This is a genomic window from Paracoccus sp. M683 (assembly GCF_007096355.1).
Classification (GTDB): Bacteria; Pseudomonadota; Alphaproteobacteria; order Rhodobacterales; family Rhodobacteraceae; genus Paracoccus.
Genome location: NZ_VKDF01000008.1, coordinates 115075 through 168757, shown reverse-complemented (window position 1 = coordinate 168757; position 53683 = coordinate 115075). Strand labels below are relative to the sequence as shown.

Annotated in this window: 65 protein-coding genes (2 of these 65 running past the window's edge); 36 read left to right on the top strand and 29 right to left on the bottom strand. The window is 64.3% G+C overall.

Annotated elements, in window-relative coordinates:
- The 3 genes from FNJ84_RS15455 to FNJ84_RS15445 form a co-directional block, all read left to right on the top strand.
- Positions 1-433, top strand: partial view of a DinB family protein gene (locus FNJ84_RS15455; protein ID WP_143794157.1) — the 3' portion only. The gene continues 80 nt to the left of window position 1, outside the view; only the last 433 of its 513 coding nucleotides appear in the window; the start codon falls outside the window, past its left edge; the stop codon is at positions 431-433.
- A gap of 216 nt (positions 434-649) precedes the next feature.
- Positions 650-1312 carry an OmpA family protein gene (locus FNJ84_RS15450; RefSeq protein WP_143794155.1) on the top strand — a complete coding sequence of 221 codons (663 nt, stop codon included), beginning with the start codon at positions 650-652 and terminating at the stop codon, positions 1310-1312.
- Positions 1313-1401: 89 nt separating this feature from the next.
- A complete protein-coding gene (locus FNJ84_RS15445) occupies positions 1402-1791 on the top strand; it encodes a hypothetical protein (protein ID WP_143794154.1) in 390 nt (129 codons plus the stop codon).
- 27 nt (positions 1792-1818) lie between these two features.
- Here the strand turns inward: FNJ84_RS15445 and FNJ84_RS15440 are convergent, their stop codons facing one another.
- The gene (locus tag FNJ84_RS15440; protein ID WP_143794152.1) at positions 1819-3747 is read right to left on the bottom strand and encodes an acyl CoA:acetate/3-ketoacid CoA transferase; all 1929 of its coding nucleotides are present in this window, start codon (positions 3745-3747) and stop codon (positions 1819-1821) included.
- A 110-nt stretch (positions 3748-3857) separates the two neighbouring features.
- Positions 3858-4244, bottom strand: a complete 387-nt coding sequence (locus FNJ84_RS15435) for a DUF2147 domain-containing protein (protein ID WP_143794150.1) — start codon at positions 4242-4244, stop codon at positions 3858-3860.
- A gap of 138 nt (positions 4245-4382) precedes the next feature.
- On the opposite strand from FNJ84_RS15435, the gene hisA reads away from it, so the two are divergent.
- The 7 genes from hisA (at position 4383) to aat (ending at position 9823) form a co-directional block, all read left to right on the top strand.
- On the top strand, positions 4383-5099 hold the full coding sequence (hisA, locus tag FNJ84_RS15430; RefSeq protein ID WP_143794148.1) for a 1-(5-phosphoribosyl)-5-[(5-phosphoribosylamino)methylideneamino]imidazole-4-carboxamide isomerase: 717 nt from the start codon (positions 4383-4385) through the stop codon (positions 5097-5099).
- Positions 5100-5201: 102 nt separating this feature from the next.
- Positions 5202-5963, top strand: coding sequence for an imidazole glycerol phosphate synthase subunit HisF (gene hisF, locus FNJ84_RS15425; protein ID WP_143794146.1), 762 nt, complete (start codon positions 5202-5204; stop codon positions 5961-5963).
- Entirely contained in the window at positions 5960-6274 is a 315-nt protein-coding gene (locus FNJ84_RS15420; RefSeq protein WP_143794144.1) for a phosphoribosyl-ATP diphosphatase, read from the top strand. The genes hisF and FNJ84_RS15420 overlap by 4 nt, the downstream gene beginning before the upstream one ends.
- Positions 6258-7220, top strand: coding sequence for an ADP-ribosylglycohydrolase family protein (locus FNJ84_RS15415; RefSeq protein ID WP_221931993.1), 963 nt, complete (start codon positions 6258-6260; stop codon positions 7218-7220). The genes FNJ84_RS15420 and FNJ84_RS15415 overlap by 17 nt, the downstream gene beginning before the upstream one ends.
- 102 nt (positions 7221-7322) lie before the next feature.
- Positions 7323-7838, top strand: a complete 516-nt coding sequence (gene accB, locus FNJ84_RS15410) for an acetyl-CoA carboxylase biotin carboxyl carrier protein (protein ID WP_143794143.1) — start codon at positions 7323-7325, stop codon at positions 7836-7838.
- Positions 7839-7845: 7 nt separating this feature from the next.
- A complete protein-coding gene (gene accC, locus FNJ84_RS15405) occupies positions 7846-9192 on the top strand; it encodes an acetyl-CoA carboxylase biotin carboxylase subunit (RefSeq protein ID WP_143794141.1) in 1347 nt (448 codons plus the stop codon).
- Positions 9182-9823, top strand: coding sequence for a leucyl/phenylalanyl-tRNA--protein transferase (gene aat / locus FNJ84_RS15400; RefSeq protein WP_185968560.1), 642 nt, complete (start codon positions 9182-9184; stop codon positions 9821-9823). Before accC ends, aat begins: the two co-directional genes overlap by 11 nt.
- On the opposite strand, the gene FNJ84_RS15395 is transcribed toward aat, so the two are convergent.
- From FNJ84_RS15395 to FNJ84_RS15370, 6 genes are all read right to left on the bottom strand, one after another.
- The gene (locus tag FNJ84_RS15395) at positions 9790-10158 is read right to left on the bottom strand and encodes a DUF2155 domain-containing protein (protein ID WP_255471232.1); all 369 of its coding nucleotides are present in this window, start codon (positions 10156-10158) and stop codon (positions 9790-9792) included. The genes aat and FNJ84_RS15395 overlap by 34 nt on opposite strands.
- Positions 10155-10634 (bottom strand): outer membrane lipid asymmetry maintenance protein MlaD, encoded by a 480-nt coding sequence (locus tag FNJ84_RS15390; protein ID WP_143794138.1) that lies wholly within the window; start codon positions 10632-10634, stop codon positions 10155-10157. The genes FNJ84_RS15395 and FNJ84_RS15390 overlap by 4 nt, the downstream gene beginning before the upstream one ends.
- 1 nt (position 10635) lies before the next feature.
- Complete coding sequence (locus tag FNJ84_RS15385) at positions 10636-11019, bottom strand: NADH:ubiquinone oxidoreductase subunit NDUFA12 (protein WP_143794136.1); 384 nt, start codon at positions 11017-11019, stop codon at positions 10636-10638.
- Between the two features lie 90 nt (positions 11020-11109).
- Positions 11110-11481: a RidA family protein gene (locus tag FNJ84_RS15380; RefSeq protein ID WP_143794134.1), complete on the bottom strand. Its 372-nt coding sequence runs from the start codon at positions 11479-11481 to the stop codon at positions 11110-11112.
- A gap of 83 nt (positions 11482-11564) precedes the next feature.
- Positions 11565-12830, bottom strand: coding sequence for an ATP-dependent Clp protease ATP-binding subunit ClpX (gene clpX, locus FNJ84_RS15375; RefSeq protein ID WP_143794132.1), 1266 nt, complete (start codon positions 12828-12830; stop codon positions 11565-11567).
- Between the two features lie 172 nt (positions 12831-13002).
- The gene (locus FNJ84_RS15370; RefSeq protein ID WP_143794130.1) at positions 13003-13635 is read right to left on the bottom strand and encodes an ATP-dependent Clp protease proteolytic subunit; all 633 of its coding nucleotides are present in this window, start codon (positions 13633-13635) and stop codon (positions 13003-13005) included.
- 157 nt (positions 13636-13792) lie between these two features.
- Between FNJ84_RS15370 and pth the strand changes: the two genes are divergently transcribed.
- Genes pth through FNJ84_RS15350 form a run of 4 tightly spaced genes read left to right on the top strand, consistent with a single transcriptional unit; the run spans position 13793 to position 16608 of the window.
- The gene (gene pth, locus FNJ84_RS15365; protein WP_143794128.1) at positions 13793-14521 is read left to right on the top strand and encodes an aminoacyl-tRNA hydrolase; all 729 of its coding nucleotides are present in this window, start codon (positions 13793-13795) and stop codon (positions 14519-14521) included.
- Positions 14518-15555: a DUF2332 domain-containing protein gene (locus tag FNJ84_RS15360; protein WP_143794126.1), complete on the top strand. Its 1038-nt coding sequence runs from the start codon at positions 14518-14520 to the stop codon at positions 15553-15555. The genes pth and FNJ84_RS15360 overlap by 4 nt, the downstream gene beginning before the upstream one ends.
- Positions 15552-16208, top strand: a complete 657-nt coding sequence (locus FNJ84_RS15355) for a glutathione S-transferase family protein (RefSeq protein ID WP_143794125.1) — start codon at positions 15552-15554, stop codon at positions 16206-16208. Before FNJ84_RS15360 ends, FNJ84_RS15355 begins: the two co-directional genes overlap by 4 nt.
- Before the next feature lie 10 nt (positions 16209-16218).
- Positions 16219-16608 carry a DUF2237 family protein gene (locus tag FNJ84_RS15350; RefSeq protein WP_143794123.1) on the top strand — a complete coding sequence of 130 codons (390 nt, stop codon included), beginning with the start codon at positions 16219-16221 and terminating at the stop codon, positions 16606-16608.
- A gap of 84 nt (positions 16609-16692) precedes the next feature.
- Here the strand turns inward: FNJ84_RS15350 and FNJ84_RS15345 are convergent, their stop codons facing one another.
- The 10 genes from FNJ84_RS15345 to FNJ84_RS15300 all read right to left on the bottom strand — a co-directional run bounded on the left by FNJ84_RS15345 (position 16693) and on the right by FNJ84_RS15300 (position 23273).
- The gene (locus FNJ84_RS15345) at positions 16693-17280 is read right to left on the bottom strand and encodes a helix-turn-helix transcriptional regulator (RefSeq protein ID WP_255471231.1); all 588 of its coding nucleotides are present in this window, start codon (positions 17278-17280) and stop codon (positions 16693-16695) included.
- A complete protein-coding gene (locus tag FNJ84_RS22045; RefSeq protein WP_185968558.1) occupies positions 17270-17818 on the bottom strand; it encodes a hypothetical protein in 549 nt (182 codons plus the stop codon). Before FNJ84_RS22045 ends, FNJ84_RS15345 begins: the two co-directional genes overlap by 11 nt.
- Before the next feature lie 153 nt (positions 17819-17971).
- Entirely contained in the window at positions 17972-18391 is a 420-nt protein-coding gene (locus FNJ84_RS22600; protein ID WP_363323852.1) for a PepSY domain-containing protein, read from the bottom strand.
- 245 nt (positions 18392-18636) lie between these two features.
- Positions 18637-19290, bottom strand: coding sequence for a hypothetical protein (locus FNJ84_RS15330; RefSeq protein ID WP_143794119.1), 654 nt, complete (start codon positions 19288-19290; stop codon positions 18637-18639).
- A 96-nt stretch (positions 19291-19386) separates the two neighbouring features.
- Positions 19387-20613 carry a tryptophan synthase subunit beta gene (trpB, locus tag FNJ84_RS15325; protein ID WP_143794117.1) on the bottom strand — a complete coding sequence of 409 codons (1227 nt, stop codon included), beginning with the start codon at positions 20611-20613 and terminating at the stop codon, positions 19387-19389.
- Between the two features lie 50 nt (positions 20614-20663).
- Positions 20664-21104, bottom strand: coding sequence for a GNAT family N-acetyltransferase (locus tag FNJ84_RS15320; RefSeq protein WP_143794115.1), 441 nt, complete (start codon positions 21102-21104; stop codon positions 20664-20666).
- Positions 21101-21736, bottom strand: coding sequence for a phosphoribosylanthranilate isomerase (locus tag FNJ84_RS15315; RefSeq protein ID WP_143794114.1), 636 nt, complete (start codon positions 21734-21736; stop codon positions 21101-21103). The genes FNJ84_RS15320 and FNJ84_RS15315 overlap by 4 nt, the downstream gene beginning before the upstream one ends.
- Positions 21737-22177: a lipopolysaccharide assembly LapA domain-containing protein gene (locus tag FNJ84_RS15310; RefSeq protein ID WP_143794112.1), complete on the bottom strand. Its 441-nt coding sequence runs from the start codon at positions 22175-22177 to the stop codon at positions 21737-21739.
- 57 nt (positions 22178-22234) lie between these two features.
- The gene (gene ihfB / locus FNJ84_RS15305) at positions 22235-22519 is read right to left on the bottom strand and encodes an integration host factor subunit beta (RefSeq protein ID WP_143794110.1); all 285 of its coding nucleotides are present in this window, start codon (positions 22517-22519) and stop codon (positions 22235-22237) included.
- 184 nt (positions 22520-22703) lie between these two features.
- A complete protein-coding gene (locus tag FNJ84_RS15300; RefSeq protein WP_221931992.1) occupies positions 22704-23273 on the bottom strand; it encodes a pyridoxamine 5'-phosphate oxidase family protein in 570 nt (189 codons plus the stop codon).
- A gap of 59 nt (positions 23274-23332) precedes the next feature.
- On the opposite strand from FNJ84_RS15300, the gene FNJ84_RS15295 reads away from it, so the two are divergent.
- Entirely contained in the window at positions 23333-23980 is a 648-nt protein-coding gene (locus FNJ84_RS15295) for a TetR/AcrR family transcriptional regulator (RefSeq protein ID WP_143794108.1), read from the top strand.
- A 180-nt stretch (positions 23981-24160) separates the two neighbouring features.
- Here the strand turns inward: FNJ84_RS15295 and rpsA are convergent, their stop codons facing one another.
- Positions 24161-25840, bottom strand: a complete 1680-nt coding sequence (gene rpsA / locus FNJ84_RS15290; RefSeq protein ID WP_143794106.1) for a 30S ribosomal protein S1 — start codon at positions 25838-25840, stop codon at positions 24161-24163.
- A gap of 262 nt (positions 25841-26102) precedes the next feature.
- Here rpsA and FNJ84_RS15285 point away from each other — a divergent pair, with 262 nt between their 5' ends.
- From FNJ84_RS15285 to FNJ84_RS15270, 4 genes are all read left to right on the top strand, one after another.
- Positions 26103-26792 carry a hypothetical protein gene (locus FNJ84_RS15285; protein WP_143794105.1) on the top strand — a complete coding sequence of 230 codons (690 nt, stop codon included), beginning with the start codon at positions 26103-26105 and terminating at the stop codon, positions 26790-26792.
- 14 nt (positions 26793-26806) lie between these two features.
- Entirely contained in the window at positions 26807-27268 is a 462-nt protein-coding gene (locus FNJ84_RS15280) for a hypothetical protein (protein ID WP_185968557.1), read from the top strand.
- 111 nt (positions 27269-27379) lie between these two features.
- Complete coding sequence (gene puuE / locus FNJ84_RS15275; RefSeq protein WP_143794101.1) at positions 27380-28786, top strand: allantoinase PuuE; 1407 nt, start codon at positions 27380-27382, stop codon at positions 28784-28786.
- The gene (locus FNJ84_RS15270) at positions 28783-29610 is read left to right on the top strand and encodes a bifunctional allantoicase/(S)-ureidoglycine aminohydrolase (protein ID WP_143794099.1); all 828 of its coding nucleotides are present in this window, start codon (positions 28783-28785) and stop codon (positions 29608-29610) included. Before puuE ends, FNJ84_RS15270 begins: the two co-directional genes overlap by 4 nt.
- Before the next feature lie 90 nt (positions 29611-29700).
- Here FNJ84_RS15270 and FNJ84_RS15265 read toward each other — a convergent pair whose 3' ends face one another.
- Together FNJ84_RS15265 and FNJ84_RS15260 are read right to left on the bottom strand one after the other, a co-directional pair.
- Positions 29701-30609: a DMT family transporter gene (locus tag FNJ84_RS15265; protein ID WP_255471229.1), complete on the bottom strand. Its 909-nt coding sequence runs from the start codon at positions 30607-30609 to the stop codon at positions 29701-29703.
- A 48-nt stretch (positions 30610-30657) separates the two neighbouring features.
- A complete protein-coding gene (locus FNJ84_RS15260) occupies positions 30658-31257 on the bottom strand; it encodes a LysE/ArgO family amino acid transporter (RefSeq protein WP_143794098.1) in 600 nt (199 codons plus the stop codon).
- 92 nt (positions 31258-31349) lie between these two features.
- Between FNJ84_RS15260 and FNJ84_RS15255 the strand changes: the two genes are divergently transcribed.
- Positions 31350-32210 (top strand): LysR family transcriptional regulator ArgP, encoded by an 861-nt coding sequence (locus FNJ84_RS15255; protein WP_143794096.1) that lies wholly within the window; start codon positions 31350-31352, stop codon positions 32208-32210.
- On the opposite strand, the gene ychF is transcribed toward FNJ84_RS15255, so the two are convergent.
- Positions 32207-33304 (bottom strand): redox-regulated ATPase YchF, encoded by a 1098-nt coding sequence (ychF, locus tag FNJ84_RS15250; RefSeq protein ID WP_143794094.1) that lies wholly within the window; start codon positions 33302-33304, stop codon positions 32207-32209. The genes FNJ84_RS15255 and ychF overlap by 4 nt on opposite strands.
- An 83-nt stretch (positions 33305-33387) precedes the next feature.
- On the opposite strand from ychF, the gene FNJ84_RS15245 reads away from it, so the two are divergent.
- The 14 genes from FNJ84_RS15245 (at position 33388) to FNJ84_RS15180 (ending at position 44864) form a co-directional block, all read left to right on the top strand.
- The gene (locus tag FNJ84_RS15245; RefSeq protein WP_143794092.1) at positions 33388-33822 is read left to right on the top strand and encodes a VOC family protein; all 435 of its coding nucleotides are present in this window, start codon (positions 33388-33390) and stop codon (positions 33820-33822) included.
- A gap of 67 nt (positions 33823-33889) precedes the next feature.
- Positions 33890-34687, top strand: a complete 798-nt coding sequence (gene trpA, locus FNJ84_RS15240; protein ID WP_143794090.1) for a tryptophan synthase subunit alpha — start codon at positions 33890-33892, stop codon at positions 34685-34687.
- Positions 34687-35268: a VOC family protein gene (locus FNJ84_RS15235; protein ID WP_143794088.1), complete on the top strand. Its 582-nt coding sequence runs from the start codon at positions 34687-34689 to the stop codon at positions 35266-35268. The genes trpA and FNJ84_RS15235 overlap by 1 nt, the downstream gene beginning before the upstream one ends.
- Entirely contained in the window at positions 35265-35756 is a 492-nt protein-coding gene (locus FNJ84_RS15230; RefSeq protein WP_143794087.1) for a GNAT family N-acetyltransferase, read from the top strand. Before FNJ84_RS15235 ends, FNJ84_RS15230 begins: the two co-directional genes overlap by 4 nt.
- The gene (locus tag FNJ84_RS15225; RefSeq protein ID WP_185968556.1) at positions 35753-36346 is read left to right on the top strand and encodes a lysoplasmalogenase; all 594 of its coding nucleotides are present in this window, start codon (positions 35753-35755) and stop codon (positions 36344-36346) included. The genes FNJ84_RS15230 and FNJ84_RS15225 overlap by 4 nt, the downstream gene beginning before the upstream one ends.
- 39 nt (positions 36347-36385) lie before the next feature.
- Positions 36386-37108 carry a molecular chaperone DjiA gene (locus FNJ84_RS15220; protein ID WP_185968555.1) on the top strand — a complete coding sequence of 241 codons (723 nt, stop codon included), beginning with the start codon at positions 36386-36388 and terminating at the stop codon, positions 37106-37108.
- A complete protein-coding gene (locus tag FNJ84_RS15215; protein WP_143794083.1) occupies positions 37105-37830 on the top strand; it encodes a sterol desaturase family protein in 726 nt (241 codons plus the stop codon). Before FNJ84_RS15220 ends, FNJ84_RS15215 begins: the two co-directional genes overlap by 4 nt.
- Before the next feature lie 54 nt (positions 37831-37884).
- Complete coding sequence (locus FNJ84_RS15210; protein ID WP_143794081.1) at positions 37885-38379, top strand: hypothetical protein; 495 nt, start codon at positions 37885-37887, stop codon at positions 38377-38379.
- 959 nt (positions 38380-39338) lie between these two features.
- Positions 39339-40193 (top strand): transketolase, encoded by an 855-nt coding sequence (locus FNJ84_RS15205; protein ID WP_143794079.1) that lies wholly within the window; start codon positions 39339-39341, stop codon positions 40191-40193.
- The gene (locus FNJ84_RS15200) at positions 40190-41224 is read left to right on the top strand and encodes a transketolase family protein (RefSeq protein WP_143794078.1); all 1035 of its coding nucleotides are present in this window, start codon (positions 40190-40192) and stop codon (positions 41222-41224) included. Before FNJ84_RS15205 ends, FNJ84_RS15200 begins: the two co-directional genes overlap by 4 nt.
- Before the next feature lie 26 nt (positions 41225-41250).
- Positions 41251-42003 (top strand): SDR family NAD(P)-dependent oxidoreductase, encoded by a 753-nt coding sequence (locus tag FNJ84_RS15195; RefSeq protein ID WP_143794076.1) that lies wholly within the window; start codon positions 41251-41253, stop codon positions 42001-42003.
- Positions 42004-42066: 63 nt separating this feature from the next.
- A complete protein-coding gene (locus FNJ84_RS15190) occupies positions 42067-43035 on the top strand; it encodes a TRAP transporter substrate-binding protein (RefSeq protein ID WP_143794074.1) in 969 nt (322 codons plus the stop codon).
- Positions 43032-43595: a TRAP transporter small permease gene (locus FNJ84_RS15185; protein ID WP_143794072.1), complete on the top strand. Its 564-nt coding sequence runs from the start codon at positions 43032-43034 to the stop codon at positions 43593-43595. Before FNJ84_RS15190 ends, FNJ84_RS15185 begins: the two co-directional genes overlap by 4 nt.
- A gap of 12 nt (positions 43596-43607) precedes the next feature.
- Complete coding sequence (locus FNJ84_RS15180) at positions 43608-44864, top strand: TRAP transporter large permease (protein ID WP_143794070.1); 1257 nt, start codon at positions 43608-43610, stop codon at positions 44862-44864.
- A 50-nt stretch (positions 44865-44914) separates the two neighbouring features.
- Here FNJ84_RS15180 and FNJ84_RS15175 read toward each other — a convergent pair whose 3' ends face one another.
- From FNJ84_RS15175 to FNJ84_RS15145, 7 genes are all read right to left on the bottom strand, one after another.
- Complete coding sequence (locus FNJ84_RS15175) at positions 44915-45898, bottom strand: LysR substrate-binding domain-containing protein (RefSeq protein ID WP_143794068.1); 984 nt, start codon at positions 45896-45898, stop codon at positions 44915-44917.
- A 208-nt stretch (positions 45899-46106) separates the two neighbouring features.
- A complete protein-coding gene (locus FNJ84_RS15170) occupies positions 46107-46553 on the bottom strand; it encodes a F0F1 ATP synthase subunit epsilon (RefSeq protein ID WP_143794067.1) in 447 nt (148 codons plus the stop codon).
- 9 nt (positions 46554-46562) lie between these two features.
- Positions 46563-47987: a F0F1 ATP synthase subunit beta gene (gene atpD, locus FNJ84_RS15165; RefSeq protein WP_143794065.1), complete on the bottom strand. Its 1425-nt coding sequence runs from the start codon at positions 47985-47987 to the stop codon at positions 46563-46565.
- Positions 47988-48010: 23 nt separating this feature from the next.
- Positions 48011-48898 carry a F0F1 ATP synthase subunit gamma gene (locus FNJ84_RS15160; RefSeq protein ID WP_143794063.1) on the bottom strand — a complete coding sequence of 296 codons (888 nt, stop codon included), beginning with the start codon at positions 48896-48898 and terminating at the stop codon, positions 48011-48013.
- Between the two features lie 12 nt (positions 48899-48910).
- On the bottom strand, positions 48911-50446 hold the full coding sequence (atpA, locus tag FNJ84_RS15155; protein WP_143794062.1) for a F0F1 ATP synthase subunit alpha: 1536 nt from the start codon (positions 50444-50446) through the stop codon (positions 48911-48913).
- Positions 50446-51006, bottom strand: a complete 561-nt coding sequence (locus FNJ84_RS15150) for a F0F1 ATP synthase subunit delta (protein ID WP_185968554.1) — start codon at positions 51004-51006, stop codon at positions 50446-50448. The genes atpA and FNJ84_RS15150 overlap by 1 nt, the downstream gene beginning before the upstream one ends.
- 347 nt (positions 51007-51353) lie before the next feature.
- Positions 51354-52154 (bottom strand): methyltransferase domain-containing protein, encoded by an 801-nt coding sequence (locus tag FNJ84_RS15145; RefSeq protein ID WP_143794058.1) that lies wholly within the window; start codon positions 52152-52154, stop codon positions 51354-51356.
- Positions 52155-52211: 57 nt separating this feature from the next.
- On the opposite strand from FNJ84_RS15145, the gene gloB reads away from it, so the two are divergent.
- Together gloB and clpA are read left to right on the top strand one after the other, a co-directional pair.
- Positions 52212-52973 carry a hydroxyacylglutathione hydrolase gene (gene gloB, locus FNJ84_RS15140; protein WP_143794056.1) on the top strand — a complete coding sequence of 254 codons (762 nt, stop codon included), beginning with the start codon at positions 52212-52214 and terminating at the stop codon, positions 52971-52973.
- Between the two features lie 183 nt (positions 52974-53156).
- A protein-coding gene (gene clpA, locus FNJ84_RS15135) for an ATP-dependent Clp protease ATP-binding subunit ClpA (protein ID WP_143794054.1) crosses the window boundary here: on the top strand, positions 53157-53683 show its 5' end (the start). It continues 1795 nt past the right edge of the window; 527 of the gene's 2322 nt are visible here — the first part of the coding sequence; it begins with the start codon at positions 53157-53159; the stop codon falls past the right edge of the window.

The following is a 53683-nucleotide window of genomic DNA, read 5'->3' as shown; positions in this document are numbered from 1 at the left end:
CTTGGACGATGACGCCCGCCGCGCCGATCGCGGGGCGTTTTTCGGCTCGATCGAGGCCACCTTCTCACATCTGCTCTGGGCCGACCGGGTCTGGCTGGGCCGGTTCACGGGCGAGGGCCTACCCCCCGGTGGCATTCCCCAGTCGACCGCGCTGATCGAGGAATGGGGCAGCTTCCGCCAACAGCGGATGCTGATGGATCGCCGGATCCTGGACTGGGCCGACCATCTGCAGCCCGATTGGTTCCAGGGCGAGATCGGCTGGCATTCAGGCGCGCTTGGCCGCCATATCACCCGGCCCAAAACCGAACTTGCGGTGCAGATGTTCAACCACCAGACCCACCATCGCGGCCAGATCCACGCCATGCTGACCGCAGCCGGAATGCGGCCCGCCGATACCGATGTGCCCTTCATGCCCGAGATCTATGCCCGCTAGCATCGCAGGCATCGGCAGGATCACGCCGGTCTGGCCGGAATGTGACGCCATGTCAGCGGCTTCCACAAAGGCGTGACTGGCATTCGGGGTGGAACCGACGCTAGGGTCCGGCGTTATCGGCCACAAGGCCACACCAGAACAGCAATGATGCCGACCGGTCGGCAGGCCCCGAAAACCACCGCCGCCGTAACGGAACGACAAAAGGACATGGACAAAATGAAAACCCGGACGATCGCGCTTGCCGCAACTGCCTCGCTTATCGGGCTTGCCGGCTGCACCACCGACCCCTATGGCAACCAGACCCAGATGAGCCGCACCCAGCAGGGCGCGATTGCGGGCGCGGTCATTGGCGGGGTGCTGGGCGCCACTCGCGACAGCGACAAGAACAGCCAGGGCAAGGACGCCATCAAGGGCGCCATCGTCGGCGCCGCCGCCGGCGCCGTTGCCGGCAATATCATGGATGCCCAGGCCGCCGCGCTGCAACAGTCGGTCAGCAACCCGAATATTCGCATCATCAACCATGGCAGCTATCTGCAAGTGATCATGCCCGAAGGCATCCTGTTCGCCACCGATTCGGCCGCCGTGTCCGGCCCGGCGCAGAACGACCTTTACGCCGTGGCGCGGAACCTGAACCAATATCCGAACAGCCGAGTCGAGGTCGTCGGCCATACCGACAATACCGGCCGCAGCGCCTATAACCAGGATCTGTCGCAGCGCCGCGCGCAATCGGTCGCGGGCATCCTGACCGCCGCCGGCGTGAACGGCAACCGCGTCGTCGCCGTCGGCCGGGGCGAGACCCAGCCCATCGCCTCGAACGACACGGTTCAGGGCCGCGCCTCGAACCGCCGGGTCGAGATCCTGATCCGCCCGACGCAGTAACCCTGCCCGCGCAGCGCAATCCGAAAGGGCCGGGCAATGCACCCGGCCCTTTTTCATTCCGCCAAATCCCCCGAACGGAGCCCGCCACCATGACCGCCCATCGCCTGATCCTCGCCGCCCTGATCGGTTGCCATGCAACAGCGCCTGCCTTTGCCTCGTCCGAAGAGGCATGGGAAACATTCCGCGCCGAGGTCGAGGCCGCCTGCACCGCGCTGGCCCCCGAAACAGGCGAAACGGTGATCGAGGTCAATCCCTTTGGTTCGGAAAGCTATGGCGCGGCGCTGCTGATCACGACGCTGCCCGATGGCGGCGCGGATCGCTATGTCTGCATCTATGACAAGCAGGCCAAGACGGCGGAACTGACCGCCCCCTTCGCCCCGCCCGCGCCGATCACCGAGGCCGTCGCCGAGCCCGACGGCACGATCGAAACCGAAACCGTCCCCGAAACCGAGGCGCATCTGCTTGAGGGCACGAACTGACCGTTCGCGGCTTGGCAAGGCGGCGGCTCAACCGTCGCGCAGCGCGGCACGGGCGGCGGCTTCATTGGAAAATATCGTGGTCTGACGGCGTGGCTGCAATGCCTCGCCAAGTCGCCGGCGCAGAAAGGCGCTGCCGGAATAGCGGGTGACGCGGGCATAAAGCCGGTCCTCCAGATCGCCGACCATCGCGGTCCAGTCATGCTGAACCTGATCGTCGATCCGCGTCAGGTCGTAATCGACGACCACATCGACACGGTGGCCCAACCCGGCCAGCGCCGCCTCGACCCCCTGTTTCACGGCGGCAATATCGGCGGGGTTGCGGATCGTCATGCGCGACAGGTTGATGAACAGGATCTTGCGGTCGCCGTCATAGTGGATGCGGCGCGACAGCGGGATATCCAGCAGGTCATCGCGCAGCCCCATCGGCGCATCGGTAAAGATCCGGGCATCCATCGGCGCAATCGCATCCATCGGCGGCACAAAGCCCATCAGCGGCAGGATGTCGCGGTCGGGGTCGATACCGGGCGCGATCTCGGTCAGGCGCACACCGTCCCGATTGCCCAGTTCCAGCACGCAGCGTTCGGTCACGAACAGCACCCGCTGACCCATGCGCCGCGCCCGCGCGCCGGAAAAGGTCACCTGCTGCACCGCCTCGATGAATTTCCGCGCCTTGCCTTCCTGGTCGATGACCAGCCGCCCATCGCCCGCCCGCGCCTGAAGCCCGCCCGCCGTGAAGGTGCCGGCAAAGACCACGCTGCGGGCATTCTGGCTGATATTGATGAACCCGCCCGCGCCGGCCAGTTTGGGGCCGAAACGGCTGACATTCACATTGCCGTGGCGGTCGGCCTCGGCCATGCCCAGGCAGGCCATGTCCAGCCCGCCGCCGTCATAGAAATCGAATTGCTGGTTCTGGGCAATGATCGCCTCGGTATTCACCGCCGCGCCGAAATCCAGCCCCGAGGCCGGCTGGCCGCCAATCACGCCCGGCTCGGCGGTCAGGGTGACATGGGACAAAAGCCCCTCCTCTGCTGCGACCGCCGCCACGCCTTCGGGCATGCCGATGCCCAGATTGACAACACCCCCCACGGGCAATTCAAAAGCGCAGCGCCGGGCGATCACCTTGCGCAGATCCAGCGTCATCGGTGCCGCGCCTTCCTCGGGTGCGCGATAGCGGCCGGTGAAATAGCGGTTGTATTGCGTGGCATAGGTCTGCGGATGCAGATCGGCAGGGGCCTGCACCACGGCATCGACCAGCACGCCGGGGATCACCACGTCGCGCGCATTCAGGCTGCCACCCGCGACGATCTGATCGACCTGCACGATCACCACCCCGCCCGAGTTCCGCGCCGCCATCGCCTGCGCCAGATTGTCCAGGATCAGGGCCTCACGCTCCATCGTGATATTGCCGCGCTCGTCCGCCGTGGACCCGCGCAACAGCGCCACATTGATCGGCATGGCGTGATAGAACAGACGCTCGGCCCCGCCGATGGTGATCAGCTCGACCAGATCATCACGCGCGGCGGCGCTGATCCGGCCACCGCCAAGACGCGGATCGACAAAGGTTTCCAGACCGACATGGCTGATCGTGCCGGGCTTGCCGGCGGCGATGTCGCGAAACAGATGGCTGATGACACCCTGTGGAAAGTTCCAGCCCCGGATCTCGCCCTTGACGGCCATGGCACCCAGTTGCGGGATCAGCCCCCAATGCCCGCCAATGATCCGCCCAACCAGCCCCGGCAGCGCCAGCCGGTCCAGCCCGCGCCCCTTGCCATCGCCCTGCCCGGCCGCAAACAGCAAGGTCAGGTCACGCGGCTGGCCATGCTTTGCAAACCGGTCGGCCAGGGCCTTCAGCAGGCAGTCGGGCACGCCAGCGCCCACGAAACCCGAGGTGGTGACGGTATCGCCCGAATGGATCAGCGCGACGGCATCATGGGCGGAAACGACCTTGTTGGGCATCTGGTGGCGGGTCCCTGACGAAACATCAGGCAAGGTTACCCCAGCCATCGCGGCGCGCAAGAAAAAGGGGCACCGTTGGCACCCCTTTGATCCGTCCCGCTGAAAGCGCGTTACTGGATCTTTACCCAGGTCTGGCTTTTGCAGATCAGCCCGCCAGCCACGCAGCCAGCCAGGCTCATCTGATTGCCGCTGACGGTTGCCTTGCCGTCATAGACCTTGTCATTCGCCGGCCGCCACACCTGCCCGGCATAGCTGCCATCGCCATTGGCGACCATGCTGCGCACGATCTGCTTGCCGATATTGGGCGACTGATATTCGGCCTTGTCCTTGAAGGTCCGCGTGATCGTGCCGCAATAGGCATTGCCGCAAGGCGCGATGTTCACATAGGCGAATGCGCCCTCATCGGGTTGCGTCTGCCAGACACCTTCGATCGGATCGGCATGGGCGACGGCGGCCGCGCCAAACAGGATGGCGGCGGCCAGGGCGAATTTCTTCATCTTTCCCCTCCTCAGGAAATGAACCTGGCCGGGATGATGCGCGGGGCTGTGCCATCAGGCAAGGCTGACGTGGGGTCGCGCCCTTCACAGCAGCCGCTGCTTGTGTCAAACCCCGCCCGAACCATGCCGGAGCCACTGATGATCCTCTATCCCGCCATCGACCTGAAAGACGGCAATTGTGTGCGCCTGCTGCGCGGCGAGATGGATGCCGCCACCGTTTTCGGCACCGATCCCGCTGCCCAGGCCCGCGCCTTCCAGGATGCCGGTGCCGAATGGCTGCACCTTGTCGACCTGAACGGCGCCTTTGCCGGCCATCCGGTCAATGCCGAGGCGGTCCAGGCCATCATCGCCGCCACCAGCATTCCCACGCAGCTGGGTGGCGGCATCCGCGACATGGCCACGATCGAGGGCTGGCTGGACAAGGGCCTTGCCCGCGTGATCCTGGGCACCGTGGCCGTCGAAAACCCGGCGCTGGTGCGTGAGGCGGCAATGGCCTTTCCCGGCAAGATCGCCGTCGGCATCGACGCCCGCAAGGGTCGCGTGGCCACCCGTGGCTGGGCCGAGGAAACCAATGTCATGGCAACCGAACTGGCCATGCAATTCCAGGACGCCGGGGTTGCCGCGATCATCTATACCGATATCGACCGCGATGGTGCGATGGCCGGCCCCAACATCCCCGCGACCGAGGCTCTGGCCCGTGCCGTCTCGATCCCGGTCATCGCCTCGGGTGGCGTAGCCTCGATGGCCGACCTGACGGCGCTGCGCAACACCCGCGTCATTGCCGGCGCCATCTCGGGGCGCGCACTTTATGACGGGGCGATTGATCTGGCTCAGGCGCTGGCGGCGCTGCGCTGATCCTTTCCGCCTGGCCGAAACATCCCGACCAGTGCCATACCAGCGACCGGGGGGTGCAGCGCCCCCCTTTCACGCCCCGCCAACACACGGTATGACCGCATCATGCTGAAAACCCGCATCATCCCTTGCCTTGATGTCGCCGATGGCCGCGTGGTCAAGGGCGTCAATTTCGTCGATCTGGTCGATGCCGGCGATCCCGTCGCCGCCGCACAGGCCTATGACGCCGCCGGGGCCGACGAGATCTGCTTTCTCGACATTCATGCCACCCATGAAAATCGCGGCACCATGTTCGATCTGGTCACACGCACGGCGGAACAATGCTTTGTGCCGCTGACCGTGGGGGGCGGCGTGCGCACGCATAATGACGTGCGCGCCCTGCTGCTGGCGGGCGCCGACAAGGTGTCGTTCAATTCCGCCGCCGTCGCCGACCCGAATGTCGTGGCCGAGGCCGCCGACCGCTTTGGCAGTCAATGCATCGTCGTGGCCATCGACGCCAAGACCGTGGCACCCGGCAAATGGGAGATCTTCACCCATGGCGGGCGCAAGCCCACCGGCATCGACGCGGTCGAGTTCGCGCGGCTTGCCGAATCGAAAGGCGCGGGCGAGATCCTGCTGACCAGCATGGACCGCGACGGCACCAAGGCGGGCTATAACCTGCCGCTGACCCGCGCGATTTCCGATGCGGTCGGCATTCCCGTCATCGCCTCGGGCGGGGTCGGCACGCTGGATCATCTGGTCGAGGGTGTCACCGAAGGCCATGCCAGCGCCGTGCTGGCGGCCAGTATCTTCCATTTCGGCACCTTCTCGATTGCCGAGGCCAAGGCCCATATGGCCGCCGCCGGCATCCCCATGAGGCTGGAATGAGCGCGCTGGAACGCCTGGCCCAGACCATCGAATCCCGGCGTGGTGCCGAACCCGCCGAAAGCTGGACGGCCAAACTGCTGGCCAGCGGGCCGGAAAAATGCGCCGAGAAATTTGGGGAAGAGGCTGTCGAGGCAATCATCGAGGCCGTGAAAGGCGACCGCCAGCGGCTGACCTCGGAAGCGGCGGATGTGCTGTATCACCTGCTGGTCATGCTGGCCGCACGCGATATCAGCCTGTCCGACGTCGAGGCCGAGTTGACCCGCCGTGAAGGCATGTCGGGCATCGAGGAAAAAAGTGCCCGCCAGAAATGACGCGGGCAACCCGGTGACGATCATGGATGATCTTCTGATCGGCATGCTGCTCGGTTTGGCGATCGGTGATGCGATTGGCACCACGCTGGAATTCTCGGCCCGCGACAGCAAGCCGGAACTGACGGACATGATCGGTGGCGGCCCCTTCGGACTGCTGCCCGGCCAATGGACTGATGATACATCCATGGCGTTGTGCCTTGCTGATGGGCTGATCGCCACGGCTGGCACGGCAGGCCATTTTGATTCAGCCGATCTGATGCGACGATTTGCCAACTGGTGGCAATGGGGCGATAACAGTGTCACCGGCGAGTGCTTTGACATCGGCATCACCACGCGCAACGCGATTGCACGCTTTCTAAAGACTGGCGATCCATTGGCTGGCAGCGCGGCACCCGACAGCGCCGGAAATGGTGCGATCATGCGCCTCGCCCCGGTTGCAATCCGCTGGCATCGCAACCCACGATCGGCATGTCATGCGGCTGAAATGCAAAGCCGGACGACCCATGCGGCCGCCGAATGCCTTGATGCCGCCCATCTGATGACCCATGTGCTGATCGCCCTTGCCAGCGGCCGAACCCTGCCGAGCGCATTGGCGGACGCCCCTACCCCGTTTCACACCGCAATAGGTGTATTGCGCAGCGGTGAATTCGCAGCAAAAACGCGTGATCAGATACGCTCGACTGGTTATGTCTCCCACACGTTAGAGGCTGCGCTGTGGTGCGTGCACCGCGCGGGCGGCGCGGCTGATGCTGTGCTTCTGGCAGCCAATCTGGGCGATGACGCCGATACCGTCGCCGCCGTAACCGGCCAGTTCGCCGGGGCAATCTGGGGCGCATCCGGCTTTCCCGATGAATGGCTGACACGGCTGGCATGGCATGACGAAATCCGGCAGCGTGCCGCCCGATTGATCGCCGCTGCGACTGCGGACCCAGATCACCAACAGTAGAGGGCCGTTATCCCTTCCCCTTGGGTCATGTAAGCAGGTATAAGCAGCCTGAACCGCCGCGACCAGGACAGGGGCGGCAATGAGAACATGGCAGAGGACGGCATGAGCAACGACCCCAAGCAGAGCAAGCTTCACGATGGCGACGTGGCCTTTATCCAGTCGCTCGCTGAATTGCTGAACGCCAGTGATCTCAGCGAGCTTTCGGTCAAGCGCGAATATGGCGAGCATGACCGCCTGACGGTCAGCCTGTCAAAGCATGGTAAACAGGTGGTTGTGCAATCCGCCGCCCCCGCCTATGCGCCAGCCGCTGCCCCGGCGCCTGCTGCCGCAGCCGCCTCTGCTGCCGCCCCTGCCGCTGCCGCGAATGAAGACCCGGCCAGCCTGCCCGGCGCCGTCACCTCGCCCATGGTGGGCACCGCATATCTGTCGGCCGAACCCGGCGCCGCGCCCTTTGTCCAGATCGGCCAGCAAGTCGCCGAAGGCGAGACGCTGATGATCGTCGAGGCGATGAAGACGATGAACCACATCCCCTCGCCCCGCGCCGGCACCGTCAAGCGCATCCTTGTGGACGATGGCGCCCCGGTCGAGTTCGGCTCGCCCCTGATGGTCGTCGAGTGAGGCGCTGATGTTCGACAAGATCCTGATCGCCAACCGGGGCGAGATCGCCCTGCGCGTGATTCGCGCTTGCCGCGAGATGGGCATTCAGACCGTCGCCGTGCATTCCACCGCCGATTCCGACGCGATGCATGTGCGTATGGCCGACGAATCGGTCTGCATCGGCCCGGCGCCCTCGACCGACAGCTATCTGTCCATGCCCGCGATCATCTCGGCCTGTGAAATCACCGGCGCGCAGGCGATCCATCCGGGCTATGGCTTCCTGTCGGAAAACGCGAATTTCGTGCAGATGCTGGAAGATCACGGCATCACCTTCATCGGCCCCCGCGCCGAACATATCCGCATCATGGGCGACAAGATCACCGCCAAGGAAACCGCGCGAGAGCTGGGGATTCCCGTGGTTCCCGGCTCGGCCGGTGGCGTCGATGACATGGCGGAAGCCAAGCGCGTCTCGGCCGAGATCGGCTATCCGGTCATCATCAAGGCCACGGCGGGCGGCGGCGGTCGCGGCATGAAGGTGGCGCAGGACGAAAAGGGCCTTGAGGTCGCCTTCCGCACCGCGCGGGCCGAGGCCAAGGCCGCATTCGGCAACCCCGATGTCTATATCGAGAAATACCTGCAAAAGCCGCGCCATATCGAAATTCAGGTCTTTGGCGACGGCAAGGGCCGCGCCGTGCATCTGGGCGAACGCGACTGTTCCTTGCAGCGCCGTCACCAGAAGGTGCTGGAGGAAGCGCCCGGCCCCGTGATCACCGCCGAAGAACGCGCCCGGATCGGCAAGATCTGCGCCGATGCCGTGGCCGCGATCCAATATGCCGGCGCCGGCACCATCGAATTTCTCTATGAGGATGGCGAGTTCTATTTCATCGAGATGAACACCCGCCTTCAGGTCGAGCATCCGGTGACCGAGGCGATCTTTGGCGTCGATCTGGTGCGCCAGCAGATCCTTGTCGCTGCCGGCGAGGAAATGGAATTCCAGCAGGACGATCTGAAGATCAACGGTCACGCGATCGAGGTCAGGATCAATGCCGAAAAGGTGCCCGGTTTCACCCCCAGCCCCGGCCGGATCAGCCAGTATCACGCGCCGGGTGGTCTGGGCGTGCGGATGGATTCTGCGCTTTACGACGGCTACCGCATCCCGCCCTTCTATGACAGCCTGATCGGCAAGCTGATCGTCCACGGCCGCGACCGCCCCGAGGCATTGGCCAGGCTGTCACGCGCACTTGGCGAATTGATCGTCGACGGGGTGGACAGCACCGTTCCGCTGTTCCGCGAATTGCTGGCCGAGCCGGATATCCAGTCAGGCGATTACTCGATTCACTGGCTGGAACGCTGGCTGGACAGGCATTACGGCTAGGGTGCTGACCGCGCGGCAGTTGCTGGCGGGCTATGCCCAGGGCATCTTTCCGATGGCGGAAAGTGCCGACATGCCCGACCTGCACTGGTTCGATCCGCCCCGGCGCGGGGTCTTGCCGGTGGGTCGGGTCCATGCTTCTCGTTCATTGCTGCGGGATTTGCGACGACAGGACTGGTCAGCACATCTGGACGGCGATTTCGACGCGATTGTCGCGGCTTGCGGGGATCGGGGCGAGACATGGATCAACGCGCCGCTAAGTGCGCTGTATCACGAACTGTACCTTGCTGGTCATGCCGCCGCGCTGGAAATCCGTCACGAGGGCCGCTTTGCCGGCGGTATTTTCGGCGTCATTCTGGGCAGCGCGTTTTTTGGGGAATCCATGGTTTCGGCCCGAACCAACGGATCAAAGATGGCGCTGATCTGGCTTTCGTCGCAGCTGGCCCATGGCGGATTCACCCTGTTCGATACCCAATTCCTGACGCCGCATCTGGCGCGGATGGGTGGCGTCGAGATCACCCGGCACAGCTATCGCCGACAGCTGGATCAGGCATTGAGGCGTCGGGCCGACCTGTATCGCAGGCCCTTGCCCACAGCCGATCAGCTTTGGCAGGAAATCACCCAGACATCGTAACGCGCATCATCCAGAGACGACAGCGCAGGCGAACTGGCGATCATCCAGCCGCTGAATACCGTGGTGTTGATTGTCCGATCGGTAATCGTCATCTGCGCAAAAGCGTCGCTGCTGGGATCGCCGGCGGGATAACGGCACTCACCCAGACGCACCTCTAGCCGGCCATAGGTAACGGCTTGGCCCACGCCAACCATCAGATCGCGGGTCTGCCCCGATATCTTGTCCAGCCCGCGCAACAGCGCACCGTTGCCCCGCGCCGTTTCCTGCGCAACCGCCGGCAGCACCAGCACGGCCGCAAGCCCGGCCGCCAGCATCATGTGGCGGGCGGCGATCATGGTGCCACGCCTTCATCATCGGCGGCGGATGCCTGGCTGTCGACGAATTTCATCATCAGCGAGATCAGGCTGACGGCCCCCTGCACATCCTCGATCTCGTCGCCTGGCGCCAGATTATCGGGGCTGCCACCGGGTTGCAGCTGGATATAGGCGCCACCCAGCAACCCATCGGACTGGATCAGCGCCGCGCTGTCACTGGGCAGCAGCACCTGATCGGGGACGCGGATCACCGCATCGGCGTGATAGGTCTGCGGGTTCAGGCGCAGATCCGTTACCCGGCCGACGCGCACGCCCGCAAGCCGCACCTCGGTCCCGATCTCGACACCGTCGACATCAGGGAAGGATGCGATCAGGTCATAGCCCCCGCCCCCTGGCAAGGAATCGCGTCCAAGCGACCAGCCAAGAAAACCCAGAGCGACAGCCAGCACGGCCGCGCCGGCAATCAGCTCGGCCCGCTGTTCGGCAGAGCTGCTCATCTTACTCGGGCTGCCAGGCGTCGTAATCGCTGCGCTTGGCCGGATCGGCGCGATAGATCGAGCCTTCCGGGCGATAGGCCTCGCCCGTGCCGGTCAGGTTCGGCAGATGCGGTTTTTCCCAGGGGCGATGCGGCAGCGGCGCCTTGGTCGGCGGCTCGTCCCAGGTGTAATGCAGCCAGCCATGCCATTCCGGCGTGATCCTGCTGGCCTCGGATTCGCCATTATAGATCACCCAACGGCGCTTGCCGTCCTTGGTCTGATAAAAGACATTGCCCTGTTCGTCCTCGCCGACCTTCTGGCCGTTGCGCCAAGTCCAGAACTGGGTGTTCCAGGTTTCGCTGTTCCACCAGGTGAAGAAACGCAGCACGAGGGATTTCACGGACATGGATCAGGAACTCCTGCAAATATTCTGTTCGATATGACCCAATTGCGCCCAAAGGTCCAGAGTGCAGCCGCCATGCCACGGCCACAGGGATCACTTTGGCAGCAGCGCGGTCACCTCGATCTCGATGCGGTATTTCGGGTCGATCAGCCCGCATTCGATCATCGTGGCCGCAGGCGGATTGGGCGCGAATGTTGCCGCCAGAACCGGCCAGCATGGTTCGAAATCGGCCCGATCGGGCAGCATATAGGTCACGCGGATGACCTGATCGAAGCCCGAGCCCGCCTCTGCCAGCGCCCGGCCAATCACATCCAGCGCCAGCCGGCATTGTTCGACAACATCGGTCGGCACGGGATCGCCTGGCGCGACGGTGCCCGCGACATGGACCATGCCGCCGGCCACGACTGCCCGGCAATAGCCGATCTTCGCCTCATAGATACCACCTGACGAAATCCGCCGGATCATTTGCCGCCCCCGCCAACCCCAGACATGAACAGGGCCGCCAGATCGGCGGCCCCTTCAGATGACATGCGACCCTTACCCTGGCCTTAACCAGCGGTCGCCGTTTCCTTCTTCTGATCGGCATGGATCAGCAGCGGCTTGGCGGCGGGGTTGTCCACCGCCTCTTCGTTCACCACGACCTCTTCGACGCTGTCCAGCCCCGGCAGCTCGAACATGGTATCCAGAAGAATGTCTTCCATGATCGACCGCAGGCCGCGCGCGCCGGTCTTGCGCTGGATGGCGCGCTTGGCAATGGCTGTCAGCGCATCATCGGTGAAGGTCAGTTGCACGTCCTCCAGATCGAACAGCCGCTGATACTGCTTGACCAGCGCATTCTTCGGCTTGGTCAGGATGATGATCAGCGCCTCTTCATCCAGATCGGTCAGCGTCGCGATCACCGGCAGGCGGCCGACGAATTCGGGGATAAGACCGAATTTCAGCAGATCCTCGGGTTCCAGTTCCTTGAACGTCTCGCCAACACCGCGATCGTCGTTTTCCTTGACGCTGGCGCCAAAGCCCATCGCGCTGCCCTTGTTGCGCTGCGAGATGATGCGTTCCAGACCGGCAAATGCGCCGCCGCAGATGAACAGGATATTGGTCGTGTCCACTTGCAGGAATTCCTGCTGGGGATGCTTGCGCCCGCCTTGCGGCGGAACGGATGCGACCGTGCCCTCCATGATCTTCAGCAGTGCCTGCTGCACGCCCTCGCCCGAGACATCGCGGGTGATCGAGGGGTTGTCGGATTTCCGCGTGATCTTGTCGACCTCGTCGATATAGACGATGCCTCGCTGCGCGCGTTCGACATTGTATTCTGATGCCTGCAACAGCTTGAGGATGATATTCTCGACATCCTCGCCGACATAACCGGCCTCGGTCAGCGTGGTCGCATCGGCCATCGTGAAGGGAACGTCCAGAATACGCGCCAGCGTCTGCGCCAGCAGCGTCTTGCCGCAGCCGGTCGGGCCGATCAGCAGGATGTTCGACTTGGCCAGTTCGATGTCGTTCTTGCCGCCGTGGTTCAGCCGCTTGTAGTGGTTGTGAACCGCGACCGACAGCACGCGCTTGGCATGTTCCTGACCGATGACATAGTCATCCAGAACCGCGCAGATTTCCTTGGGCGTCGGCACACCGTCGCCAGATTTCAGCCCCGAGGATTTGGTTTCCTCGCGGATGATGTCCATGCACAGCTCGACACATTCGTCGCATATGAACACGGTTGGGCCCGCAATCAGCTTTCGCACCTCATGCTGGCTCTTGCCGCAAAAGCTGCAATAAAGCGTGTTCTTGCTGTCACCGCCGGACTGATTTGCCATCAACCACTTCCTTCCATGCCGCCGGACCGACGGTCCATTGGCCGCGCGGGCACCCCTTGCCCCCGCCATTCTACTGGACCGACCCGGCACCTTTCGCGCCGGATCAGCGCTTTCCGCCATGTTAGGGATCGGCGCGCGTCGTCACAATCCCCAATACGTCCCGCCTTGCGGGCTATTTCTTTTCCGGTGCGGCCTTGCCGCGCGGTGCCAGAACCTCGTCAATCAGGCCCCAATCCCTTGCCTCGTCCGGCGACATATAGCTGTCGCGATCCAGGGCCGTCTCGACCTCGGCCAGGGTGCGGCCGGTATGCTTGACATAGATCTCGTTCAGGCGCCGCTTCAGGCTTTCGGTTTCCTTTGCCTGAATCAGCAGATCGGTCGCGGTGCCGCGGAACCCGCCCGAGGGCTGATGCACCATGATCCGGCTGTTGGGCAGCGAATAGCGCAGCCCCTTTTCGCCTGCCGCCAGCAGCAGCGACCCCATGGACGAGGCCTGCCCCACCACCAGCGTCGACACGCGCGGCCGGATATATTGCATCGTGTCATAGATCGACAGGCCCGAGGTGACGACACCGCCGGGGCTGTTGATATACATGCTGATATCCTTCGAGGGGTTTTCCGCCTCAAGGAACAGCAATTGCGCCGAGATCAGCGTGGCCATGCCATCATGCACGGGACCGGCCACGAAGATGATCCGTTCCTTCAGCAGGCGCGAGAAGATGTCATAGGCCCGTTCCCCGCGCGAGGTCTGTTCGACCACCATCGGAACGAGCGTGTTCATGTAGATTTCTGCCGGATCGCTCATCTGTCTTCCTTGCCTGATTGTCCATTCCGCGCGATTCGCCCAAGGGTGCCGGCCCCTAGCCATAGCCGCGAAAGGTTGACAGAGTCTTAGTAACGCGAGAGGTCCACTGCAAGGGACCGATGTGATTTGCCCCAAGACCCAGGGGCCGGAGGATACGATGAAGCTGTTTGTGGGCCTGGGCAATCCCGGTGCGAAATATGCGGCAAACCGCCACAATATCGGTTTCATGGCATTGGACCGGATTGCCGAGGACCACAATTTCGGCCCCTGGAAGCCGCGATTTCAGGGACTTATGGCCGAAGGCCGTCTGGGAACCCAGCGTGTTGCCCTGTTGAAGCCGCAGACATTCATGAACCTGTCGGGGCAATCCGTTGGCGAGGCGATGCGCTATCTGAAGCTGGTGCCCGCCGATGTCGTCGTTTTTCACGACGAGTTGGACCTGCAACCGGGAAAATGCCGCCTGAAGCAGGGGGGCGGGCATGCCGGGCATAACGGCTTGCGGTCGATCCATCAGCATATCGGCGCCGATTATGATCGTGTCAGGCTGGGAATCGGCCATCCGGGGCACAAGGACCGCGTGGCGGGATATGTGCTGTCGGATTTCGCCAAGACCGATCAGGACTGGCTGGACGACCTGCTGCGCGGGATTTCGGACGGGGCCGCCGAACTGGCGGCGGGTGATGGCGGGCGGTTCCAGAACGCGGTGGCCCGCCGCGTCGCGCCCGCCCGCAGCGGGACGGGAACGGGCCCCGGTGCCACCAGTCCAGAGGCCGGCACGCCCGCCCCGCCTGCCAAGGCGCAGGACGCCCCTGCCCGTCCGCCCGCATCCAACCAGCCGCAAAGCTTTGGCGACAAGCTGAAATCGCTGGCTGACAGGTTCCGGTGACCGTCCGCGCGGCCTTTGCCGATCAGGCGCGGTCCTGCCGGGCGCTTGGCTCGGAACTGACCGCGCGGGTGGTCGAGCGGTTGGGCGACGCCTTGCAGCCCGCGCAGGGTGCGGTGGCGCGGCGGGTTCTGGATTGGCCGGGCGACGCCTCGCCGCGTGGGGATTCGGTGCCGCTGCGCCTTGCGGGCGCGCTGCATGCGCTGGTCCTGTCGCAGGCCGATGCCGAGCTGGCGGCGGCATATCAGGCCGGCGATCCGGGCGCGCCCCTGTTGCTGGCGGCGATCCAGCGCCATCAGGCCCATGTGATGCACTGGCTGGACAGCCCGCCACAAACCAACGAGGTCGGACGCTCGGCCGCGTTGATCGGGGCGGCGCGGTTTCTGGCCGGGCTGTCGCCGCTGCCGCTGGATCTGCTGGAATTGGGGGCCTCGGCGGGGCTGAACCTGAATTTTCACCGCTATCTGCTGGCGCCGGACCGGGGCCTTGCCCCGGACCCCAGGATATTTGGACCAGGTGATGTGGTGCTGGCTCCGGTCTGGCAAGGTGATCTGCCGGCCACGGCATTCACGGTTGGGGCAGGTGAAGGGGTCGATCTGCGGCCGGTCGACGCGCGGCGCGATGCGGATCGGTTGCTGGCCTATTGCTGGCCCGATCAGCGGGAACGGATGGCACGGCTGCGGGCGGCGCTTGGCCTGGCGCGTGATCTGCCGCCGCGCGTCGTCGCCGGCGACGCGGCCGATTTTCTGGAGGACCGGCTGGCATGCCGGAAGCCGGGGCATGTGCGCATGGTCTATCACACCGTAGCCTGGCAGTATTTTCCGCCCGCCGTGCAGGCGCGGTGCGAGGCTGCCATTCAGCGGGCAGGTGCCTTGGCCAGCGCGGATGCGCCTTTGGCCCATGTCTCGATGGAGGCGGATGGCGGCAATGGCGCGGCCTTGCGGTTGCGGTTCTGGGATGGGCAGGCCCGGGCCTGGTCGCTTGGCCGGGCGGATTTCCACGGCCGCTGGATTGCCTGGGACCCGATCCCTGCATGAGCATCGTGGTCCAGCGCTATCGTTACAGCGTTTATGCGCGGATCGTTGCGGCGGTGTTGCAGGCAAAGGGGATCATCTGGCGGGCGGAAGAGCATGATCCGTTTTCGCAAGCGGGCGATGACGGGTTGCGTCACCCCTTTGGCCGCGTTCCCGTACTGATCCATGACGGTTTTGTCCTCTACGAGACGCGGGCGATCTGCACCTATCTGGACGCCGCTTTCGGCGGTCCCGAGTTGCACCGGTCCGCACCCGCCGCTTTGGGACGCATGCAGCAGGTGATCGGAATTGCCGATGCCTATGGCTATTGGCCGATGGTGCGGCAGGTCTTTGCGCATCGGGTGTTCCGCACGGCTTTGGGTGAGAGCGCCGACGAGGCCGTCGTGGCGCAGGGCATACGCGATGCCGCGCCGGTTCTGACCGCGCTGGAGCCGGTGGCGGCCGAAGGTCTGGTGCTGACCCGTCAAGGGCTGGACCTTGCGGATTTGCACCTGGCTCCGATGATGGCGGCCTTTGTCCAGGCGCCCGAAGGGGCCAGCGCCCTGGCGGCCTGTCCCGCGCTGGCCGGCTGGTGGCAATGGATGCGCGATCAAGCCTGTATGATCGAGACAGATCCCGGTCTGCCGGGGCTTGGCGAGGCGACGGGGGCGGGCTAGCCTGCCTGATATGAAACAGCCTTCGATCAATGTTCTGGGTGGCGAGCTGACGCCCTGTTCCACCGACCCGCTGACCGGGTTCTATCGCGACGGCTGCTGCAATACCGGGCCCGAGGATCAGGGGCGTCATACGGTTTGCGTGATCGTCACGGCCGAATTTCTGGCGCTGTCGAAATATCTGGGCAATGACCTGTCCACGCCGCGGCCCGAATACCGGTTTTCCGGCCTGAAACCGGGCGATCGCTGGTGTCTGTGCGCAGCGCGTTTCCTTCAGGCTGCGCAGGAATTCGCCGCCCCAAAGGTCGTGCTAGAGGCAACCCATGCACGCGCCGTCGATATCGTGCCGCTGGAACTGTTGCGCGCCCATGCCGTCGGTCCGGCCGATGAACCAGAGGGATGATCATCCCCTGCCGTGACACCGGCTGACGTCGCGGGCCGGAAAGGCCGGCCGGGCCGGGTGATCATCTGGCGCGCTGACCGGGTTTCAGGATGACTGGTCGGTTGGTGCCGCGTCGGTGACGCTGCTTGCAGCCGCAGGACGGATACCGGGCGACATCTGCGGATCGAACAGGTCCTCGATGAACAGGCTCAGCAGCTGGTGGCGATTGCCCACCCCTGCCTTTCGATAGACCGCCGCCGCCTGCGCCTTGATGGTGCCGTCCGACGTACCGCGCAGCGCCGCGATTTCGGCCACGGACAGGCCCTTGATGGAAAACAAGGCCACGTCACGCTCGGCCGGGGACAGCCCCCAATCGCCAAATTTCTGGTCGATCAGCTGCATGAAGGCGGTTTTTGCCTGGCGCAGCTTTTCCTCGGCCCGGTGGCGCTGTCGCAGCGACGAAAACAGCATGCGGGCGCCAAGCGCAATTCCGGCAATCAGCCCGAAGGCGGCGCCGATATCCAGATACTCGACATATTGCCATGCCAGAGGTTCAAAACTGACGCCCAGCAGCGACAGCACGATGTCCCGCAACAGATAGACCGCACACACGGTCTGCAAGGCCAGAATGGCGATCAACGGGAGATGCTTCAGCATGGCAGCCCGGTCCGAGCTGACTGCCTCAGCGGTCATCGTCGCTGTCGGAATCGTCGTCATCACCGCCATCGCTGTCATCCCCGCCGCTGTCGTCGTCATCGCTGCCGGAATCATCGCTGCCGGAATCATCACTGTCGGAATCATCGTCAGATCCCGAGTCACTGCCATCGTCGTCATCATCGGAGCCGCTGTCGCCGTCATCCGAGTCGCTGTCATCATCCGAGCCGGAACCAGAACCAGAAACAGAAACAGAACCGGAACCCGAACTGTCGCCGTCATCGCCCATAACCGCGATGCCAAGCGTCGTGGTGCCATCTTCGTCCTGCCGGACCAGATCGCGCAGCAATGAGCCGCTGCGCGGGTCAATCACGACCTCGCGCGTATGGCCATTGCCCTCGGCGGTGATGACAACCCGGCCCAGAAGCGTGCGGCGAACCTCGATGCGCCTGTATCCCTGATCCAGCAACTGGGTGGTGACCTGCCCGGCATAGTCCGGCCCGGCCAGAGCCGCCATCGGGGTCCAGCAGGCAAGCGCCACCGCCAGCAGGACTATATGTGGACGGGCTGTGAACACGGTTGCCTGATCTCCTGTCGCGGCGTGGCAGCTGTCGGGCCGCACCTTACGGCCATATTGTCGCGCCACCCCGCCCCCGCATCAAGCATCTTCAGAAGTGTGACAGCGACCGGCCGCCCATCGGTCGAAACCAGCAGGGCGGCCGACGACAACCTAGCGGTCGTCATCGCGATCATCATCGCGATCGTCGTCGCGGTCATCGTCGCGGTCGTCATCACGATCATCGTCGCGGTCGTCGTCGCGGTCGTCATCGCGGTCATCATCACGATCATCAGTGCGGTCATCATCGTCATCATGACGGTCATCCCGGCCATTGTCGTCGTCGTGACGGTCATTGTCGTCAAGACGATCATTCCGATCGTCGGCCGCCTTGCCCCCCTGCACACGTTCGCTTTCCTGTTTCACGACCTCGCCGGTGGACAGATCATAGGTGACCTCAAGCTTCTCGTCGCCGCGCCAGCCCTCCACTTCGAGTTGGCCATCGTCGCGCTTGACCTCGACATTCGTGAAGCCCTGATCCGTCAGCGAGCGAACCGCGCTATCCGCAAGGGTCTGGGCATTGGCAGCGGTCATGCTGATCGAAAAGGCCAGGGCGGCGAAGCTGATTTTGTTACGCATTTCTGTCTCCTGTTCTGCGGCCGGACGATACCGGCATGGCCCAAGGCTAGGGTGGACGGATAAGGGCTGGCTATTGGACCCCGGATAGAAATCGGGGTTCTAAACCGAAGTTTAAGGGCCGCATGGCGGTGAAACGGCGACAAAAAGGCCGGGGCGTTGCCACCCCGGCCTGCACTCAATCCCGAGACGGGGTCTGATGATCAGCCATTCGTCCCGTCACTGTCCGAGCCGCCTTCGCCGCCCGAATCCGAGTCGTTGCCAGAATCGTCCCCGGCGCCGTCGTCGGCACCACTGTCGTCAGTGCCGCTGTCGTCAGTGCCGCTATCATCAGTGCCGCCATCATCCGACGCACCATCATCAGCGCTGCCGTCGTCAGTGCTGCCGTCATCGGTTGCGCCGTCATCGGTGCCTTCCGTGTCCTCGGTTTCACCGGCGGTTGCGGTGTCGGTGCTGCCCGATTCGGTCAGGGTGCGTTCTTCCTCGGTCAGGACACGCTCGCCATTGACCTCGATCAGGCGGCCTTCAACCAGGTTGTAGACCAGCTTGATGTCATCCCCGTCGCGGGTGGCGGTCACTGTCATCAGCGAGCCTTCGCGCAGGATATAGATATCCCCGAAACCCTGCGACAGCAGCGTATCGGCGATCGTCTGGTCATTCATGTCCTGATTGAAGATCGGATATTCCGATTCGGCCGCCGTTGCGTCCGGCGAAACGCCGGTCGATTCGACCGCGTCCGCAGGCAGGATCGCCGTCTGACCACCAGGCGTTTCCACCACGGTCGCCTCTTGCGCCAGTGCGCTGGTTCCCATCGCCGCAGTCAGGATCGCGGCCAGCTTGAATTGCTTCGTCAGCATATCGTTCACCTCCAGTAAGGTTGCTGGCAGGTGAACGCCCCGATCCGCGAGGGGTTCTCGTCCCTCACGGAAACGTCAGATGACGCAGGGTCAGCCTCAGGTCTGGATATCGACGCCCAGATGCTTGGCGACGGTGAAGATATCCTTGTCGCCACGCCCGCACATATTCATCACGATCAGATGGTCGGCGGGCAGATCGGGCGCGATCTTCATCACATGGGCAAGGGCATGGCTGGGTTCCAGCGCGGGGATGATGCCCTCGGTCTGGCAGCACAGCTGGAAGGCGGCCAATGCCTCGTCATCGGTGATGCTGACATATTCGGCGCGCATCTGATCCTTCAGCCAGGCATGTTCCGGGCCGATGCCGGGATAGTCCAGACCGGCGCTGATGGAATGCCCTTCCAGGATCTGGCCCTCGGGATCCTGCAACAGATAGGTGCGGTTGCCATGCAGCACGCCCGCGCGGCCGCCGGTCAGGCTGGCGCAATGCAGCATGCGGTCATCGACGCCCTTGCCGCCGGCCTCGACCCCGATGATGCGCACGTCCTTGTCGTCGAGGAACGGGAAGAACAGCCCCATCGCATTCGAGCCGCCGCCAATGGCCGCGACCAGCGTGTCGGGCAGACGGCCCTCGCGCGCCATGATCTGTTCTTTGGTTTCCTTGCCGATGATCGACTGAAAATCGCGCACCATGGCCGGATAGGGATGCGGGCCGGCGACGGTGCCGATGCAATAGAAGGTGTCGCGCACATTGGTGACCCAATCCCTGAGCGCGTCGTTCATCGCATCCTTCAGCGTGCCGCGACCCGATGTGACCGGCACGACCTCGGCCCCTAGCAGCCGCATGCGGAATACGTTTGGGGCCTGACGTTCCACATCATGCGCACCCATGTAGACCACGCATTTCAGCCCGAAGCGGGCGCAGACCGTGGCCGTGGCCACACCGTGCTGACCCGCGCCGGTTTCCGCGATGATGCGGGTCTTGCCCATGCGCATGGCCAAGAGGATCTGGCCCAGGACGTTGTTGATCTTGTGGGCGCCGGTATGGTTCAGCTCGTCGCGTTTCATGTAGATTTTTGCGCCGCCAAGCCGTTCCGACAGGCGTTCGGCATGGTAAAGCGGGCTGGGGCGGCCAACATAATGGGTCCACAGGTCATCCATCTGCGCCCAAAAGACCGGGTCAGTCTTGGCGCGTTCGTATTCGGCTTCCAGATCCAAGATCAGCGGCATCAGTGTTTCGCTGACGAAGCGGCCGCCATAGATGCCGAAACGGCCCTGTTCGTCGGGGCCATTCTTGAAGCTGTTCACGAGATCATCGGCCATGGCGCTGCCTTTTCGGGTTCGGGATTTGGGTATTTGGACGAGAAAGAAACCTAGAGTGGTTTCTTATAGCCGATATGGGACGGGGTGAAGCCCATGCGGTCATAGAAGCGGTGGGCATCGCTGCGCGCCTTGTTGGTGGTGAATTGCATCAGGCTGCAACCGGCGGCGCGGGCGCGGGATTCGGCATCGGCCATCATCGCCGCGCCGATGCCCTGGCCGCGATGGCTGGCGGCGGTGCGGACGCCCTCGATCTGGGCGCGACGGGCGGCGGTCAGCGAGAGGCCCGAGATGAAGGTGATCTGATAGCAGGCGATGACCACGCCGTTTTCGTCGCCCACGATCAGGTGATTGGCGCCTTCGGCCTGCATGGCATCGAAGGCGGCGAGATAGGGGGCGGGATCGGCGGCCTCGCGGCCCTGCCCCAGCATGTCATCGGCCAGAAGCGCCATGACCGCCGGGACGTCGGCGCGGGTGGCCGGTCGCCAGATCATGTCCGGGCGGCGGCGACGAAGGCGCGGATCAGGTCGCTGTCCTTTTGTCCGGGCGCTGTTTCGACCCCTGACGAGACATCGACGCCAGGTGCGCCGGTCAGGCGGATCGCCTCGGCCACGTTCTGCGGGGTCAGCCCCCCGGCCAGCAGCCAGGGCTTCAGCCATTTGCGCCCGGTGAGCAACCGCCAGTCAAAAGCGAGCCCGTTTCCGCCCGGAAGCGTGGCATCCTTCGGAGGTTTGGCGTCGACCAGCAGCATATCGGCGGCCAGGCCATGATCCCACAGCCCGTCCAGATCGGCAGGTTCAGCCACGCCCACGGCCTTGATCACCGGCAGGCCGGACAGGGCCTTGACCTCGGCCACGCGGGCCGGGGTTTCGGCGCCATGCAACTGGATCATGTCCAGCGGAGCCTGGGCCAGCACCTGTTCAAGTAGTGCGTCATCGGGATTGACGAACAGCCCCACCCGCGCCACGCCGGGCGGGGTATCGCCCATCAGCGCTGCGGCCTGTTGCGGCAAGACCGCGCGGGGCGATTTCGGAAAGAAGACAAAGCCCAGATAGCGCGCCCCGGCATCGACAGCTGCGGCGACATGTTCGGGGTGGCTGAGCCCGCAGATCTTGACCTGGGCCATTCAGCGCACTGGCTGGCTGGGCAGCGTCGTGCCGGGCGCTGGCGAGGGTGAGGCAATGGGGCGCGGCGGGTTGCCGGTGCCCTGCGGGGCGCTGCGCGGACGGTCCACGATGGCCAGGACGTCGTCGCGCGGGCCTGCGTGATTGTCCCGAAGATGGCTGACCTCGCGTTCCAGCTGGGCGACCTGGCTGGCGCGCTGGCGCGACTCGCGACGGATATGGGCCTCGCGCAGCCATTCCCAGACAAAACCGATCACCACACCAAAGGCGATGGCCAGGAAGATCACCAGAAACAGCGGCAGGTTCAGCGACCAGGTGCCGCCCAGATACTGCCCGAAATTCGCCGGAAAGGCGTTCAGGGTCACCATGTCGCGATTGGCCAATGCAACTGCGATCAGCAAGATGGCAAGCAGGACGACGAACATCAGGCGGATAAAGCGCATCAGCATTCCCTTTTTCCGGCCCGGAGCTTCCGGGCACGCAAAGGCCTTTTACGGCGATCAGGCCTCGCCGTTCAACCTGTCGCGCAGCAATTTGCCGGTCTTGAAGAAAGGAACATGCTTTTCATCGACCTCGACCGCCTCGCCCGTACGCGGGTTGCGACCGGTCCGCGAATCACGCCGCTTGACCGAGAAAGCGCCGAAGCCGCGCAACTCGACCCGGTCGCCGCGGGCCATGGCGTCGATGATCTCTTCGAACACGGTATTCACGATACGCTCGACATCGCGCCGGAACAGATGGGGATTCTCTTCGGCGACTTTCTGGATCAGTTCTGATCGAATCATCTGGGCACCTGCAATTCTCAAGCCTCGAGTATGAACGGGTATACCAAGCTGATATTACGGCCATTTACCCGTTTGCAGAAGGGGGAACGCGAAAGAACCTGTTTGGTTGCATCCCGGTTGCGCCGAATCCCGCCCCGAATGCGATGGCGCGCAGGCGGATGTGGCCGATATCCGCCCCCCTGCCCTAGCTGAACGGCGCGTCGCTGCCTTCGTACAGGCGCATGCGGGGGATGCGGGCGGCGCAATTGCCAAAGGCCTGCTGGACCTCGACCTGCACGACCGATTGGGCAGCGGGCCAAAGTGCCGCTGCCCAGTCAGGTGGCGGCAGGATCGACGCCCGCCCATTGACCCGCGCGCGGCGCTGGCGGTCGAAATCCATGAACAGCAGACCTATCTGCGGGTTGGTCAGGATATTGCCAAGCGATTGGTACAGGCCGTTGCCGCGAAAATCCGGAAAGATCACCGTCTGCGGATCGGGCGCGCGCAGGGCCGGCAATGGGCGACCGGCCGCGTCATAATCGCGCCCGCGAAAGCTGGCGTCGCAATGCCCCCGGTCACTGGCCGTCGCGACAAAGAAAAATGGCAGATTTTCGATGAAGCGGATCATCGAGGGCGACAGGCGCGGCTGCACCATCCGCGGCAGATTGCCCGAATCCCACCAGTAGGGGCCGGGATAGCGATCGCGCATAAGCACCTCACCCCGATGGCTGTGAGGATCCTCGCCGGTCGTCATGTTGATCTTGTCGTCACTCATAGCCTTGTCTTTCCTACCGATCGGTTGCATTATAAGACCGATCGGTAGGAAATGAACAGATGACAAAGACATCACGCGAAGAAATCATTGCGGCGGCGCAGGACATGTTCCGCCGACGCGGCTATGCCGGCCTGTCGATGGCCGAACTTGCCGATGCCGTCGGCCTGCGCAAAGCCAGTCTTTACAGCCGCTTCGCCGCCAAAGAGGATCTGGCCATCGAGGCCTTGCAACTGACTTTGGCACAGATCGAAGGGGCCTGCCCAACCGGCCCCGACTGGCAGGCCGACTACCGGGCAAGCATCACCGCCATTGCCGATCATCTGGCCATGCACCACCGCTGTTTGGGGCTGCATCTGCTTTACGGCACGGCCGAGGCAGATGCGGTGCGCGCCGCCGCGCTGGCCTTTTTCGGCAGGCTGCATCAGGTCATACAGGCTATTCTTGAACGCCATCATCCACCCCGCCGCGCCGCCGAGCTGGCCGAGGATGCGCTGTCCCAGCTGGAGGGCGCGACGCTGTGGCTGGCGTTCAGCGGGGACGAGGCGCCGATGCGCCGTGCCGTCGAGCGGGTGTTAGGCGCGGGCCTGGCCAATCAGGCCCGGACCGAAGCAGAGCTGCGCGAAAAAATCGCGGAACTGGAAGGCGATGTGCTGACCCTGCGCGGGGCATTGGCCGGACAGATCGAGGCGGAAAGCTGTTTTCGCTGATTGCTGCCCGAACCGATTCGATCCGATCCGATCCGATCCGCAGTTGCGGGGCAGATGCCAGAGCGTCAACGCCCGGCTTGGGCCTGAACCGGCCAAATGCAGCTGAGCGACAGAGCCAAAGAAAACCCCGCCCCCGCGTGCTGCGGGGACGGGGCAAGAGGTTGGCATTCGGCCGGCCGCTTAGTTGTTGCGGTTCAGCGCAGCGCCCAGGATGTCACCAAGCGAGGCACCCGAATCCGAGCTGCCATAGGTGTCGATCGCTTCTTTCTCTTCGGCGATCTCGCGGGCCTTGATCGACAGACCCAGACGACGGGTCTTGGTGTCGATATTGGTCACGCGGGCATCGACCTTGTCACCGACCTGGAAGCGCTCGGGGCGCTGGTCCTGACGGTCGCGGGCGAGGTCCGAGCGGCGGATGAACGACTTGACGCCGTTATATTCCACTTCGATCCCGCCATCCTCGATCGCGGTCACCTCGGCGGTGACGATCGAGCCGCGCTTCACGCCATCCACGGCCTCGGCCATGTTGTCGTTTTCCAGCGCCTTGATCGACAGGCTGATACGCTCTTTCTCGATATCCACGTCCTGAACGACGGCTTTGACCACGTCGCCCTTGCGGTAATCCTGAATCGCGTCCTCGCCACGGGCATCCCAGCTGATATCCGACAAGTGAACCATGCCGTCGATATCGCCTTCCAGCCCGATGAACAGGCCGAATTCGGTGATCGACTTCACTTCGCCTTCGATCTGGGTACCGGCCGGGTGGGTCTCGGCAAAGACTTCCCACGGGTTGCGCTGCGTCTGCTTCAGACCCAGCGACACGCGGCGCTTGGCTTCGTCGATTTCCAGAACCATCACGTCAACCTCTTGCGAGGTCGAGACGATCTTGCCCGGATGGACGTTCTTCTTGGTCCAGCTCATTTCCGAGACGTGAACCAGACCCTCGACACCAGCCGACAGTTCGACGAACGCGCCGTAATCGGTGATGTTGGTGACGCGGCCGGTATGGACCGAACCGATCGGGAAGTTCTCGATCACCGAATCCCACGGATCGGCCTGAAGCTGCTTCATGCCCAGGCTGATGCGGTGGCTGTCCTTGTTGATCTTGACGACCTGAACCTTGACGGTCTCGCCGATCGACAGGATTTCCGACGGGTGGTTGACGCGGCGCCAGGCCATGTCGGTGACGTGCAGCAGACCGTCAACACCGCCCAGATCGACGAAGGCGCCGTATTCGGTGATGTTCTTGACGACGCCGTCAACGACCTGACCCTCGGTCAGGTTGGCGATGACTTCGGCGCGCTGTTCGGCACGGCTTTCTTCCAGAATGGCGCGGCGCGACACGACGATATTGCCGCGGCGACGGTCCATTTTCAGGATCTGGAAGGGCTGCTTCAGACCCATCAGCGGGCCGGCGTCACGCACCGGGCGCACGTCGACCTGCGAACCGGGCAGGAAGGCAACAGCGCCGCCCAGATCAACGGTGAAGCCACCCTTGACGCGGCCGAAGATGGCGCCTTCGACGCGCTCTTCATCGGCATAGGCTTTTTCCAGGCGATCCCAGGCTTCCTCGCGGCGGGCCTTCTCGCGGCTGATCGACGCTTCGCCGCGGGCGTTTTCCACGCGGTCCAGATAAACCTCGACCTCGTCGCCGACGGCAAGATTGGCCTCTTCGCCGGGATTTGCGAATTCTTTCAGATCAACGCGGCCTTCCATCTTGTAGCCGACGTCGATGATGGCCTGGCCCGCCTCGATGGCGATGACCTTGCCCTTTACAACGCTGCCCTCATCGGGCGTATCCATGTCGAGGCTTTCATTCAGCATCGCCTCGAAATCTGCCATGGTTGCTTTTTCAGCCATGTGTATCCGTTTCCTTTACAATGATGTTACTGGCCAAGCGGTTGGCTCCGCCGGTCTTTATGCGCCATTCGAGAATGACAAAGGGTCGTGGCAATATGCCCGACCCGGTATCAAAGCGGTCTGTTCTGACCATATCGCCCGATTGACTTGGGCGCGATATATGCCGGTTTTGCTGGATTGGCAAGGGTCGGCAATTGACCTTCTCGCGCGCGCGACCCTATCCTGCCACCGTATTCGTTCCTTGTGACATGGTTGACCCGAGATGACCACCGAAGCCGATTTCGACCGCGAGATTTCCGCATTGCGCGGTGCCGTTACCGCCGCAGGTGCCGGCATGGGCTGGGATGCCTCGATGCGCGAGCGATACGCCCGGCTGATCGCCGAGATGTCGCGCGAAATGAAGGCCGAGGTCCGGGCGGGCCGCCTGACCTGGGACCAGGCCGCGCGTCTGGCCAGCGAACAGCGCAATGTGATTCTCGATCTGATCCGGGGACGCAGCACACCCGTTGGCAGGGCCTTCGCCGAATCCCTGAAAGCCAAGGGCAAAACGCTGCCGACCATAGTGTCGGAAAAAACCCTGGAAATGTATGGCAATAAGGCAAATTTCGATCAGCTATCCTCGGGACAACGCGATGCCGTCCTGCGCGCCGTGGTCGAAAGCTCTGGCAAGTCAAGCGCACGTGTCAATGTGCTGATGCGGCGCCTGTCACGCGCCGGGCGCGGCCTGCTGGTCCTGTCGCTTGGGGTGGCGGTCTATAACGTCGCCTCGGCCGAGGACAAGGGCGCGGCCGCGATGGAAGAAGGCGCCGTTCTGGGCGGTGGTGTCGTGGGCGGTCTTGCGGGCGGGGCAGCAGCCGGATTGTTGTGCGGCCCCGGCGCGCCAATATGTTCCAGTGTCGGCGCCTTCGCCGGTGCGGTCGCAGGCGCCTTTGGCGTCAGCCTGTTCTTCTAGCGCGTGGCACCCCAATGAAAGCGCTGATGGCGGATCAGCTCGATTTCACGCCACTTCCCGGCGAAATGCCCCGCGGCCGGCTGATTCTGGACGGGCACAAGGTTGATCTTGCAGGCGTCTGGATGCGAGCGGCCTTTGCCCTGGATCGCCACGATCCGATCACCGGCTATCTTTTCGTCACCAATGACGGCAATCCCTTTGAAGAGGTGGTGTCGATCACCCTTACCGACAGCTTGCTGCATATCCTCGACCGGGCCTCGATTGGCGCACCTTATGACACGGCGCTTTGGCAGGATGCCGACATCGTCGGGCCGGGCGAGATCGAGTTCAACCTTCATGACGAGGGGACCTGGCGGCTGACGGTGCTGCCCCGCGCGCAATGGCGCCTGCCCGTCCCGACCAGCGACGCATGGGTCTGGCGCGGCTTCAGCCCACGCCGGCATTTTCGGATCGCGCGCGTTCAGACGCCCGACTAGGACCGCCTACCTCATCCTTTTCATTTCATTGATAGTGCATTCCAATTTGATGGGATTGCCAATCCACCCCGCGCCCGGCTTTCTTTGACCCGGCAATGCAGGAGACCCGAGATGCGTTACAGCCGCGACTTGCGAGGATATGGCGAGAATACCCCCGATCCGAAATGGCCCGGCGGCGCGCGGATCGCCGTGCAGATCGTCGTCAATTACGAAGAGGGCGGCGAAAACAGCGTCGAGCATGGCGATGCGGCCAGTGAGGCCTTCCTGTCGGAAATCATCGGCGCCCAGCCCTGGCCCGGCCAGCGGCATTGGAACATGGAATCCATCTATGACTATGGCGCGCGGGCCGGTTTCTGGCGCCTGCACCGGATGCTGAAAGACATTCCCGTCACCGTCTATGGCGTGGCCCATGCCCTGCAGCGCAGCCCCGGTCAGGTCGCCGCCATGCAATCGGCGGGATGGGAGATTGCCACCCATGGCCTCAAATGGATCGACTATCGCAACATCCCCGCCGAGGTCGAGGCCGAACATATCGCCGAGGCGATCCGCATCCATACCCAGGTGACCGGCGAACGCCCCCATGGCTTCTATCAGGGCCGCACCTCGATGAACACGGTGGCGCTTGGCTGCGAGGAAGGCGGCTTTGCCTATCTGGCCGATACCATCGCCGATGACCTGCCCTATTGGCATGTCCACAAGGGCCGCCCGCAGCTGATGGTGCCCTATACGATGGACGCCAATGACATGCGCTTCTCCAGCGGTCAGGGGTTCGGCACCGGGGTCGAGTTCTTCGACTATCTGCGCGACAGTTTTGATGTGCTTTACGCCGAGGGCGTGGCGGGTGCGCCGAAGATGATGTCCATCGGGCTGCATTGCCGTCTTGCGGGTCGTCCGGGCCGGGCCAATGCGATCCAGCAGTTTCTGGACCATTGCCGCAAGCATGAGGGCGTCTGGTTCGCCAGCCGTCTGGATATCGCCAGGCACTGGGCCGAAACCCATCCCTATCAGCCGCGCGAACGCCCCTCGGCACTGGATCGTGACGCCTTTGTGGCCCGGTTCGGCGGCATCTATGAACATTCCCCCTTCATCGCCGAACGGGTTTGGGACGGCGAAATGGGCGCCGTTCATGACTGCGCCGAGGGCCTCGCCGCGCGCATGGCGCAAGTCTTCCGCGCCAGCAGCGATGCCGAGCGGTTGGGCGTGCTGATCGCGCACCCAGACCTTGCAGGCAAGCTGGCCGCCGCGAAACGCCTGACCGCCGAAAGCACATCAGAACAGGCCAGCGCCGGCCTTGACGCGCTGACCGACGATGAAAAGGCCGAATTCACCCGGCTGAACGACGCCTATACGGCCAAGCACGGCTTTCCCTTCATCATCGCCGTGCGCGACCATGACAAGACGGGCATCCAGCGCGCCATGGCTCGCCGCGTCGATAACGACACCCGGACCGAGCGCGCCGAGGCCGAACGTCAGGTCATGCGCATCGCCGAACTTCGCCTGCATGAGGCCCTGAAATGACCCGCACCTATACCGGCCCCGTCGCCGGCCTGCCCCCTCAGACCGATCTGACCACCGACACGGCCGTCTTTACCGAGGCCTATGCCGTCATCCCCCGTTCCACGATGCGCGACATCGTCACCAGCTATCTTCCGGGCTGGGACGGGATGCGCATGTGGATGATCGCGCGGCCCTTGTCGGGTTTCGCGGAAACGTTCAGCCAGTATATCGTCGAACTGGCGCCGGGCGGCGGCAGCGATGCGCCGGATGCCGATCCCGAGGTGCAGCATTCGATCTTTGTCACCAATGGCGAACTTGGCCTGACCATCGACGGCAAGGACCATGTCCTGACGCCGGGCGGCTTCGCCTATATCCCCGCGGGCACCGCCTGGTCCGTCCGTAACGCCGCCGAGACCGAGACCGGCTTTCACTGGTGGCGCAAGCGCTGGCAGCCCGCGCCAGGCATTGCAAAACCCGACGTGATCGTCGTGCAGGAACAGGATATCGAACCGCGCCCGATGCCCGACACCAGTGGCGCATGGGCCACGACCCGCTTCATGGACCCCGCCGATATGCGCCATGACATGCATATCACCGTGGTCACCTTCCAGCCCGGCGGTTCCATCCCCTTTGCCGAAACCCATGTGATGGAACACGGGCTTTTCGTGCTGGAGGGCAAGGCCGTCTATCGCCTGAACCGCGATTGGGTCGAGGTCGGCCCCGGCGATTTCATGTGGCTGCGCGCCTTTTGCCCGCAGGCCTGCTATGCGGGTGGACCGGGTCCCTTCCGCTATCTGCTCTACAAGGACGTGAACCGCCACGCGCCGCTCTGGCCGAACCGCTAGGCCCGCCCTGCCCTCGCTTTGATCCAAATATCCTCGGGGGGAGGCCCGCAGGGCCGGGGGGCGGACAGCCCCCTTTCTTGCCACCGCCACCTAACTCTTGGTGGCCCCGACCGGCGGTGTCTGCATGCGCGACCGCAACCGGGCCTCGCGCCAGGTGATATAGCTGATCGCCAGGATCATCATCGCCCCACCCAACAGCACCCAGCCATCGACCGGCTCGCCAAACACGAACACGCCCAGCATGCTGGCCCAGACCAGTTGCAGGAAGGTCACCGGCTGCGTCACCGTCATTGGCGCGGCCGCGAAGGCGCGGGTCATCGTATAATGGCCCGCCGTGGCAAAGATTGCGACCAGTCCCAGCCACGCCACCTGCTCCGCCGTCGGGGGCACCCAATCGGCCAGCGCCAGCGGCGCCAATCCGATCGAGACGGTCAGCGACATCATCGCCACCACCACCGTCGCCGGCACCCTGTCGGCCAGAAGCTTGGCCAGAAGATAAGAGGTGCCGAAACAGACGGCGGCCATAACCTGCGACAGATGCCCCGGATCCAGTGGCCGCAATCCCGGCCGCAGCACCACCAAAGCCCCCAGAAGCGCCACCGCAATGGCGGCGATGCGCCGCGCGGCCAGCTTCTCGCCCATGAAGATCGCAGCCCCGATGGTCACCATGATCGGATTGAGAAAGCCGATGGCCGTGACCTCGGCCACGGTGATGCGCGACATGGCATAGAACCAGGCGATGACGGCCGCCACATGCAGGATGCCGCGCAGGATGAACAGCCGCCAGACATCGGCCGGAAACCCCTGCCGCAGCGCCGACAGGATCACCGGCATCAGGAACGCAAGACCAAAGAGAAACCGGATGAAGGCCGCCTGTGCCGCCGGCAAGGCACCCTCCAGCCCGCGCACGATGCCGTTCACGGCGACAAAGCAAAGGCCGGTCACCAGCATCCAGCCAATGCCGGCCAGATCCCGGCGTGTGGAGGTGTCGATTTGCATTCTGTGCAGATGCGCCATCACCACGCCGGGCGCAAGCGCGATCACAGGCTAGCCCAGCAACAATTTCAGCGCGATGGCCCACATGATGCACCCGACGCCGATTTCCAGCAATTGCCAGGCACGGGGGCGGGCAAAGATCGGGGCCAGCAGCCGCGCCCCATAGCCAAGCGCAAAGAAAAACGCGAAAGAGCCGGTGATGGCGCCGCCCGCGAAGGCCAGCTTGTCAGGAAAGCGCGCCGAAACAGCACCCAGCAACACGACCGTATCCAGATAGACATGCGGATTGGCCCAGGTCAGCGCCGCGATGGTCGCCAGCGCCGCCGCCAGCCCCATTCCCTTGCCATTGGCCGCCGCCATCAGCGCATCTCCGCCCTTGGCCGCCGCACGAAAAGACCGCAGACCATACCAGATCAGAAACGCCGCCCCGCCAAAGCGCATCACCGGCATCAACCAGGGCACGCTTTCGCCAATCGCCCCCGCCCCCGCCACGCCAAGCGCGATCAAGGCCGCATCCGACACCGCACAGAACAGGCAGATGGCAAAGACGTGCTGACGCAGAAGCCCCTGTTTCAGCACAAAGGCGTTCTGGGCACCTATGGCCACGATCAACGAAAGCCCGGTGCCAAGACCGGCAAGGAATGTATGCATGTCGATTACCCTCTGTCAGCAGAAAGGGGATTGCCATGTCGCGGACCATAAGTGAAATTCAATTATCTTCTTCATAATTAGCAAAACTTATCATGCTCGATTATCCCGCCCTCGCTGCCCTGGCACAGGTGATCCGTCGCGGTTCCTTCGACGCAGCCGCCTCGGCCCTTGGGGTGACGCAATCGGCGGTCTCGCAGCGGATCAAGGGGCTGGAGGACCGCATGGGAGCTGTGCTGGTCCATCGCGGGCCGCCCCCCGTGGCGACCGAGGCCGGTGCGCAACTGGTGGCACATTACGACCGGGTCATGCTGCTGGAATCCGATCTGGGCGGCAGCACTGATGGCCCGCCGGTCATCCGCATCGCCGTCAATGCGGACAGTCTGGCCGGTTGGGCCCTGCCCGCGCTGGCCGCCGCACCTGGACTGCTCGATCTGGTGATCGACGACCAGGATCATGCCGATGACTGGCTGCGCGCCGGTCAGGTCATGGCGGCGATCACCGGCCATCCCGGCCCGGTTCCGGGCTGCGACACAATCCCGCTTGGGGCGATGCGCTATCAGGCCGTGGCCAGCCCCGATTTCATCGCCCGGTATTTCCCCGATGGCGTGACGGCGCAAGCACTGGCCCGCGCCCCAATGCTGACCTTCAACCGCAAGGACGCGCTGCAAACGCGCTGGCTGGCACAGGTGACGGGCCAGCGCCTCAGTCCCGCCACCCATCTGATCCCCTCGGCCGAGGCGTTTACGGCGGCGACCCGTCTGGGGCTGGGCTGGGGGATGAATCCCGATCAGATGGTCGCGGGTGACCTGCGATCAGGCGCGCTGCTGCCACTGATCCCCAAGACCGGACTTGACGTGCCGCTGCATTGGCAGGTCGCGCGGATCACGGCAGAGGCGCTGCGGCCCCTGACGCGCGCCATAAGGCAGGCGGCGCAGGTGCTGGTCCAGGCTTAGCCGCTGAACAGGAAGTGCAGGACGTCGCCGTCCTTGACCTCGTAGGTCTTGCCCTCGACCCGCAGCTTGCCCGCCTCGCGGGCGCCGGATTCACCATTGCCGGCGACATAATCGGCATAGGCGATGGTTTCTGCGCGGATGAAACCCTTCTCGAAATCGCCATGGATCTCGCCCGCCGCCTGCGGGGCCAAGGTGCCCTTGCGGATGGTCCAGGCACGGGCCTCTTTCGGGCCGACGGTGAAATAGGTCTGAAGGCCCAGAAGGTCATAGCCCGCGCGGATCAGGCGATCCAGACCGGCCTCGTCCAGACCCATTTCCGACAGGAACATCTCTTGTTCATCGGCGGGAAGCTGGCTGATCTCTTCCTCGATCTTGGCCGAGATCACGACCGAGCCATTGCCCTGCGCCGCAGCCATCTCGGCCACGCGGGCGGATTGGCTGTTGCCCTTTGCGGCGTTTTCTTCCTCGACATTGCAGACATACAGCACGGGCTTTGCCGTCAGCAGTTGCAGCATGTTCCAGGCTTTGCGATCCTCGTCATCGACCTTGACGGTGCGCGCGGGCTGACCGGATTCCAACGCCACCAGCGCCGCCTTCATCAGCTTTTCCTGCGCCGCAGCCTCTTTGTCGCCGCCCTTCAGCTTGCGCTGAAGATTGGCCAGACGGCGCTCGATGGATTCCATGTCGGCGATCATCAATTCGGTCTCGATCACCTCGGCATCGGCGATGGGATCCACGCGACCCTCGACATGGGTGACGTCGCCATCCTCGAAACAACGCAGCACATGGGCGATGGCGTCCACCTCGCGGATATTGGCAAGGAACTGGTTGCCCAAGCCCTCGCCCTTGCTGGCGCCCTTCACCAGGCCCGCGATGTCGACAAAGGTGATCCGGGTCGGGATGATCTGCTTGCTGCCCGCAATGCCCGCCAGCTTGTCCAGCCGGGGATCGGGCACGGCGACCTCGCCCACATTCGGCTCGATCGTGCAGAAGGGGAAGTTCGCGGCCTGTGCGGCAGCGGTTTTCGTCAGCGCGTTGAACAGCGTGGACTTGCCGACATTCGGCAAACCGACGATCCCCATGCGAAAGCCCATGATTGCAACCTTTCCTCAATTCGGCGGTTACTTAGAGCCGGGGCCGGCACAAGTCCAGCCTGACGACCCGAAAGGAAGATCCGATGCAGTTCATCCCCTACCTGTCCTTCCAGGGTGAATGCGCCGAGGCTCTGACCACCTATGCCCGGATTTTCGGGGGCGGCACGCAGCTGATGCGCTTTTCCGAGATGCCCGGCACCGATGCCATGCCGCCGCTGGCACCGGGGCAGGAAAGCTGGGTCATGCATGGTCAGGTCGATCTGCCCGATGGCGGCGTGTTGATGGGCGCCGACATGCCGGCCGAGTTCGGCGGTCAGAAGATGGCCGGCGTTTCGGTCGCGCTGACCCTGCCCGACCCCGCCGAGGTCACCCGCATCTTCGCCGCGCTGTCGCCCGATGCCAGGATCACCATGGATGTGGGGCCGACCTTCTTTTCGCCCGCCTTCGGCATGCTGACGGATCGCTTTGGCACAAGCTGGATGCTGATGGCCCCACCACCCGATCAGCCGATCATCTAGGCAAGCGGCGATTGCGCCCGGCGGCCATGCGGGCTAGTCCTGACAGCCGGACAAGACGGGGCGGGACATGACCAGAATCGACGATACCTTCGCACGGCTGAAGGCCGAGGGGAAAAAGGGCTTCGTGGCCTATATCATGGCCTCGGATCCCGACGAGGCGACCACGCTGGAGATCATGCGCGGCCTGCCCGCCGCCGGTGTCGACATCATCGAGCTGGGCATGCCCTTCACCGATCCCATGGCTGACGGCCCCACCATCCAGGCCGCCGGTCAGCGCGCCCTTGCCGCCGGCGGCAGCGTCACCCGCACGCTGCATCTGCTGACCGAGTTCCGCAAGCAGGACAACACCACCCCGGTCGTGCTGATGGGCTATTACAACCCAATTTACGCGCGCCGCGGCGGCGTCGACCAGTTCCTGAAGGATGCGGTCGCAGCCGGGGTGGACGGGCTGATCGTCGTCGACCTGCCGCCCGAAGAGGATGCCGAACTGTGCATCCCCGCCGGTCGCGCCGGGCTGAACTTCATCCGCCTGGCCACGCCGACCACAGATGACCGCCGCCTGCCCGCCGTGGTCAAGAACACCTCGGGCTTCGTCTATTACGTCAGCGTCACCGGCATCACCGGAGGCCCGGCCGCCGATGCAGCCGAAGTCGCCCCCGAGGTCGCCCGCATCCAGAAGGCCGCCGGCCTGCCTGTCGTCGTGGGCTTTGGCATCTCGACCCCCGAGGCCGCGCAATCCGTGGCCAGCGTGGCCGATGGTTGCGTCGTCGGCAGCGCCATCGTCAAGATGATCGGCGAGGGCAAGCCGGTGCCCGAGATCCTGAATTTCGTCGGTCAATTGGCCGCCGGGGCGCATCGGGGCTGATGGCCGCGCCGGCGCTGGACCATATCGTCGTCGCGGCAGAAAGTCTGGACGCCGGGACGGATTGGCTGACCGCACGGCTTGGTGTGTCGCCCCTGCCCGGCGGCAAACATCCGATGATGGGCACGCATAACGCGCTGTGGCATCTGGGCGGGCGCGAATATCTGGAACTGATCGCCATCGACCCGGACGCCCCTGCCCCGACCCGCCCGCGCTGGTTCGGGCTGAACCGCTTCAGCGGGCCGCCCCGTCTGGTCGCATGGGTCGCCCGCGCCCATCCTCTGACCGCGCCCCAAGGCAGCAGCGTGACCGAGGCCAGCCGCGGCGATCTGCGCTGGCGCATCGCCATTCCGGGCAGCGGGGTCTCGGCGGCGGACGGGCTTGCGCCGCTGCTGATTGACTGGGGCCATGGCCCGCATCCGACCGATACCATGCCCGATCAGGGCCTGAGCCTGACCGCGCTGACCCTGACCCATCCAGCGCTGCCCGCATTGGCGCTGGACGACCCGCGCATCAGCACCGCCATCGGCCCCGCGCATCTGTCAGCCCGCCTTTCAACGCCGCTTGGCGAGATCACCCTGTGATCCGCCCCTCGCGCCCCCAGGACGCGGCGGCCATCGCGGCGATCTGGAACCCGATCATCCGCGACACGGTGATTACCTTCTGGCCCACCCCCCGCAGCGAGGCCGAGATCGCCGCCATCATCACCGACCGCCAGTCGCAGGCCATGGCGCATCTGGTGGCCGAGACCGATGGCCAGATTATCGGCTTTGCCAGCTATGGCCAGTTCCGGGGCGGTCTGGGCTATGCGCGCTCGATGGAGCACACAGTCCATGTCGCCGCACAGGCGCGCGGCACCGGCACAGGCCACGCCCTGATGCTGGCCATCGAGGATCACGCCCGCGCCGCCGGGCACCGCCTGATGATCGGCGCGATCACCGGCAGCAATGACGCATCGCTGCGGTTCCACGCCCGCCTGGGTTACACCGAATGGGGCCGGATCCCGGCTGCCGGCTGGAAGTTCGGGCAGTTTCACGATCTGGTTCTGATGGGCAAGGATCTGGGTGCATGATCTGGCTGGCGGTCGGTTTTGCCGTGATCTTCTGGCTGCGCCATGCCGGGCGGCCGCCCTCATGGGCGGGGTCGATTGCCAAGACCGCATCAACCGCGCTTCTGGCGGCGACCGGGGCGATAACCGGGGCGCCTTGGCTGGTCGTGGCCGGGCTGGCGCTTGGATCGGCGGGCGATTTCGCGCTGTCGCGGCCCGGTCAGGTGGCGTTTCTGGCGGGGATGGCGGCCTTTGCGGCCGGGCATCTGGCCTATGTCGCGCAGATGTGGACGCCAGCCGGCGCGGGTCAGCTGTGGCCGCTTGGGCTGGCCATGATGGCACTGGCCATTTCCACCGAACTCTGGCTGATCCCGCGCACGGGTGATCTGAAATGGCCGGTGCGGGGCTATGTTCTGGTCATCACCGCCATGGCCCTTGCCGCGCTGACCCTGCCGCCCGAGCGCGGCCTGATGGCCCTCGGCGCGGGGCTGTTCGTTCTGTCTGATCTGTTGCTGGCGATCTGGCTGTTCATCCAGCCCCGCCGTGCCTTGGCGCTGGCGCTGTGGCCGGCCTATTGGTGCGGTCAGGCATTGATCCTTGCCGGCAGTCCGTGATCGCTGGCCCACCGCGCGCATCCACGATAACCTGCCCCCATGATGGATCTGGCCACAAATACCTCTGCCGCCCCCGAACTGCCCAAGCCCCGCAGCTTCTGGCAGCGAATCGCCGACCGGCTGGCGGCGATGCTGTCGCCGCGTCGCGCCTCGGTGCCGCCGGAACGTTCGGTCGCCTTCTCGATCGCGATCATCGCGCTTGGCGCCAAGCTGGCCAAGGCCGATGGCGCCGTCGCCCGGTCCGAGGTGGCGGCCTTTCGCCGGCTGTTCGTCATCCCGCGGGCCGAGGAAAAGAACGCCGCCCGCGTCTTTGATCTGGCGCGTCAGGACGTGGCCGGCTTTGACGCTTGGGCGCGCCGCATCGCCGCCATGTTCCCCCCCGCCGATGCGGTCCTGCTGGACGTGATCGAGGGCTTATTCATCATCGCGCTGGCGGATGGCGCGCTGCATCCCAACGAGGTCGACTTCATCGACGAGGTCGGCGGCATCTTCGGCCTGTCCCCGGCCCAGATCGCCACCATCCGGCTGCGCCATGATCCCGACCGCACCTGCGCGCCCTGCCACGTGCTTGGCCTGGCCCCCGACACACCGCTGCCCGAGGCGCGCAAACGCTATCGCGCCCTGATCCGCGAGGCGCATCCCGACCGCGCCATCGCCCGCGGCCTGCCGCCCGAGGCCGTGCGCCTGGCCGAGGCCCGCACCCGCAGCCTGACCGAGGCCTGGGACGAGTTTCGCGGCATGCACAAGGTCGCCACCGAATGAGCAGACTGCGACTGATGGCATCGCATTGGGCCATCGCCGTGATGGCGTTGGCCTTTCTGGCCGGCCTGGTCGTGGTGGCCCTTGGCCCGTGGTGGCTGTGGCTGCTGGTCCCGATCGGCGTCGCCGGGCAGTTCCTGAACGAATATGCGATGCACCGCTTTCTGTTTCATCTGCCGCCGCCGCGCGATCAGTGGCGGTTCGACCTGTTGTATCAGGCGCATTACGGCCATCACGATTTCCCCACTGTGCCGGGGCTGTTCTTCGTGCCCTGGTGGATCGCGCTGCCGATGTTGGGCCTGCATTTCCTGCTGGCCAGCGCCGTTGGCGGGCTGATCCTGCCAGGCCTGGGCTGGCAGATCGGCGCGGCCGTGATCCTGCTGGGCGGGGTCGGCACGTTCCTTGCCTATGAGTGGTTCCACATGACCGCCCATCTGCCCGTGCCCAAAACCGCCGCCGAGCGCCACGTCACCACGCTGCACAACCAGCACCATTTCCGCGATTTTCGCCGCTGGTTTCATGTCTCGCCCGGCGGTGAGGTGATCGACCGCGCCCTTGGAACCGCCATCGACCGCGAGGCCCTGCGCCAGGCGCAACGCATCGAGTTCATCACCACCCTTGGCCTGCGCCCTGACGATCCCCGCTTGCAGGCCGCCCGCGCCCGGTTCGGCCCCCGCCACGGCATCACGCCGGAACAGATCGCCCGCGCCACCCGCACCACCTGAACGCTCGCGCGGAAGTGGCTTGCGCTGCCCCGCACCAGTCCCCATCTTCAGACCATGAAACGCATCTATGCCCTGCCGCTGATCGCCCTTCTGGCTGCCGCGCCCTTCGCGCTGGCCCAGACTGACGACCCCGCCCCCGAGACCGGTCAGGACTATGGCTATACCCCGCCATTGGCCGATGACCCTGCCGCCCCGCCGGACGGATCCACGGATGAAGGCGCCGACCTGATCGGCCGCGGCATGGGCATGTTGTTCCAGAACCTGCTGAACGACATGGCCCCCGAGATTGACGGGTTGTCCCAGAGTCTTGGCGATGCCCTTGCCATGCTGGGCCCTGCGGTCAGCGACCTATCGGTGCTGGTCGACGACATCGGCAATTACCAGACACCCGAGCGTCTGGAAAATGGCGATATCATCATCCGCCGCAAACCCGGCGCCCCCCCGCCCCCGGCGCTTGGCGAAGGCCTTGGCGATCTTGGCCGGGACCGGCCCGGCACCACGCCCGAAAAGCTGCCCGTCGACCCCTATCAGCCGCAGATCGAGCTGTAGACAACACCAGCCTCGCAAGAAAAAGCCCCGGCACATTGGCTGACACATTCCGCGTTTTGGGACATGACCACGACGCCTGCCGAGATTTTTCTCGGCGGGCGCTTGTTATTCATTAACCTTTCTCAACGAGCCTTCAGTGGCCGCGCAGGAAAATCGTCCCGCGGCAGCATATTGTAGAAAAATCATCACTTCGGGATTTCGATTTCGCCGGAAATGGCCAAGCTCCCGATCGCCTTGCGGGCACTGTTTCAGGGGGCGGGACGCACGGGCCAGAAAGCAGCTGGCCGCAGCGGGCCTTCCAGCCCTTGCAATGGGCCGAGGCAGCGACAAGCTGAACGGAAGCGCCAAGGGCAGCTGGATCTCCGACGCTTTCGAATATGCCGAACTGCCTGTCAGGTAAGAAGATGGCCGCTCCATGGTCTGTCGGTTTCAACGGCCTGTTGACAGCGCCGAGTTGCGGCGCTTGTGGCGTGCGACACCTCGGGCACTCGGATGGGTTCATCTTCAACGACACCCATGGGACACTCAAGGCTGACGGCAATCGGCGGAAAGCCAAGCCTTCGGCATTTCGGATCATCCATCGCCCCTGCAAGGACAAGACTGGGGCTCGGATGGCAGCGGCATGGCGATCCTTCGGACGCCGGCCATGCGGCTTGGGGCGGCTTCGCCGAGGGCGGGAACAAAATCACCGCATGCACCGAACCCGCGTCGCCTGCTTTATCGTCCACCGCTGTTTCATGGCACCCTGCTTTGGCGGAAGTTCGAGGCACGGCGACCACGAGCCTACTCGCCAGCTGCGCCAAGATGGGCAATCCAGCCATTACCTGCTGGTCAAGGGGCCCGCGTAAAGGCTGATGCAAACTGAAGCACAGCTAAACAAATCAAAAAGGATTGATACAAGACTATTTCTGCGATTCGACGCATGTTTCCCCTACGGCACAAGCCGATCGGAGGAACTCATGACAGTCGAAAGCCGCTCTTTTGCGGCGTCCAACACCTCGTTGGCGCTGCGGGCATGGAATATTCGCCGCAAGGCCCTGCTGATGGGCAAGGTGCAGGGACAGGGCTATATCGGCCAGGCGCTTGGCGTCGCCGACGTGCTGGCGGCATCCTATTTCCACGCGCTGAACTTTGACCCCAAGGACCCGGAATGGGAGGGGCGCGACCGTTTCCTGCTGTCCATCGGGCATTACGCCATCGCGCTTTATGCGGTGCTGATGGAGGCCGGCATCCTGCCAGAGGACGAGCTGGAAACCTATGGCATGGATGACAGCCGCATGCCGATGTCGGGCATGGCCTCCTATACGCCGGGGATGGAGATCACCGGCGGCTCGCTTGGCCACGGTCTGGGGATCGCGGTCGGCATGGCCCTTGGGCTGAAGCGCAAGGACAGCCCGGCCTTTGTCTATAACCTGATGTCGGATGGCGAATTGGGTGAAGGCTCGACCTGGGAGGCGGTTATGTCCGGCACCCAGCACAAGCTGGACAACCTGATCTGCCTTGTGGATTTCAACGACCAGCAGGCCGATGGCAGATCCACCGCCGCGCTGGCGCAGGGCGACGAGCGCGCCAGGTGGCAGGCCTTTGGCTGGCATGCGCAGCGGGTGGATGGCAACGATCTGGAGGCCGTCGTGGCCGCCTTCGACGAGGCCCGCGCCAGCACCCATCCCGGCCCGCGCGTCATCATCTTCGACACCACCATGTGCAAGGGCGTCGACTTTCTCGAAACGCGCGAAATCACGCATTTCGTCCGCGTCGAGGCGGATGAATGGGCCAAGGCTCTGGCCGTTCTGGAAGAGGGGAAACCGCAATGACCTTGGCATCAATGACGCGCAAATACGAACCGCGCCGCCTGCCCGACGGGCCGCGCGTGGCGACCACGGCGATGATCGCCTCGCTGGCCGCCGAGGGCTATGACACGGTGACGGCGCCTTTTGGGCACGCGCTGGTCGAGGCGGCGAAGAAAGACGACAAGATCGTCGGCCTGTCTGCCGATCTGGCCAAATATACCGACCTGCACGTCTTTGCGCAGGCGATGCCGGAACGCTTCTACCAGATGGGCATGGCCGAGCAGTTGCTGATGTCCGCCGCCGCCGGTCTGGCGCGCGAGGGCTTCAACCCCTTCGCCACGACCTATGCGGTGTTTGCCAGCCGCCGCGCCTATGACTTCATCGCCATGGCCATTGCCGAAGAAAACCTGCCGGTCAAGATCGTCTGCGCCCTGCCCGGCCTGACCACAGGCTATGGCCCCAGCCATCAGGCGACCGAGGATCTGGCGATCTTCCGGGGTCTGCCGAACATGACGGTGATCGACCCCTGCGACGCCGATGACATCATGGGCATGGTGCCGCAGATCGCCGCCCATGACGGGCCGGTCTACAGCCGGTTGCCGCGCGGCAAGGTGCCCTCGGTGCTGACCCGTCACAAGCCGGATTACAAGTTCCAGCTGGGCCGCGCGCAGGTCATCCGCGAGGGGCGCGATGTGCTGGTCGTCTCGACCGGGTTCATGACCATGCGGGCGCTGGATGCCGCCGAGGCGCTGGCCCGCGACGGTGTCGATGTCGCCGTGCTGCATGTGCCGACGATAAAGCCGCTGGATACCGAAACCATCCTGGCCGAGGCCCGCAAGGGCGGCCGTCTGGTCGTCACCGCCGAAAACCACACCGTCGTGGGCGGTCTGGGCGAGGCCGTGGCCACCACCCTGCTGACGAACGGTGTGACGCCCGCCTTCCGCATGATCGGCCTGCCCGATCAGTTCCTGGAAGCCGGCGCCCTGCCGACCCTGCACCAGATGTACGGCCTGACGGTCGACAGCATCACCACCCGCATCAAGGGCTGGCTGTAAGCCGCCCCAGAAGGAAGGAGAAGGTCATGGGCCTTTTGGACGGAAAATATGTAATCGTGACCGGGGCGGCCTCGCCTCGCGGTCTGGGCAAGGCGACGGCGCAGCTTTTTGCCGATCACGGCGCGACGGTTGCCATTCTGGATCTGAACGCGGATCAGGCCAAGGCCGCCGCCGCCGATCTGGGTGACGGCCACGTTGGGCTGGCCTGCGACGTGACCGATCTGGGCGCCTGCAAGGCCGCAGCCGACGCGTTGTTGCAGCAATGGGGCCGCGTCGATGTGCTGGTCAACAATGCCGGGATCACCCAGCCCCTGAAAGTCATGGATATCGGCCCCGGCAATTATGACGCCGTGCTGGACGTGAACCTGCGCGGCACGCTGTATATGAGCCAGGCGGTCATCCCGGCCATGCGCGACCAGAATGCGGGCAGCATCGTCAACCTGTCCTCGGTTTCCGCGCAGCGCGGCGGCGGCATCTTTGGCGGGCCGCATTACTCGGCCGCCAAGGCCGGGGTGCTGGGCCTGACCAAGGCGATGGCGCGCGAGCTTGCGCCGCAGAATATCCGCGTCAATGCCGTCTGCCCCGGCTTCATCGCCACCGACATCACCGCCGGGAAACTGACGCCCGACATGATGACGGGCATTCTGGCCGGTATCCCGATGGGCCGTGCGGGCGAGGCCAGCGACGTCGCGGGCTGCTGCCTGTTTCTCGCCTCGGACCTGTCGGCCTATTGCACCGGCACCGAGGTCGACGTGAACGGCGGGTCGCTGATCCACTGACAAATCCGCCTGCCGCGAGGAGGCGGCGGGCATCACCCATCATTCCTACCGGGAGGTATCACCATGAACCGCACCATTCTGGCCGCTATCCTGTGCAGCACCGTATTCACGGGCGCCGCCACCGCCGACACCGTCATTCTGGCCCATGCGCAACCGCCGGGAAACCCGCGCTCGCTGGCTGCCGATTTCTTTGCCGAAAAGGTAGCCGCTTGCAGCGAGGGCCGGATCGAGGTCAGCGTCGCCGGCGCCGCCACCATGGGCGATGATGTCGAGGCGCTGACCTCGACCTCGGCCAATGTGATCCAGCTGACCGCCAACAGCCAGGGCGCCACCGCCCAGATCATCCCCGAGCTGAACGTGATCGGCCTGCCCTTCCTCTTTGCCGATGCGCCAAGCGCCTGGAAGGTCATCGACGGCGAGATCAAGACCCAGATCGACGAACGCGCGCAGGCCGCCGGGCTGAAGCTGCTGGGCCTGTGGGACAATGGCATCCGCCATGTCACCCACCTGAAGAAGTCGATCACAACGCCGGCCGACCTGAAGGGCGTGAAGATCCGCACGCCCCCCGATGACATGACCATCGCCATCTTCAACGCGGTGGGCGCGAACCCGGCCCCGCTGACCTTTTCCGAACTGCCGACCGCGCTGCAATCGGGCGTCTTCGAGGCGCAGGAAAACCCGCTGACCAATATCTATTCGTCCAAGATCCACGAGATCACCAAGTTCATCTCGCTGACCGGGCACAAATACGAGACCTCGCCTTTGCTGGCCAGCATGGCCTGGTGGTCGTCGCTCTCGCCCGAGGATCAGGCCTGCGTCCAGGCATCCGCCGACGAGGCCACGGCCTTCCAGCGTCAGGCGGCGACCGAACAGGAAGCCGAGGTCCGGCAGAAGCTGGTCGATGAAGGCGCCACCGTGACCGAGATCGCCGACCGGCAGGCCTTTGTCGATGCCACAGCGCCGGTCTATGACGAATACCGCGCCAAGTTCCCCGAGCTGGTCGACGCGATCACCGCCGAGGCCGCGAAATGAGCGGCGCTGCGCAACCGGACCCTGACAGCAACGGGGGGCGCCCCGCGCCCTCTGCCCTGCAAGGGATTGTGCGGGCGCTGGATGTTTCGGGTCAGGTGATCTGCGTGGGCACGCTGGTCGTCCTGTTCGTGGCGCTGATGGTCAATGTGGTCTTGCGCTATGTCTCGGGTCAGGGGCTGGGCTGGGCCTATGACATCCACGCCATCCTGTTGCCCTGGATGATCGCGGGCGGCGTGGTGATCGCCACGGTTCATGGCCGCAATATCGCCATCACCATCCTGCCTGACCTGCTGCCGGAACAGGGCCGCAAGGGGCTGTTCGTCATCATGACGGCGCTGACGCTGCTGATTTCGGTCTTCGTGGTCTGGTCCTCGTTCCCGATCATCGGCGCGGCGCAGTTCCAGAAGATCACGGCGCTTGGCGGGATCAGCCAGCTTTGGGGCTATGCCAGCCTTGTCTATGGCTTCGGCGGCATTGCGGTGATCTGCGCCTGCGACCTGATCGCAGCCGCGATGGGCCGAGAGCTGCGCTGCGTCGAGACCGCTTCGAGCCTCAGCTGAGGAGGAAATGACATGACCCCCATTCTCGTATTCGCCTTCTTCGGCCTGATGGCACTGTCGGTGCCGGTTGCCCATGCCATGCTGGGCGGCACCGCGCTGGCCCTGCTGATGGATGGCAAGCCCCTGGCGGTGATCGCGCAGCGGCTTTACGCCCCGACCCAGGCCTTTCCGATGCTGGCCATCCCCTATTTCATCCTTGCCGGTTCGCTGATGATGCACGGCAAGTTCGGGGAATATCTGGTCAATATCGCCCGCCTGATCGTCGGCCGCTTTCGTGGAGGCCTTGGACAGGTCAGCATCCTCGGCTCGGTCATGTTCGGCGGTGTGTCCGGCTCGGCCGTGGCCGATGCCTCGGCCATGGGCAACGCGCTGATCCCGGTGCAGGTGCGCGACGGCTATCCCGCGCCCTTCGCCGCGGCGATCAATGCCTCGTCCTCGACCGTGTCGGTGCTGATCCCGCCCTCGATCCCGCTGATCCTTTACGGGCTGGTCGCCAATGTCTCGATTGTCGATCTGTTCGTCGCGGGCATCCTGCCCGGCCTGCTGCTGGCCGCCGGCATGATGGTCATGGTCTGGTATGTCGCCCGCCGTCGCGGCCTGCCCTCCGCCCCCCTGCCCGGAGGCTTCCGCGCCTTCAAAAGCCAGATCATCTTTGCCCTGCCCGCCCTGCTGATGCCAATCTTCATCATCGGCACCCTGCGCTTCGGCATCGCCACGCCAACCGAGGTCAGCGTTCTGGCCGTGGCCTATGCCCTGCTGATCGGCATCTTCTTCTATCGCGATGTCACGCCCCGGCTGATCTGGAATGCGCTGGTCGAGACCGGGATGATGACCGGCGCGGTGATGCTGATCATCATGGCCTCGGGCACGATCCAGTGGATCCTGACGGCGGAACAGGTGCCGCAAAACCTGGCCGCCTTTGTCGGCACCCACCTGACCGAGCCGTGGATGGTGCTGATCGCGCTGAACCTGGTGATGCTGGTCGTCGGCATGTTCCTTGACCTGCCGGCCGCCGTCCTGCTGCTGGCGCCGCTGTTCGTCACCATCGGCAACACCATCGGGCTGGACCCGGTGCAATTGGGCCTGATGATGGTGATCAACCTGTCGGTCGGCCTCTATACGCCGCCGGTCGGAACGACGCTGTTCATCTCGATGGCGATTGCCAGAACCGGGATCGGCGAGACGTCCAAGGCGCTTCTGCCCTTCTATCTGGTCGCGGTGGTGACCTTGCTGGCCTTTACCTTCATCCCGGCCCTGACGATCTATTGAGGCCGGAACAGATCACGGATGCGGGGCATAGCCGCCCGGCATTCGCCTGTCTAACGCTCGTCCGGGCCGGCAAAGGTCGCACGCCGCTCGAACCGGGTGCGCAGCCCTCGACCGTCAAGCCAGTCCCGCGCCTCGGCCATGTGCTGGCTGCCCTTGTCCTTGATCCAGTCCGAGAACAGCCGCACCGCCCGGCGCCCGACATGGCGATGCGGGCAGACCGCCCAATAGCCCGGAAACTCGATCACCTCAAAGGCGGGCGAGACCGGCACCAACTGGCCCCGGCGCAATTCCTCGAAGGCCAGTGTCATGCTGTCGAGGATCAGCCCGCCGCCATCCTTGGCCATCTGCACCGACATGCTGGAGCGGTCGAAGCGGCAGGGATAGGACATCGAGGCCCCCGAGATGCCATTGCGCGGCAGCCAGTAATCCCACCGGTAATAGGCCTTCACGCTGTCGATCAGCCGCGCATGGCGCAACTGCTCGCGCGGGTCGTCCGAAATCGCCTGCAATTCGGCCAGATATTCGGGCGAGCACATGGGAAAGACGTAATCATGCACGATGCAATCGGTATGCAGCCCCTCCCAATCGCCCTCGCCATAGCGCAGGTCCATATCGACGACCTCGGTGTCGAATTCGGTGAAATTGGGCGTCGCATCGACCCTGAGATCCCAATCCGGGTTCTGGTGACAGAAATCCGACAGCCGTGAGGCCAGCCAGCGCACGCCGAAGGACGGGCTGACCCGGATCGACAGGTGATGCGTTTCCCGCTGCCGCACGATGGCCGCGCGCACCTCGCGGATCGACTGGAACGCCTGCGAGGCGGTCTGGAACAGCCGCTCGCCGTCGATGGTCAGGCGCAGGTGACGCTTCTCGCGGTGAAACAGTTTTACGCCCAAGCTCTGCTCCAGCAGCTTGATCTGCTGGCTGACCGCCGAGGCCGAAACCTGCAAATCCTCCGCCGCACGCATCACACCGCCAAGCCGGGCAACGGCTTCGAAATGCGCCATGGAAAGCAGGTTCAGGTCGCGCGCCATGCCAGTGGGCCGATTTTCTTACGAAGTTGCTTATCAAAGCTTACGATTGGCAGTGCAGCCCGTCTATCCTGAATGACCCGCAAGATGGCCGCCGGGTGAAAAAGAACATCCTCGCCAGATTTTTTCTGGCGAGGATGTTCATGTCCCGAATTTCAAAAATGCCCCGGCACATTGGCCGGGGCTTTTCAATATCGCGATGCTGCGCCGATCAGTCCGGCACGCTGGCCTGGTTCGGATCCAGCCCGATATGGGTGCCCATGGCCTCCATATCAGCCAGCAACTTCACGGCGGCGGCGACGATTTCCTCGCCGGCCGAGTGCTTTTCCTCGGCGATCTTGCGGCGGCGAATGGCGTCGACCATCATCTCGTTGAAGATGGCCTGGGTCATTTCCCCGCGCGCATGACCACGTTCGGCCAGCAGCGAAACCGAATTGTTGTTGATCTCGGCGAAACCGCCGGTCACCGCAAATTCAGCTTCGGCGCCGCTTTCGTCGACCACAACCACCATGCCGGGGCGCAGGTTGACGATGACCGGCGCATGACCGGGCATGGCGCTGAGATCGCCATCGGTGCCCGGCAGGCGCACCTCGCGCACCGGCACCGACACAAGCCGGCGCTCGGGCGACACGAGGTCGAACTGCATGGTATCGGCCATATCGCCCCCTTACGCGGCTTCTGCTGCCAGACGCTCGGCTTTCGCCTTCACATCGTCGATGCCGCCAACCATGTAGAAGGCCGCCTCGGGCAGGTGGTCATATTCGCCGGCCACGACAGCCTTGAACGACTTGATCGTATCTTCCAGCGGCACCTGGACACCGTCCGAGCCGGTGAACACTTTCGCAACGTCGAAAGGCTGCGACAGGAAGCGCTGGATTTTCCGGGCGCGGGTCACGGTCAGCTTGTCCTCTTCCGACAGTTCATCCATGCCCAGAATGGCGATGATGTCCTGAAGCGACTTGTAGCGCTGAAGAATACCCTGAACGTCGCGGGCAACCTGGTAATGCTCTTCGCCCACAACGGCCGGGTCCAGAATACGGCTGTTGCTGTCCAGCGGGTCCACGGCCGGATAGATGCCCAGTTCCGAGATCGCGCGCGACAGAACGGTCGTGGCGTCGAGGTGGGCAAAGGTCGTGGCAGGCGCCGGGTCGGTCAGGTCGTCGGCCGGAACGTAAACGGCCTGGATCGAGGTGATCGAGCCGTTCTTGGTCGAGGTGATGCGTTCCTGCATCGCGCCCATGTCGGTGGCCAGCGTCGGCTGATAGCCCACGGCGGACGGGATACGGCCCAGCAAAGCCGACACTTCCGAACCGGCCTGGGTAAAGCGGAAGATGTTGTCCACGAAGAACAGAACGTCGGTGCCGGTGGCATCGCGGAACTGTTCGGCCAGGGTCAGACCGGTCAGCGCCACGCGCATCCGCGCCCCCGGAGGCTCGTTCATCTGGCCGTAAACCAGCGCCACCTGCGATTCTTCCAGATTGTCCGGCTTGATAACGCCCGATTCAACCATCTCGTGATACAGGTCGTTGCCTTCACGGGTCCGTTCGCCAACACCTGCGAACACCGAGTAACCCGAGTGCACTTTCGCGATGTTGTTGATCAGTTCCATGATCAGAACGGTCTTGCCCACACCGGCGCCGCCGAACAGGCCGATCTTGCCGCCCTTGGAATAGGGCGCCAGCAGGTCGATAACCTTGATGCCGGTCACCAGAATTTCCGAACTGGTCGCCTGGCTGGCGAAGTCCGGGGCCGGCTGGTGGATGGCACGGGTTTCGGTCGCGGCGACGGGGCCGCCTTCGTCAACCGGCTCGCCCACGACGTTCAGGATGCGGCCAAGCGTCGAGGTGCCGACCGGCACCGAGATCGGGCCGCCGGTGTCGCGCACTTCGGTGCCACGGACCAGACCTTCCGAGGCGTCCATGGCGATGGTGCGGACGGTGTTTTCGCCCAGATGCTGCGCGACTTCCAGAATCAGCCGCTTGCCGTTGTTTTCAGTTTCCAGCGCGTTCAGAATCGCCGGCAGGTGGCCATCGAACTGCACGTCCACGACGGCGCCGATCACCTGGGTAATTTTTCCTTTGGCCTCTGCCATGTCTGTTTCCTCTACTGATCGGGTCAGAGCGCCTCGGCGCCCGAGATGATTTCGATGAGTTCCTTGGTGATCGCAGCCTGACGCGAACGGTTATATTCGGTCGTCAGACGGTCGATCATGTCGCCTGCGTTGCGCGTGGCGTTGTCCATGGCCGACATCCGCGCACCCTGTTCGCTGGCTGCGTTTTCCAGCAGCGCCGCGAAAATCTGGGTCGCGACCGAACGCGGCAGCAGATCGGCCAGAATGGCCTCTTCGCCGGGTTCATAGTCATATTGCGAATCCGCACCGCCCATCGCCTCGCCCTCGGCCACGTCGGGCACGGTAGCGGGGATGATCTGCTGTTCGGTCGGGATCTGGCTGATCACCGATTCGAAGCGGTTGTAGAAGATCGTGGCAACGTCAAAGCCGCCATCTTCAAACCGTTGCAGGATCTCGTCAGCGATGTCGCGGGCATTGCCATAGGCGATGCGCTTGACCTCGGACAGATCGACGTGATGGACCAGCCGATCGCCATAGTCGCGCTTCAGCTGTTCGCGGCCTTTCTTGCCGACGGTCAGGATCTCGACCTGCTTGCCGGCAGCCCGCAACCGTTCGGCGCGATGCCGCGCCAGCTTGACGATCGAGCTGTTGAAGCCGCCCGCAAGGCCGCGTTCCGCCGTCATGACGACCAGCAGATGCCGGTCGTCGCTGCCGGTGCCGGCCAGAAGGCGCGGCGCGTTGTCGGAACCCTGTGCCCCGGCGGTCAGCCCGGACATCACGGCATTCATCCGTTCGGCATAGGGGCGCGCGGCCTCCGCCGCCTCTTGCGCACGGCGCAGTTTGGCGGCGGCGACCATCTGCATCGCCTTGGTGATCTTGCGCGTGTTCTTGACGCTCTCGATCCGGTTTTTAAGGTCCTTAAGGCTGGGCATGTCTCAGCCTCCTTAAGCGCGGGTCTTGGCGTATTCGTTCAGAGCGGCCTTGATCGCGTCTTCCAGATCGCCCGAGACCTTGCGGTCATTGTTGGTGATGTCGTCCAGCAGCGCCTGTTTCTGGTTGCGCAGGAACTGGATCAGACCCTGTTCCCAGGCCACCACGTCGCGAACCGGAACGTTATCCACATAGCCTTTGGTGCCGGCATAGATGACGATCACGATCTCGGCGTTGGTCAGCGGCTGGTATTGCGGCTGCTTCATCAGCTCGGTCAGGCGCGCACCGCGGTTCAAGAGCTTCTGCGTCGCGGCGTCGAGGTCCGAGCCAAACTGCGCAAAGGCGGCCATTTCGCGATACTGGGCCAGTTCCAGCTTGACCGGACCGGCGACCGATTTCATCGCCTTGGTCTGGGCAGCCGAACCCACGCGGGAAACCGACAGACCGGTGTTCACGGCCGGGCGGATGCCCTGGAAGAACAGGTCGGTTTCCAGGAAGATCTGGCCGTCGGTGATCGAAATCACGTTCGTCGGAATATAGGCCGACACGTCACCCGCCTGGGTTTCGATGATCGGCAGTGCGGTGAGCGAGCCGGCGCCGTTGTTTTCGTTCAGCTTGGCCGAACGCTCCAGCAGGCGCGAATGCAGATAGAACACGTCGCCCGGATAGGCTTCGCGGCCGGGCGGACGGCGCAGCAGCAGCGACATCTGGCGATAAGCCACGGCCTGCTTGGACAGGTCATCATAGATGATCAGCGCGTCCATGCCGTTGTCGCGGAAATATTCGCCCATCGACGTGGCCGAGTAAGGCGCCAGATACTGCATCGGTGCCGGGTCCGAAGCGGTTGCCGCAACGACGATCGAATAGGCCATCGCGCCGGTTTCTTCCAGCTTCTGCACCAGCTGAGCCACGGTCGAACGCTTCTGGCCGACGGCGACATAGATGCAATACAGCGACTTCACGCCTTCGGCCTCGCGGCCGTTATAGTTCTTCTGGTTCAGGATCGTGTCCAGCGCGATGGCGGTCTTGCCGGTCTGACGGTCACCGATGATCAGCTCGCGCTGGCCACGGCCAACGGGGATCATGGCGTCGACCGATTTCAGGCCAGTCGCCATCGGCTCGTGCACCGATTTGCGCGGCATGATGCCGGGGGCCTTCACGTCGGCGATGGCCATGACCGGGTCAACGATCGGGCCCTTGCCGTCGATCGGGTTGCCAAGTGCGTCAACGACGCGACCCAGCAGGCCATTGCCGGTCGGCACTTCCACGATGGCGCCGGTCCGCTTGACGGTATCGCCTTCCTTGATCGAGCGGTCGTCGCCGAAGATCACGACGCCGACGTTGTCGGTTTCAAGGTTAAGCACCATGCCGCGGATGCCGCCGGGAAATTCGACCATCTCGCCGGCCTGGACATTGTCCAGACCATAGACGCGGGCGATCCCGTCACCGACGGACAGAACCTGCCCGACTTCGGCCACCTGGGCATCCTGCCCGAAATTCTTGATCTGATCCTTGAGGATCGCCGAAATCTCGGCTGCCTGGATTCCCATTATCCGACCTCTTTCATAGCATTCTGGAGGGAAGCGAGCTTCGAGCGGATCGACGAGTCGATCATCTGCGAGCCCAGCTTGACAATCATGCCGCCGATGAGACCCTCATCGACGCTTGTATTCAGCTTGACCTTCTTGCCCGATTTTTGCGCAAGCGTCTCGGTCAATTTGGTCTTTTGCGCGTCGGTCAGGGCGACCGCGCTGGTCACGTCGGCGGTCACCTCGCCGCGTTCATCGGCGATCAGGCCACGCAACTGCCCGATCAGGGCCGGCAGCACGAACAGCCTGCGGTTCGACGCCATCAGTTGCAGCGTGTTGGCCAGCGTCGCCCCCAGGCCCATCTTCTGCGCCAGCGCGCCGATGGCCTTTTTCTGGTCGCCCCGCGAATAGCGGGGCGAGGTGATCAGCTCGCGCAGCTCGGCGCTGCCATCCAGCGCGCCTTGCAACTGATCCAGTTCAGATGAGATGCGATCTATGCCGCCCTCGTCGCGGGCAATGTCAAAGACGGCCTGTGCGTAGCGCCCGGCGATGCTTTGAGACATGGAAGCTGTGTTTGCCACGGTCATCCTTCACGGTTTGCGCATACCCCGCTGGCGGGCCGGCCTTTGGCCGGTCTGTCGCGGGGCTTGCGGGTCGGGCGGCCTGCGGCGTCGGGTCCGCCGGCCTGAAATCTGCGGCGTCTCTAGCAGGTGATTTCGCCCCCTGCAACCGCCAAGGACACGGAAATGAGAGGCTTTTGCGACAGCCCGCCTGTCGCGGCGTCAGCCTGCCGATGAACAGCCCTGTCCCGGTCGATTTCAGGCCGCCCCGCGCCTGACACTGCGCGGCCCGGCACAGCTGGCAGTCCCGCAGGGCAAGACCGGGGCGCGGCCTGCGACAACCGGTCGCAGCCCGGCTGTTGCGTCCCTTATCGCGGCAGACCCGCGCGGCCATGACCGCCGCCGCCCCGCGCGACCTCCTGCCGGCCGGGCCGGGGTCTTGCGATGCCGCCCAGCACCTCGATCGGGCTGGGGACATGGACTCCACTGCCGCTGCCAGCCGGTCCGTGAACCTGCTTCGTCAGTTCGGCCAGCACCACCCCGGCAATCAGCACCCGGCTGATCCGCGCGCCGGTGCGTTCCCAGAACTGCGCGCTGCGCAGCCAGAATCGCCTGTCCGAGGGGGGTATATAGAGTGCCGCCCCGTTCCAGTCATTGACGAACCCTGCCCGCCGGGTCTGCATCTCCAGCTGCCCCGCCGTATAGCTGCGCCCCAGCCCGAACGGGGTCCCGTCCGAGGCCGCCCACAGCCCCGCCCGGTTCGGCACCATGATCAGCATTCGCCCCCCCGGCCCCAACACCCGCCACGCCTCGGCCAGCAGGGCATCGGGATGATCGCTGGTTTCCAGCCCGTGCAGGATGACCAGCCGATCCAGGCTGCCGGTGTCGATGGGCCAGGCGGTTTCATCGCACAAGACGCTGTGATTGGGCTGACCGGCGGGCCATCCCATAACCCCCTGCGGCCCCGGCATCAGCGCCGTGACCCGTCGCGCATGGGTCAGATAGGGCCGCAGCATCGGCGCGGCAAAGCCGAACCCCGCCACCGCCATGCCCTGCGCCTGTGCGGCCGGCCAGCGCGCCAGAAGCCGATCACGCAGCACGCGCTGGACCACCCGGCCAATGGACCGCTGGTAATAGAAACGTTGCAGATCGGCGATGTCGTGATGCATTGCGCCCGCCCAGAGGTTTTGCCACCCTGAAGACAACACAGGGAAAGGACTTTGCCAATGGCTCCGCAAGCGAAACAGGCACAGCTTGTCACCATCCGCTGCCTTCAGGACAACTATGCCTATCTGGTCCATGGCGGCGGCGAGACCGTGCTGATCGACGCACCCGAGGCCGCGCCGATCCTGGCTGCACTGGCCGAGCGTGGCTGGACGCTGGACCAGATCCTGCTGACCCATCACCATGCCGATCACATCCAGGCCGTTGCCGAAATCGTCGCGATCACCGGCGCGCGCGTAACGGGCGCGGCTGCCGATGCCCATCGCCTGCCGCCGCTGGATGAGGCCGTTGCACCGGGCGATGTCATCGCGGTTTGCGGCGAAACGGCCCATGTGATCGACGTCTCGGGTCATACCGTGGGTCATATAGCCTTTCACCTGCCCGACTCGCAGCTGGCCTTTACCGCAGACAGCCTAATGGCCATCGGCTGCGGCCGGCTGTTCGAGGGCGATGCCCCGATGATGTGGGACAGTCTTTCGCGCCTGAACGCCCTGCCCGCCGAGACGCTAATCTGTTCGGGCCATGACTATTGCGCGGGCAATGGCGCCTTTGCGCTTTCGGTCGACCCCGACAATGCGGCCCTGAAGCAACGCCTGTCCGGGGTTGCAGGCGGCGATCTCCCCTGCGCCCCCGCCACATTGGCGACCGAGCGCGCAACCAATCCCTTCCTGCGTGTGGCCGAGCTGGCGCCTGCACTGGGCATGGCCGGCGCGCCCGACGCCCAGATCTTTGCCCGACTGCGCGCGATGAAGGATGCCTTCTGAGCCTTGAAATCTGTCCTTTGGGTGAACAGATTTGCCTCAATCGCGGATTTTTGCGGCCCGTTTCCAAGAAAACTCTTGAAGCTGGCCAATTTCCACCAATTCTTAACTGTATCGTGACAGTCTGGACAGGTGGGCCGCTATATCTGGCCCATACCGCAGGCCGACTGACAGGAGACCACGCCCGTGCCAAGTTTTTCGACTTCGCTTGAACAGGCAATCCACGCCGCACTTGCGCTTGCCAATGAACACCGCCACGAACTGGCCACGCTGGAGCATCTGCTTCTGGCGCTGACCGACGAACCCGAGGCGGTCAAGGTCATGCGCGCATGCAATGTCGATCTGGAAGAGCTGCGAAAGCTGCTGATCGAATATATCGAGGATGATCTGTCCACCCTGATCACCGATGTCGAGGGGTCCGAGGCTGTGCCGACGGCCGCCTTCCAGCGGGTGATTCAGCGTGCCGCGATCCATGTTCAAAGCTCGGGTCGGTCCGAGGTGACGGGCGCGAATGTGCTGGTCGCCATCTTTGCCGAACGCGAATCGAACGCCGCCGCCTTCCTTCAGGAACTGGACATGACCCGCTATGATGCGGTGAATTTCATTGCCCATGGCGTCGCCAAGAATCCCAGTTTCAACGAATCCCGTCGGATCGTCGGGGCCGAGCACGAGGATGAGGCGAAGGTCGAGGAACAGCCCGAACAGAAGGACGA

Excerpts from the sequence above, each read along its gene's own strand:
- FNJ84_RS15450 (WP_143794155.1), top strand. The coding sequence starts at position 650 with ATGAAAACCCGGACGATCGCGCTTGCCGCAACTGCCTCGCTTATCGGG.
- FNJ84_RS15445 (WP_143794154.1), top strand. The coding sequence starts at position 1,402 with ATGACCGCCCATCGCCTGATCCTCGCCGCCCTGATCGGTTGCCATGCA.
- FNJ84_RS15440 (WP_143794152.1), bottom strand. The coding sequence starts at position 3,747 with ATGCCCAACAAGGTCGTTTCCGCCCATGATGCCGTCGCGCTGATCCAT.
- FNJ84_RS15435 (WP_143794150.1), bottom strand. The coding sequence starts at position 4,244 with ATGAAGAAATTCGCCCTGGCCGCCGCCATCCTGTTTGGCGCGGCCGCC.
- hisA (WP_143794148.1), top strand. The coding sequence starts at position 4,383 with ATGATCCTCTATCCCGCCATCGACCTGAAAGACGGCAATTGTGTGCGC.
- hisF (WP_143794146.1), top strand. The coding sequence starts at position 5,202 with ATGCTGAAAACCCGCATCATCCCTTGCCTTGATGTCGCCGATGGCCGC.
- FNJ84_RS15420 (WP_143794144.1), top strand. The coding sequence starts at position 5,960 with ATGAGCGCGCTGGAACGCCTGGCCCAGACCATCGAATCCCGGCGTGGT.
- accB (WP_143794143.1), top strand. The coding sequence starts at position 7,323 with ATGAGCAACGACCCCAAGCAGAGCAAGCTTCACGATGGCGACGTGGCC.
- accC (WP_143794141.1), top strand. The coding sequence starts at position 7,846 with ATGTTCGACAAGATCCTGATCGCCAACCGGGGCGAGATCGCCCTGCGC.
- FNJ84_RS15395 (WP_255471232.1), bottom strand. The coding sequence starts at position 10,158 with ATGATCGCCGCCCGCCACATGATGCTGGCGGCCGGGCTTGCGGCCGTG.
- FNJ84_RS15390 (WP_143794138.1), bottom strand. The coding sequence starts at position 10,634 with ATGAGCAGCTCTGCCGAACAGCGGGCCGAGCTGATTGCCGGCGCGGCC.
- FNJ84_RS15385 (WP_143794136.1), bottom strand. The coding sequence starts at position 11,019 with ATGTCCGTGAAATCCCTCGTGCTGCGTTTCTTCACCTGGTGGAACAGC.
- FNJ84_RS15380 (WP_143794134.1), bottom strand. The coding sequence starts at position 11,481 with ATGATCCGGCGGATTTCGTCAGGTGGTATCTATGAGGCGAAGATCGGC.
- clpX (WP_143794132.1), bottom strand. The coding sequence starts at position 12,830 with ATGGCAAATCAGTCCGGCGGTGACAGCAAGAACACGCTTTATTGCAGC.
- FNJ84_RS15370 (WP_143794130.1), bottom strand. The coding sequence starts at position 13,635 with ATGAGCGATCCGGCAGAAATCTACATGAACACGCTCGTTCCGATGGTG.
- pth (WP_143794128.1), top strand. The coding sequence starts at position 13,793 with ATGAAGCTGTTTGTGGGCCTGGGCAATCCCGGTGCGAAATATGCGGCA.
- FNJ84_RS15355 (WP_143794125.1), top strand. The coding sequence starts at position 15,552 with ATGAGCATCGTGGTCCAGCGCTATCGTTACAGCGTTTATGCGCGGATC.
- FNJ84_RS15350 (WP_143794123.1), top strand. The coding sequence starts at position 16,219 with ATGAAACAGCCTTCGATCAATGTTCTGGGTGGCGAGCTGACGCCCTGT.
- FNJ84_RS15345 (WP_255471231.1), bottom strand. The coding sequence starts at position 17,280 with ATGACCGCTGAGGCAGTCAGCTCGGACCGGGCTGCCATGCTGAAGCAT.
- FNJ84_RS22600 (WP_363323852.1), bottom strand. The coding sequence starts at position 18,391 with ATGACCGCTGCCAATGCCCAGACCCTTGCGGATAGCGCGGTTCGCTCG.
- FNJ84_RS15330 (WP_143794119.1), bottom strand. The coding sequence starts at position 19,290 with ATGCTGACGAAGCAATTCAAGCTGGCCGCGATCCTGACTGCGGCGATG.
- trpB (WP_143794117.1), bottom strand. The coding sequence starts at position 20,613 with ATGGCCGATGATCTCGTGAACAGCTTCAAGAATGGCCCCGACGAACAG.
- FNJ84_RS15320 (WP_143794115.1), bottom strand. The coding sequence starts at position 21,104 with ATGATCTGGCGACCGGCCACCCGCGCCGACGTCCCGGCGGTCATGGCG.
- FNJ84_RS15315 (WP_143794114.1), bottom strand. The coding sequence starts at position 21,736 with ATGGCCCAGGTCAAGATCTGCGGGCTCAGCCACCCCGAACATGTCGCC.
- FNJ84_RS15310 (WP_143794112.1), bottom strand. The coding sequence starts at position 22,177 with ATGCGCTTTATCCGCCTGATGTTCGTCGTCCTGCTTGCCATCTTGCTG.
- ihfB (WP_143794110.1), bottom strand. The coding sequence starts at position 22,519 with ATGATTCGATCAGAACTGATCCAGAAAGTCGCCGAAGAGAATCCCCAT.
- FNJ84_RS15300 (WP_221931992.1), bottom strand. The coding sequence starts at position 23,273 with ATGAGTGACGACAAGATCAACATGACGACCGGCGAGGATCCTCACAGC.
- FNJ84_RS15295 (WP_143794108.1), top strand. The coding sequence starts at position 23,333 with ATGACAAAGACATCACGCGAAGAAATCATTGCGGCGGCGCAGGACATG.
- rpsA (WP_143794106.1), bottom strand. The coding sequence starts at position 25,840 with ATGGCTGAAAAAGCAACCATGGCAGATTTCGAGGCGATGCTGAATGAA.
- FNJ84_RS15285 (WP_143794105.1), top strand. The coding sequence starts at position 26,103 with ATGACCACCGAAGCCGATTTCGACCGCGAGATTTCCGCATTGCGCGGT.
- FNJ84_RS15280 (WP_185968557.1), top strand. The coding sequence starts at position 26,807 with ATGAAAGCGCTGATGGCGGATCAGCTCGATTTCACGCCACTTCCCGGC.
- puuE (WP_143794101.1), top strand. The coding sequence starts at position 27,380 with ATGCGTTACAGCCGCGACTTGCGAGGATATGGCGAGAATACCCCCGAT.
- FNJ84_RS15270 (WP_143794099.1), top strand. The coding sequence starts at position 28,783 with ATGACCCGCACCTATACCGGCCCCGTCGCCGGCCTGCCCCCTCAGACC.
- FNJ84_RS15265 (WP_255471229.1), bottom strand. The coding sequence starts at position 30,609 with ATGCAAATCGACACCTCCACACGCCGGGATCTGGCCGGCATTGGCTGG.
- FNJ84_RS15260 (WP_143794098.1), bottom strand. The coding sequence starts at position 31,257 with ATGCATACATTCCTTGCCGGTCTTGGCACCGGGCTTTCGTTGATCGTG.
- FNJ84_RS15255 (WP_143794096.1), top strand. The coding sequence starts at position 31,350 with ATGCTCGATTATCCCGCCCTCGCTGCCCTGGCACAGGTGATCCGTCGC.
- ychF (WP_143794094.1), bottom strand. The coding sequence starts at position 33,304 with ATGGGCTTTCGCATGGGGATCGTCGGTTTGCCGAATGTCGGCAAGTCC.
- FNJ84_RS15245 (WP_143794092.1), top strand. The coding sequence starts at position 33,388 with ATGCAGTTCATCCCCTACCTGTCCTTCCAGGGTGAATGCGCCGAGGCT.
- trpA (WP_143794090.1), top strand. The coding sequence starts at position 33,890 with ATGACCAGAATCGACGATACCTTCGCACGGCTGAAGGCCGAGGGGAAA.
- FNJ84_RS15235 (WP_143794088.1), top strand. The coding sequence starts at position 34,687 with ATGGCCGCGCCGGCGCTGGACCATATCGTCGTCGCGGCAGAAAGTCTG.
- FNJ84_RS15225 (WP_185968556.1), top strand. The coding sequence starts at position 35,753 with ATGATCTGGCTGGCGGTCGGTTTTGCCGTGATCTTCTGGCTGCGCCAT.
- FNJ84_RS15220 (WP_185968555.1), top strand. The coding sequence starts at position 36,386 with ATGATGGATCTGGCCACAAATACCTCTGCCGCCCCCGAACTGCCCAAG.
- FNJ84_RS15215 (WP_143794083.1), top strand. The coding sequence starts at position 37,105 with ATGAGCAGACTGCGACTGATGGCATCGCATTGGGCCATCGCCGTGATG.
- FNJ84_RS15210 (WP_143794081.1), top strand. The coding sequence starts at position 37,885 with ATGAAACGCATCTATGCCCTGCCGCTGATCGCCCTTCTGGCTGCCGCG.
- FNJ84_RS15205 (WP_143794079.1), top strand. The coding sequence starts at position 39,339 with ATGACAGTCGAAAGCCGCTCTTTTGCGGCGTCCAACACCTCGTTGGCG.
- FNJ84_RS15200 (WP_143794078.1), top strand. The coding sequence starts at position 40,190 with ATGACCTTGGCATCAATGACGCGCAAATACGAACCGCGCCGCCTGCCC.
- FNJ84_RS15195 (WP_143794076.1), top strand. The coding sequence starts at position 41,251 with ATGGGCCTTTTGGACGGAAAATATGTAATCGTGACCGGGGCGGCCTCG.
- FNJ84_RS15190 (WP_143794074.1), top strand. The coding sequence starts at position 42,067 with ATGAACCGCACCATTCTGGCCGCTATCCTGTGCAGCACCGTATTCACG.
- FNJ84_RS15185 (WP_143794072.1), top strand. The coding sequence starts at position 43,032 with ATGAGCGGCGCTGCGCAACCGGACCCTGACAGCAACGGGGGGCGCCCC.
- FNJ84_RS15180 (WP_143794070.1), top strand. The coding sequence starts at position 43,608 with ATGACCCCCATTCTCGTATTCGCCTTCTTCGGCCTGATGGCACTGTCG.
- FNJ84_RS15175 (WP_143794068.1), bottom strand. The coding sequence starts at position 45,898 with ATGGCGCGCGACCTGAACCTGCTTTCCATGGCGCATTTCGAAGCCGTT.
- FNJ84_RS15170 (WP_143794067.1), bottom strand. The coding sequence starts at position 46,553 with ATGGCCGATACCATGCAGTTCGACCTCGTGTCGCCCGAGCGCCGGCTT.
- atpD (WP_143794065.1), bottom strand. The coding sequence starts at position 47,987 with ATGGCAGAGGCCAAAGGAAAAATTACCCAGGTGATCGGCGCCGTCGTG.
- FNJ84_RS15160 (WP_143794063.1), bottom strand. The coding sequence starts at position 48,898 with ATGCCCAGCCTTAAGGACCTTAAAAACCGGATCGAGAGCGTCAAGAAC.
- atpA (WP_143794062.1), bottom strand. The coding sequence starts at position 50,446 with ATGGGAATCCAGGCAGCCGAGATTTCGGCGATCCTCAAGGATCAGATC.
- FNJ84_RS15145 (WP_143794058.1), bottom strand. The coding sequence starts at position 52,154 with ATGCATCACGACATCGCCGATCTGCAACGTTTCTATTACCAGCGGTCC.
- gloB (WP_143794056.1), top strand. The coding sequence starts at position 52,212 with ATGGCTCCGCAAGCGAAACAGGCACAGCTTGTCACCATCCGCTGCCTT.